This window comes from Pseudarthrobacter sp. CCNWLW207 (genome assembly GCF_037203945.1).
GTDB lineage: Bacteria > Actinomycetota > Actinomycetes > Actinomycetales > Micrococcaceae > Arthrobacter.
In genome coordinates this window covers 456,445-511,940 of record NZ_JBBCBS010000001.1, presented here as the reverse complement: position 1 = coordinate 511,940, position 55,496 = coordinate 456,445, and the positions used below count along the sequence as shown (strand labels likewise).

At 66.0% G+C, this 55,496-nt stretch carries 55 protein-coding genes (2 of these 55 only partly in view); 30 read left to right on the top strand and 25 right to left on the bottom strand.

The annotated features are described in order from the left end of the window. A protein-coding gene (locus V9L17_RS02295; protein WP_337346433.1) for a carbohydrate ABC transporter permease crosses the window boundary here: on the top strand, window positions 1-623 show its 3' portion. It extends 307 nt beyond the left edge of the window; only the last 623 of its 930 coding nucleotides appear in the window; its start codon lies off the left edge, out of view; its stop codon occupies window positions 621-623. Beyond that, on the top strand, window positions 623-1,792 hold the full coding sequence (locus tag V9L17_RS02290; RefSeq protein WP_337350314.1) for an MGH1-like glycoside hydrolase domain-containing protein: 1,170 nt from the start codon (window positions 623-625) through the stop codon (window positions 1,790-1,792). Before V9L17_RS02295 ends, V9L17_RS02290 begins: the two co-directional genes overlap by 1 nt. Here the strand turns inward: V9L17_RS02290 and V9L17_RS02285 are convergent. Further along, on the bottom strand, window positions 1,773-2,348 hold the full coding sequence (locus V9L17_RS02285) for an SGNH/GDSL hydrolase family protein (protein WP_337350313.1): 576 nt from the start codon (window positions 2,346-2,348) through the stop codon (window positions 1,773-1,775). The genes V9L17_RS02290 and V9L17_RS02285 overlap by 20 nt on opposite strands. A 91-nt stretch (window positions 2,349-2,439) precedes the next feature. On the opposite strand from V9L17_RS02285, the gene V9L17_RS02280 reads away from it, so the two are divergent. Next, complete coding sequence (locus V9L17_RS02280; RefSeq protein WP_337350312.1) at window positions 2,440-4,224, top strand: class I mannose-6-phosphate isomerase; 1,785 nt, start codon at window positions 2,440-2,442, stop codon at window positions 4,222-4,224. Here V9L17_RS02280 and V9L17_RS02275 read toward each other — a convergent pair. Beyond that, window positions 4,221-5,201 (bottom strand): ROK family protein, encoded by a 981-nt coding sequence (locus tag V9L17_RS02275; protein WP_337350311.1) that lies wholly within the window; start codon window positions 5,199-5,201, stop codon window positions 4,221-4,223. The genes V9L17_RS02280 and V9L17_RS02275 overlap by 4 nt on opposite strands. A gap of 88 nt (window positions 5,202-5,289) precedes the next feature. Here V9L17_RS02275 and V9L17_RS02270 point away from each other — a divergent pair, with 88 nt between their 5' ends. Next, window positions 5,290-6,330 carry a LacI family DNA-binding transcriptional regulator gene (locus V9L17_RS02270; RefSeq protein WP_337350310.1) on the top strand — a complete coding sequence of 347 codons (1,041 nt, stop codon included), beginning with the start codon at window positions 5,290-5,292 and terminating at the stop codon, window positions 6,328-6,330. A 38-nt stretch (window positions 6,331-6,368) separates the two neighbouring features. On the opposite strand, the gene V9L17_RS02265 is transcribed toward V9L17_RS02270, so the two are convergent. Beyond that, the gene (locus V9L17_RS02265; RefSeq protein ID WP_337350309.1) at window positions 6,369-7,361 is read right to left on the bottom strand and encodes a Gfo/Idh/MocA family protein; all 993 of its coding nucleotides are present in this window, start codon (window positions 7,359-7,361) and stop codon (window positions 6,369-6,371) included. A 133-nt stretch (window positions 7,362-7,494) separates the two neighbouring features. Here V9L17_RS02265 and V9L17_RS02260 point away from each other — a divergent pair, with 133 nt between their 5' ends. Genes V9L17_RS02260 through V9L17_RS02240 form a run of 5 tightly spaced genes read left to right on the top strand, consistent with a single transcriptional unit; the run spans window position 7,495 to window position 12,857 of the window. After that, on the top strand, window positions 7,495-8,559 hold the full coding sequence (locus V9L17_RS02260) for a zinc-dependent alcohol dehydrogenase (protein ID WP_337350308.1): 1,065 nt from the start codon (window positions 7,495-7,497) through the stop codon (window positions 8,557-8,559). After that, window positions 8,556-9,353 carry a sugar phosphate isomerase/epimerase family protein gene (locus tag V9L17_RS02255; protein WP_337350307.1) on the top strand — a complete coding sequence of 266 codons (798 nt, stop codon included), beginning with the start codon at window positions 8,556-8,558 and terminating at the stop codon, window positions 9,351-9,353. Before V9L17_RS02260 ends, V9L17_RS02255 begins: the two co-directional genes overlap by 4 nt. Continuing rightward, window positions 9,353-10,678 (top strand): MGH1-like glycoside hydrolase domain-containing protein, encoded by a 1,326-nt coding sequence (locus V9L17_RS02250; protein ID WP_443198000.1) that lies wholly within the window; start codon window positions 9,353-9,355, stop codon window positions 10,676-10,678. Before V9L17_RS02255 ends, V9L17_RS02250 begins: the two co-directional genes overlap by 1 nt. Then, window positions 10,675-12,645: a glycogen debranching N-terminal domain-containing protein gene (locus tag V9L17_RS02245; protein WP_337350305.1), complete on the top strand. Its 1,971-nt coding sequence runs from the start codon at window positions 10,675-10,677 to the stop codon at window positions 12,643-12,645. Before V9L17_RS02250 ends, V9L17_RS02245 begins: the two co-directional genes overlap by 4 nt. Further along, window positions 12,645-12,857 (top strand): hypothetical protein, encoded by a 213-nt coding sequence (locus V9L17_RS02240; RefSeq protein WP_337350304.1) that lies wholly within the window; start codon window positions 12,645-12,647, stop codon window positions 12,855-12,857. The genes V9L17_RS02245 and V9L17_RS02240 overlap by 1 nt, the downstream gene beginning before the upstream one ends. Window positions 12,858-12,930: 73 nt before the next feature. Here V9L17_RS02240 and V9L17_RS02235 read toward each other — a convergent pair whose 3' ends face one another. Continuing rightward, window positions 12,931-13,311: an STAS/SEC14 domain-containing protein gene (locus tag V9L17_RS02235; RefSeq protein WP_337350303.1), complete on the bottom strand. Its 381-nt coding sequence runs from the start codon at window positions 13,309-13,311 to the stop codon at window positions 12,931-12,933. 97 nt (window positions 13,312-13,408) lie between these two features. Between V9L17_RS02235 and V9L17_RS02230 the strand changes: the two genes are divergently transcribed. After that, window positions 13,409-14,770 carry an MFS transporter gene (locus tag V9L17_RS02230; protein ID WP_337350302.1) on the top strand — a complete coding sequence of 454 codons (1,362 nt, stop codon included), beginning with the start codon at window positions 13,409-13,411 and terminating at the stop codon, window positions 14,768-14,770. Here V9L17_RS02230 and V9L17_RS02225 read toward each other — a convergent pair. Next, window positions 14,767-15,786, bottom strand: a complete 1,020-nt coding sequence (locus tag V9L17_RS02225) for a LacI family DNA-binding transcriptional regulator (RefSeq protein WP_337350301.1) — start codon at window positions 15,784-15,786, stop codon at window positions 14,767-14,769. The two genes, V9L17_RS02230 and V9L17_RS02225, sit on opposite strands and share 4 nt — an antisense overlap. 162 nt (window positions 15,787-15,948) lie before the next feature. On the opposite strand from V9L17_RS02225, the gene V9L17_RS02220 reads away from it, so the two are divergent. The 3 genes from V9L17_RS02220 (at window position 15,949) to V9L17_RS02210 (ending at window position 18,751) form a co-directional block, all read left to right on the top strand. Next, the gene (locus tag V9L17_RS02220; RefSeq protein ID WP_337350300.1) at window positions 15,949-16,884 is read left to right on the top strand and encodes a dihydrodipicolinate synthase family protein; all 936 of its coding nucleotides are present in this window, start codon (window positions 15,949-15,951) and stop codon (window positions 16,882-16,884) included. Between the two features lie 170 nt (window positions 16,885-17,054). Beyond that, window positions 17,055-18,353, top strand: a complete 1,299-nt coding sequence (locus V9L17_RS02215; RefSeq protein ID WP_337350299.1) for an Nramp family divalent metal transporter — start codon at window positions 17,055-17,057, stop codon at window positions 18,351-18,353. A gap of 155 nt (window positions 18,354-18,508) precedes the next feature. Continuing rightward, a complete protein-coding gene (locus V9L17_RS02210) occupies window positions 18,509-18,751 on the top strand; it encodes a hypothetical protein (protein ID WP_337346450.1) in 243 nt (80 codons plus the stop codon). A 64-nt stretch (window positions 18,752-18,815) separates the two neighbouring features. On the opposite strand, the gene V9L17_RS02205 is transcribed toward V9L17_RS02210, so the two are convergent. From V9L17_RS02205 to V9L17_RS02155, 11 genes are all read right to left on the bottom strand, one after another. Continuing rightward, a complete protein-coding gene (locus V9L17_RS02205) occupies window positions 18,816-19,712 on the bottom strand; it encodes an SDR family NAD(P)-dependent oxidoreductase (protein WP_337350298.1) in 897 nt (298 codons plus the stop codon). A 193-nt stretch (window positions 19,713-19,905) separates the two neighbouring features. Further along, on the bottom strand, window positions 19,906-20,655 hold the full coding sequence (locus V9L17_RS02200) for an ArsR/SmtB family transcription factor (protein WP_337350297.1): 750 nt from the start codon (window positions 20,653-20,655) through the stop codon (window positions 19,906-19,908). A 107-nt stretch (window positions 20,656-20,762) separates the two neighbouring features. Further along, the gene (locus V9L17_RS02195; RefSeq protein WP_337350296.1) at window positions 20,763-22,013 is read right to left on the bottom strand and encodes an AGE family epimerase/isomerase; all 1,251 of its coding nucleotides are present in this window, start codon (window positions 22,011-22,013) and stop codon (window positions 20,763-20,765) included. A 46-nt stretch (window positions 22,014-22,059) separates the two neighbouring features. Beyond that, window positions 22,060-22,245, bottom strand: coding sequence for a hypothetical protein (locus V9L17_RS02190; RefSeq protein ID WP_337350295.1), 186 nt, complete (start codon window positions 22,243-22,245; stop codon window positions 22,060-22,062). 52 nt (window positions 22,246-22,297) lie between these two features. Beyond that, on the bottom strand, window positions 22,298-23,041 hold the full coding sequence (locus tag V9L17_RS02185) for a sulfite exporter TauE/SafE family protein (RefSeq protein WP_337350294.1): 744 nt from the start codon (window positions 23,039-23,041) through the stop codon (window positions 22,298-22,300). Continuing rightward, window positions 23,042-24,481: an NAD-dependent succinate-semialdehyde dehydrogenase gene (locus V9L17_RS02180; protein WP_337350293.1), complete on the bottom strand. Its 1,440-nt coding sequence runs from the start codon at window positions 24,479-24,481 to the stop codon at window positions 23,042-23,044. A gap of 40 nt (window positions 24,482-24,521) precedes the next feature. Then, on the bottom strand, window positions 24,522-25,337 hold the full coding sequence (locus V9L17_RS02175) for a carbohydrate ABC transporter permease (RefSeq protein ID WP_011691793.1): 816 nt from the start codon (window positions 25,335-25,337) through the stop codon (window positions 24,522-24,524). Between the two features lie 4 nt (window positions 25,338-25,341). Then, window positions 25,342-26,304: a carbohydrate ABC transporter permease gene (locus V9L17_RS02170; RefSeq protein WP_337350292.1), complete on the bottom strand. Its 963-nt coding sequence runs from the start codon at window positions 26,302-26,304 to the stop codon at window positions 25,342-25,344. Continuing rightward, complete coding sequence (locus V9L17_RS02165) at window positions 26,301-27,587, bottom strand: ABC transporter substrate-binding protein (RefSeq protein ID WP_337350291.1); 1,287 nt, start codon at window positions 27,585-27,587, stop codon at window positions 26,301-26,303. The genes V9L17_RS02170 and V9L17_RS02165 overlap by 4 nt, the downstream gene beginning before the upstream one ends. A gap of 92 nt (window positions 27,588-27,679) precedes the next feature. After that, window positions 27,680-28,564 (bottom strand): aldolase, encoded by an 885-nt coding sequence (locus V9L17_RS02160; protein WP_337350290.1) that lies wholly within the window; start codon window positions 28,562-28,564, stop codon window positions 27,680-27,682. 16 nt (window positions 28,565-28,580) lie between these two features. Continuing rightward, on the bottom strand, window positions 28,581-29,495 hold the full coding sequence (locus tag V9L17_RS02155; protein ID WP_337350289.1) for a PfkB family carbohydrate kinase: 915 nt from the start codon (window positions 29,493-29,495) through the stop codon (window positions 28,581-28,583). Between the two features lie 137 nt (window positions 29,496-29,632). On the opposite strand from V9L17_RS02155, the gene V9L17_RS02150 reads away from it, so the two are divergent. The 3 genes from V9L17_RS02150 to V9L17_RS02140 all read left to right on the top strand — a co-directional run bounded on the left by V9L17_RS02150 (window position 29,633) and on the right by V9L17_RS02140 (window position 32,568). Next, a complete protein-coding gene (locus tag V9L17_RS02150; protein WP_337350288.1) occupies window positions 29,633-30,775 on the top strand; it encodes a Gfo/Idh/MocA family protein in 1,143 nt (380 codons plus the stop codon). A 72-nt stretch (window positions 30,776-30,847) separates the two neighbouring features. After that, window positions 30,848-31,630, top strand: a complete 783-nt coding sequence (locus V9L17_RS02145; RefSeq protein WP_337350287.1) for a DeoR/GlpR family DNA-binding transcription regulator — start codon at window positions 30,848-30,850, stop codon at window positions 31,628-31,630. Further along, the gene (locus V9L17_RS02140) at window positions 31,627-32,568 is read left to right on the top strand and encodes a 2-hydroxyacid dehydrogenase (protein ID WP_337350286.1); all 942 of its coding nucleotides are present in this window, start codon (window positions 31,627-31,629) and stop codon (window positions 32,566-32,568) included. Before V9L17_RS02145 ends, V9L17_RS02140 begins: the two co-directional genes overlap by 4 nt. A 7-nt stretch (window positions 32,569-32,575) precedes the next feature. On the opposite strand, the gene V9L17_RS02135 is transcribed toward V9L17_RS02140, so the two are convergent. Beyond that, entirely contained in the window at window positions 32,576-33,964 is a 1,389-nt protein-coding gene (locus tag V9L17_RS02135; RefSeq protein WP_337350285.1) for a phosphomannomutase/phosphoglucomutase, read from the bottom strand. Window positions 33,965-34,337: 373 nt separating this feature from the next. Between V9L17_RS02135 and V9L17_RS02130 the strand changes: the two genes are divergently transcribed. From V9L17_RS02130 to V9L17_RS02110, 5 genes are all read left to right on the top strand, one after another. Further along, window positions 34,338-36,407, top strand: a complete 2,070-nt coding sequence (locus V9L17_RS02130) for a beta-galactosidase (RefSeq protein WP_337350284.1) — start codon at window positions 34,338-34,340, stop codon at window positions 36,405-36,407. Window positions 36,408-36,418: 11 nt separating this feature from the next. Then, window positions 36,419-37,393, top strand: a complete 975-nt coding sequence (locus V9L17_RS02125) for an ABC transporter permease (protein ID WP_337350283.1) — start codon at window positions 36,419-36,421, stop codon at window positions 37,391-37,393. Between the two features lie 83 nt (window positions 37,394-37,476). Beyond that, on the top strand, window positions 37,477-38,346 hold the full coding sequence (locus V9L17_RS02120) for a carbohydrate ABC transporter permease (protein WP_376045533.1): 870 nt from the start codon (window positions 37,477-37,479) through the stop codon (window positions 38,344-38,346). 5 nt (window positions 38,347-38,351) lie between these two features. Further along, window positions 38,352-40,001, top strand: a complete 1,650-nt coding sequence (locus V9L17_RS02115; RefSeq protein WP_337350281.1) for an ABC transporter substrate-binding protein — start codon at window positions 38,352-38,354, stop codon at window positions 39,999-40,001. 8 nt (window positions 40,002-40,009) lie between these two features. Then, the gene (locus V9L17_RS02110) at window positions 40,010-40,774 is read left to right on the top strand and encodes a DUF624 domain-containing protein (RefSeq protein ID WP_337350280.1); all 765 of its coding nucleotides are present in this window, start codon (window positions 40,010-40,012) and stop codon (window positions 40,772-40,774) included. 137 nt (window positions 40,775-40,911) lie between these two features. On the opposite strand, the gene V9L17_RS02105 is transcribed toward V9L17_RS02110, so the two are convergent. Next, window positions 40,912-42,255 carry an amidohydrolase family protein gene (locus V9L17_RS02105; RefSeq protein ID WP_337350279.1) on the bottom strand — a complete coding sequence of 448 codons (1,344 nt, stop codon included), beginning with the start codon at window positions 42,253-42,255 and terminating at the stop codon, window positions 40,912-40,914. A 155-nt stretch (window positions 42,256-42,410) separates the two neighbouring features. Next, a complete protein-coding gene (locus V9L17_RS02100) occupies window positions 42,411-42,908 on the bottom strand; it encodes a DinB family protein (RefSeq protein WP_337350278.1) in 498 nt (165 codons plus the stop codon). A gap of 76 nt (window positions 42,909-42,984) precedes the next feature. Here V9L17_RS02100 and V9L17_RS02095 point away from each other — a divergent pair, with 76 nt between their 5' ends. The 4 genes from V9L17_RS02095 to V9L17_RS02080 are packed head-to-tail and all read left to right on the top strand — an operon-like array spanning window position 42,985 to window position 45,502. Continuing rightward, window positions 42,985-43,554, top strand: coding sequence for an AAA family ATPase (locus tag V9L17_RS02095; RefSeq protein WP_337350277.1), 570 nt, complete (start codon window positions 42,985-42,987; stop codon window positions 43,552-43,554). A gap of 24 nt (window positions 43,555-43,578) precedes the next feature. Continuing rightward, a complete protein-coding gene (locus tag V9L17_RS02090; protein WP_337350276.1) occupies window positions 43,579-44,070 on the top strand; it encodes a DUF3592 domain-containing protein in 492 nt (163 codons plus the stop codon). A gap of 21 nt (window positions 44,071-44,091) precedes the next feature. After that, a complete protein-coding gene (locus V9L17_RS02085) occupies window positions 44,092-44,955 on the top strand; it encodes an alpha/beta hydrolase (protein WP_337350275.1) in 864 nt (287 codons plus the stop codon). Window positions 44,956-44,995: 40 nt separating this feature from the next. Beyond that, window positions 44,996-45,502 (top strand): GNAT family N-acetyltransferase, encoded by a 507-nt coding sequence (locus tag V9L17_RS02080; protein ID WP_337350274.1) that lies wholly within the window; start codon window positions 44,996-44,998, stop codon window positions 45,500-45,502. Here the strand turns inward: V9L17_RS02080 and V9L17_RS02075 are convergent. The 3 genes from V9L17_RS02075 to V9L17_RS02065 are packed head-to-tail and all read right to left on the bottom strand — an operon-like array spanning window position 45,499 to window position 46,612. Continuing rightward, entirely contained in the window at window positions 45,499-45,816 is a 318-nt protein-coding gene (locus V9L17_RS02075) for a hypothetical protein (RefSeq protein ID WP_337346471.1), read from the bottom strand. The genes V9L17_RS02080 and V9L17_RS02075 overlap by 4 nt on opposite strands. A 44-nt stretch (window positions 45,817-45,860) precedes the next feature. Next, window positions 45,861-46,121 carry a helix-turn-helix domain-containing protein gene (locus tag V9L17_RS02070; protein WP_337350273.1) on the bottom strand — a complete coding sequence of 87 codons (261 nt, stop codon included), beginning with the start codon at window positions 46,119-46,121 and terminating at the stop codon, window positions 45,861-45,863. Further along, window positions 46,121-46,612, bottom strand: a complete 492-nt coding sequence (locus V9L17_RS02065) for a DUF2975 domain-containing protein (RefSeq protein WP_337346473.1) — start codon at window positions 46,610-46,612, stop codon at window positions 46,121-46,123. The genes V9L17_RS02070 and V9L17_RS02065 overlap by 1 nt, the downstream gene beginning before the upstream one ends. A 106-nt stretch (window positions 46,613-46,718) precedes the next feature. On the opposite strand from V9L17_RS02065, the gene V9L17_RS02060 reads away from it, so the two are divergent. Next, window positions 46,719-47,048: a hypothetical protein gene (locus V9L17_RS02060; RefSeq protein ID WP_337350272.1), complete on the top strand. Its 330-nt coding sequence runs from the start codon at window positions 46,719-46,721 to the stop codon at window positions 47,046-47,048. A gap of 361 nt (window positions 47,049-47,409) precedes the next feature. Here the strand turns inward: V9L17_RS02060 and V9L17_RS02055 are convergent, their stop codons facing one another. Further along, window positions 47,410-49,689, bottom strand: a complete 2,280-nt coding sequence (locus V9L17_RS02055) for a beta-glucosidase family protein (RefSeq protein ID WP_443197999.1) — start codon at window positions 49,687-49,689, stop codon at window positions 47,410-47,412. Window positions 49,690-50,009: 320 nt separating this feature from the next. Between V9L17_RS02055 and V9L17_RS02050 the strand changes: the two genes are divergently transcribed. The 4 genes from V9L17_RS02050 to V9L17_RS02035 are packed head-to-tail and all read left to right on the top strand — an operon-like array spanning window position 50,010 to window position 53,914. Then, the gene (locus V9L17_RS02050) at window positions 50,010-51,131 is read left to right on the top strand and encodes a Gfo/Idh/MocA family protein (protein ID WP_337350270.1); all 1,122 of its coding nucleotides are present in this window, start codon (window positions 50,010-50,012) and stop codon (window positions 51,129-51,131) included. A 31-nt stretch (window positions 51,132-51,162) separates the two neighbouring features. After that, on the top strand, window positions 51,163-52,116 hold the full coding sequence (locus tag V9L17_RS02045; protein ID WP_337350269.1) for a PmoA family protein: 954 nt from the start codon (window positions 51,163-51,165) through the stop codon (window positions 52,114-52,116). A gap of 2 nt (window positions 52,117-52,118) precedes the next feature. Beyond that, entirely contained in the window at window positions 52,119-52,856 is a 738-nt protein-coding gene (locus V9L17_RS02040; protein WP_337350268.1) for a cupin domain-containing protein, read from the top strand. A 35-nt stretch (window positions 52,857-52,891) separates the two neighbouring features. Next, window positions 52,892-53,914, top strand: a complete 1,023-nt coding sequence (locus V9L17_RS02035; protein WP_337350267.1) for a LacI family DNA-binding transcriptional regulator — start codon at window positions 52,892-52,894, stop codon at window positions 53,912-53,914. Between the two features lie 35 nt (window positions 53,915-53,949). Here V9L17_RS02035 and V9L17_RS02030 read toward each other — a convergent pair whose 3' ends face one another. Together V9L17_RS02030 and V9L17_RS02025 are read right to left on the bottom strand one after the other, a co-directional pair. Further along, complete coding sequence (locus V9L17_RS02030; protein WP_337350266.1) at window positions 53,950-55,206, bottom strand: MFS transporter; 1,257 nt, start codon at window positions 55,204-55,206, stop codon at window positions 53,950-53,952. Further along, window positions 55,203-55,496, bottom strand: partial view of a MarR family winged helix-turn-helix transcriptional regulator gene (locus V9L17_RS02025; RefSeq protein ID WP_337350265.1) — the 3' portion only. Its footprint extends 165 nt past the window's final position; the window shows 294 of its 459 coding nt (coding positions 166-459); the start codon falls outside the window, past its right edge; it ends in the stop codon at window positions 55,203-55,205. The genes V9L17_RS02030 and V9L17_RS02025 overlap by 4 nt, the downstream gene beginning before the upstream one ends.

Here is a 55,496-nt window from a genome sequence, read left to right as displayed (position 1 = left end):
GCAACTCGGCCATGGTGGCGCTGGGCACCGTGCTCATCTCGCTGCTCGTGGCTATTCCAGGTTCCTACGCCATTAGCCGGCTGAACTTTTTCGGCCGCCGCCAGGTCAGCGCCCTGTTCCTTGCGGTGTACCTTTTCCCAAGCATCCTGCTGGCCATTCCGCTGTTCACGTTCTTCACGAGGCTGGGCCTTCGCGGCCAGCTGGTGGCGCTGCTCATCGTGTACGTGGCCCAGGTCATCCCTGTCACCATCTACATGCTGCGCAACTACTTCGACACCATCCCCACCAGCCTGGAGGAAGCTGCGGCCCTGGACGGCTGCAGCAGGCTCGGCGTGCTGCGCCGGATCAGCCTGCCGCTGGCCATGCCGGCCATCATTTCCAACGGCCTGTTCGTGTTCATGATCGCGTGGAACGAATTCCTCTTCGCCCTGCTGTTCCTGGTCAACACCAGGCCAAGCTGGACCGTTTCGCTGGGCCTGTCCCAGCTGGCCGGCAGCATCGAGGTGCCCACCACCGTCCTGATGGCCGGCTCGGTCATCCTGACGCTGCCCATCATCATCATCTTCTTTGCCGCCGAGCGGCTCCTGACCGAAGGCCTGACCGCAGGCGCGGAGAAAGGGTGATGGGCCGCACCACTGACGCCGGTCTTGCAGGCACGGTGCGCACCCTTATGGACGCGCACTGGCGCCCGGAACACGGCTATTCCGTGCCGAACCCCGGGACCTACCCGCATCTGTGGCTGTGGGACTCATGCTTCCACGCCATCATCTGGGCCAAACTGGGTGATCCACGTGCGGTCCAGGAGCTCGACGCCGTCCTGGCGGGGCAGCTGGACAACGGCATGGTGCCGCACATGCGTTACGGCGGCGCCGGCCCGGACACTTGGCTGGGCCCGCTCACCGGGACGTCGTCGCTGACGCAGCCGCCCATGTTCGGGCACGCCGCACGGGTGCTGTCCGACGCCGGCATTCCACTCTCAGAGGAAACGCTTGCAAACGCGCGGGCGGGGCTGGACTGGCTGTGGGAGAACCGGCGGAGTCCCGAGGGGCTTATCTACGTGGTGCACCCGTGGGAAGCAGGCAACGACCACGCCCCGCGCTGGGACGACTGGGGCGCCCCGGGCCGGACCAAGGAAGGGTACAGCCGCCCGGCCCGTACGGCGTGGAACAAGGAACGCATGAACGAGGTCTCCTTCTCCGACGACGGCGCCGCCAACTGGTCCACCAGCTTCGTAGCGTGCCCCGCGGCATTCAACGCCTACACCGCGTTCAACCTCCGCGAACTCGCTGCCGTCACGGGTGACGCGACGCTCGAGGCGCGGGCAACCGAACTCGCGGCCGCTATGGACGAACGCCTGTGGGACGACGGCGAGCAGCTCTGGTCCGATCTCGCGGTGGTGGGCGGAGGGCCGTCGGTTCGAATCCCCATCAGCGACGGCGTCATGGGCGCCTTGGTCACCGGGGACGAAGCCAAGGCGCGGGCGGCCCTGAAACAGCTTGAGGATCCGGCCCGGTTCGGCGCGGAGTTCGGCCCTGCCAACGTGGCCCGCGAGCACCCCGCCTACGATCCGGACACGTACTGGCGCGGACCGGCGTGGCCCCCTCTGAACTACCTCTTCGCCCAGGCCTACAGGAGGCTGGGCATGGAGCAGGAGAGCGCTGCGCTCGCGGAGCTTACGGCCAAAGGCGCCACTACCAGCGGGTGGGCGGAGTACTGGAATCCCGACAACGGGCGCGGACTGGGTGCCGTTCCCCAAAGCTGGGCCGGCCTTGTTATTGCCATGCAGCAGTAGCAGCGCGGACGGCGGCGCGGGCCAGGCAGCTATGGCCCGCGTCGTTGGGGTGGACCGTGTCCACGTCCAGCATGGTGGCAGCGTTCCAGCCTGCGGCCTCGGCCACCACCACCTGCGGAAACTCCGCCGCAACCCGCCGCAGTTCTTCGTTGTACGTGGCCACCAGGGCGTTGGACCCCAGATTGTGCGGGGCGTGCAGGCTGAAGTCCAGCAGGGGCGGCTGTGCGAGGGCCACTACCAGCGCGTCGGGGGCTGCCTGGCCGAAGGCGGCAAGGATGCTCCGGAGCGCGGCGGTGTACTGCTCAAGGGACGACGGCGCGTCCCCGCCCAGGCGAAGATCGTTCAGTCCCGTCATCAGCAGGTACAGCGTGGCGGGTGGGGGAGGCGTGTCCTGGACGAGGGCCGCAGTTCCGGTGCTGCTGGAGCCGCCCACACCGCGGTTGTCCAGCTCCAGGCCCAGCCGGGCAGCCACCCGCGCGGCCAGGCAGGAGGCCGGCCCGGACGCGCCGTCGCCGTCAACCCACGAGTGTCCATAGGAAACCATCGTCCGCCGCATTGCGGCACCTGCCCTTCGGTATCAGCCCGCCCCGAGCGGGCCAGTGCAATGCTGGTAACGTTATCAAGAAACATTCCCGGATCGGAAGACCATGAGCCACACACCACCCCTCTACGACAAATTCCCCACCGTGACCGTCCCCGGCAACCCGCGGACCTGGACCGGAACGGATGCCTGGCAGGAGATCGCCGGCGACGGCCGGCCCGTTGTGGTGGACGCCTATCCCGGGGTGAAACTGGACGAACTCGTGGCCTTCATCGGCGAGGCACTGCCGGAGCACCGGATCATGAACGTGGAAGATCTCGCTGCCAGGCCCATCACGGAGATCGATTCGCTGATCGCCGCCAACCTCACCGATGACCGCGTCTTCGGAGTCATGAGCCACCACACCCTGGCCGACTTCTACGACGCCGAAAGGCTGGCTGACCTCGGCCGCCAAGTGGCGTCGTCGGACGTTCCGGTTGTCCTGGTGGGCTGGGGTGCCGCGCTGGTGCCGCTGCCCGAGCGCACCTTGGTCCTGGCTGACATGGCACGCTGGGAGCTGCAGCAACGCCAGCGTGCCGGCGCCCCCAACTGGCGCTGCCACAACACCAACGAAGACAACCTGCGCAAGTACAAGCGGAGCTTTTTCGTGGAGTGGCGGGTGGCCGACAGGCACAAGCGGCAGCTGTTTCCCGCCGTCGACTACGTTTTGGACACCAACCGGAGCGTCTCCGAAGCCAAGCTGATCACTGGCGACACCTTCCACCGGGGAATGGCGGCTGCGGCCGCTGCGCCGTTCCGGGTGGTGCCGTTCTTTGACCCTGGGGTGTGGGGCGGGCAGTGGATGAAGAAGGTCATCGGCCTGGACTCCGAAGCGGACAACTACGCCTGGTGCTTCGACTGCGTGCCGGAGGAGAACAGCATCCTACTGGATGTCGGCGGAGAAATCGTGGAGCTGCCCTCGGTCAACGTGGTCTTTACCCAGCCCTCGGCGCTCCTCGGCCAGCAGACCTACGCCCGCTTCGGCGCCGAGTTCCCCATCCGCTTCGACTTCCTGGACACCATGGGCGGCGGCAACCTGTCCCTGCAGGTCCACCCGCTGACGGACTACATCCAGGACCGCTTCGGCATGCACTACACGCAGGATGAGAGCTATTACATCCTGGACTGCGACGACGACGCCGTGGTCTACCTCGGCCTCAAGACTGGCACGGACCCGGAGGCCATGGTGACGGCCCTGAAAAAAGCGTCCGACGGCGGCACACACTTCCCCGCGGAGGATTACGTTAACGCCTTCCCGGCCAAAAAGCACGACCACTTTTCCATCCCGGCAGGGACCGTGCACTGTTCAGGGGCCAACTCGATGGTGCTGGAGATCTCTGCGACGCCGTACATCTTCACGTTCAAGATGTGGGACTGGGACCGCGTGGGCCTGGATGGCCGGCCGCGTCCCATCCACGTTGACCATGCCAGCCGGAACATCCAGTGGGACCGCAACACCGAGTGGGCGCGCGAGCAGCTCCTGGACCAGGTGGAGGAACTGGGCTCCGGTCCGGGCTGGACCGAGGAGCGCACCGGCCTGCACGAACTGGAATTCATCGAGGTCAGGCGGCATTGGTTCACGGACACCGTGGAGCACCACACCAATGGCACCGTGAACGTCCTGAACCTTGTCGAGGGCGCGCAGGCGGTGGTGGAAAGTCCTGACGGAGCGTTCGAACCGTTTGTGGTGAGCTACGCCGAAACGTTCATCGTCCCGGCTGCCGTGGGCCGCTACACCATTAGCCCGCATGGCCCCGGAATGGGTCAGAAGCTGGCCACCGTGAAGGCTTCGGTCCGAGGGACGGAGACGGCACTGCCCGCCCGCGTTGCTGCCGGCGGACTTGTGAACTAAGCGCCTTCGGCGCTGTGCCCTGCCCAATAGGCAGCGCCCACCAAGCCGGCCTCTTCGGAGCGCTCTGCCTTCCGAAGGGGCAACGCTGCCAGGCCGGGTTCCACGGCTGCCATGCCCTTCCGGATGGCGGGTTCCACAATGTCCCAGGAGCCCGTCATCGAGCCGCCCACAATCAGTACTTCGGTGCCGAAACTCGAAAGATACGGCGCGGCAGCCTCGCCGACTGCGGAGAATGCACGCTCCAGGACCATGGCGGCCACGGCGTCGCCCGCACGGGCCGCCTCGGCGATGTCGCGCACATCCGGTGTACCGGCGTCGGGATCTCCGGGGGCGCCAGCGGCACCAGCACCCGGGGCGCCAGCGGAACCGGAAGCACCCGCGGCCGCCGCGTAGGCCCGCCGGATCGCCCGGCGGGAAACGGTATCCTCGAGCGGCCGTCCCCGGTATTCCAGCAGGTAGCAGCTGCCATCCGGCGGAACATCAGTCCCAGTTTTGACGGGCATGCCGTCGGCCAGGAAAGACGAACCCACCCCGGTGCCCAGCGTGATGCAAACGGCCCGCCGACTGCGGCCCGCGGCGCCGAGCGCCACCTCGCCGATCCCAAAAGCATCGGCGTCGTTCAGGAACGTGACTGTCCCAAGTGCCATACCCAGCCGTTCCGCCAGCCCGGCACGGACATCCACGTCCTGGAGCCCGTCGAATTTGCCCACATGCTCGTAGCGCGCGATTCCGCTCGCGTAGTCGAAAGGTCCGGGCAGCGCCACGCCCCACCGGCCGTTGTGGCCGGTGCCGAGTGAGTTGGCTGCTGCCGCCAGGGTGTCGAGGAGTTGGCTGGCGGGAGCATGCGCGTCAAGGTCCTGGCGGACAACACTGTCCGCCGCGACAGTCCAGGAGCCCCGCGCGTGCCGGACCAGCGCCGCCGTAACATGGGTGCCACCAATTTCCAGCACCGGGGTGGGCAGTTCAAGTTCATTCATGTGCGTCTCTCCTGGCAGTTGGTAACGTTGACACAGCCCGGCAGGAAGCCGCCGGGCGGATAGTCCGAACTGAAAGCACGGCATGGCCATGGCCCGCAGCAATGCATCTTCCGTCCCTACTGTCAGGGACGTCGCCGCGCTGGCCGGTGTCAGCCCGATGACCGTTTCCCGGACCATGTCCGGCGGCCTGAACGTGCGGCCGGAAGTCCAGGAACGGGTCCGGGAAGCCGTGGAAAAACTCGGCTACCGGCCCAACCAGAGCGCTCGCAACACACGGCTGAGCAAACCTACGGGGCTGATCGGCGTGGCAGTTACGAATCTGGGCAACCCCTACTACGGTCAGTTCGCACTCGGCGTCGAGGACGTTGCCGCCGCGCACGGACGGCACATCGTGGTGGGCAACAGCGGTGAAGATCCCGGCCGGGAGGGCAGCCTTCTCGCCGACTTTGCCGCGCGCCAGCTGGAGGGAGTGATCCTGGTGCCGGCCGGCAAAGGCGGAAACCCGTTGGGCCCACGGCAGTTGGGAGGCGTTCCGCTGGTCCTCGCCACCCGGACCGTCGAAGGCCTGGAGCGCGACGCCGTCCTCGTGGACGACGCCAACGGCGCTGCTGCCGGAACAGCGGCACTCCTGGCCGACGGTCACCGGCGCATCGCCTTCCTCGGGGATGTTGCGGGAATTTCCACCGCTCAGAGCCGCTTTGACGGCTTCACGCAGGCGCTGGCTGGGGCCGGCATCAGCCTGGCTCCGGATCATCTTGTGGTTGTCCGGGAAACCGACGCCGCCGCTGGCGCCGTTCGGCGGCTGCTTGCCGGTCCGAATCCGCCCACCGCGTTTTTCTCCGCCAACAACCGAACCACCGTAGGTGCCCTGCGGGCAATCTGCGAATGGCGCGACGGCGTGCCACAGCGGCCAGCGCGCCCGCCGGTGCCGGCGCTGGCAAGCTTCGATGATGTTGAGCTGGCAGACCTGTTGGGCATTCCGCTCACGGTGATGTCCCATGATGCGCGGGCCCTCGGGGCTGCGGCGGCGCGCCTGCTGTTCGACCGGCTGGACGGAACAACGGCTCCGGCCGAAGCTTCGCCGTCGCCGCGCCTGGTCCTGATGCCCGTCACCGTACGGCGTTATTGAAGCCGCCGCTGAGTTCGGATTGTCCGGGCCACGCATCGTCAACCGTTCTGCAGGATCTCGGCCACGGCCACCATGCGCCGCTCCCGGGCAGAGAGCGCTGCCGCCTCAACCAGCGCCTGGACATGCAGGGCCCGCTCCACATCCACGGTGACCGCGCTGCCCAGCCGGACGGCGTCGGCGAATTCCCGCCGCAGGGCTGGCCAGCATTCGGAGTGGTCCATCCCGTCGGTGGTGTAATCCAGGCTTCCGGCCGCTGAATAGACGCTGATGGTGGTCCTGGCCTGGGGCAGCCGGACGGAGCCGGACAGGCACGCCTGGCCGGTGGCGCCGTCACGGTGGAACGTGGTGATGGTGACGTAGTCCTTGCTGCCCTCGGCCCGCACGGCCTCAATCGGTCCTGCGGTGAGCTCCATCAGGTCCAGCAGGTGGGGGCCAAGGTCGTGGAGCGCGCCGAACTCATCGCGCCAGCCCTTGTTGGCGTTGCCGGCCCGGGAGGCGGTGTCCAGGAACCCGCCATCGAGGAATCCGCCGTGAAGATAAGTGCCGGTGACGCCGAGCACGGCCGCTTCGCTCCGCAGTTCCGTCGCGGCGGCGAGGAAGCTGCGCGTTCGCTGGTGGTAGCGCTTGGTAAGGACGACGGCGTTCGCCACCTTGTTGCGGCGCACGGCATCCGCCACGGCTGCTGCCTGTTGCAGGGATGCCCCGAGCGGCTTCTCCAGCAGGAGGGCAAGCCCGGCATCGGCCGCACGGGGTGCAAGTTCGGCCTGCACGGGCGGCGGCACGGCAAAGTCCACGGCCTCGCAGGAAGCAAGAAGTTCCTCGAACGTTGCGAAGGCACGCACTCCGTGCTTCCCGGCAAGCGCCGCGGCGGTGCCGCCGCTTGCAGACCAGACCCCGGCGAGCTCTGTCTCGGCGCCGGCACTGTGCAGCGGGGCGTGCATGGTCGCGGCCCATTGCCCGGCACCCACAAGTCCAATCCTGACGGGGGGATAAGTGGCAGGGGAGTGCCCCGGGGAGGCGTCCGAATTCATGTGATGAACTTACTGCAATTTCTGCCTAACGTCTATACACAAGTTGGCTAGTGATTGTGCTAATGTCGTTTGCATCACATTCGGTTGCATCGCTTCCAGATGCCCGCTCAGCCAACCTAAGGACCGATCCGAAGTGTCCCGCTTCCTCCGTATTGCGGCGCCCCGCAGCGTCGCCATCATTGACCAGCCGTCCGTTCCGCTCCAAGCCGGCCAGGCGCGGGTCCGGACCATCTATTCCGGAATCTCGGCGGGCACCGAACTCACGGCCTACCGCGGCACCAACCCGTACCTGACGTCCACCTGGGACGCAGAGTCACGGCTGTTCCAGCCCGGGCAGGAGGCCCTTGGCTATCCACTCGACGGCTGGGGATACTCCGAGGTCGGCGAAGTTGTGGAGCTGGCACCGCCGGAAGGGCCGCTGGCCGGAGCTGCCGGCAACGATGCTCCCGTCCAGGTGGGGGACATTGTGTGGGGCATCTGGGGCCACCGCGACGAGGGCGTCCTCGCCGCGGAAGCACTCCGCGGACACGTGCTCCCCGCCGGCATGGATCCGCTGGCCGGTGCCTTCGTTCGCGTCGGCGCCATCGCCTTGAGCGCCGTCCTGGCCGCAGACCTCGGGCCCGGCTCCACCGTTGCCATCTTCGGCCAAGGTGTCATCGGCCTGCTGGCCACCCGCTTTGCCGTCCTGAACGGGGCGAAGGTCATTGCCGTGGACGGCATCGACGCCCGCCGCAACCGGGCCCTGGGATGGGGAGCCGTCAATGCACTTCCCCCGAGCCCTGCACTGGCAGGAGAGATCCGCAAATTTACCGGAGGCGCCGGCGTCGACGTGGCCATTGAGCTCAGTGGCAACTACCGCGCGCTGCATGAGGCAACCCGCGCCGTGGGCGCCGACGGCACCGTTATCGCCGCCGGTTTCTACCAAGGCGAGGCCGCCGGCGTCCGCTTCGGCGAGGAGTTCCACCACAACAGGGTGCAGCTCCTGGCCTCCCAAATCGGCTCCGTCCCCAACCGCCTCCGGTCCCGCTGGACCGTCCCGCGCTTGCAGCAGACCGTGGTGGACCACCTCGCCAACGGGCTGGTGGACGCCCCATCCCTGGTCACCCACACCTTTCCCCTGGCCGATTCCGCCAAAGCCTATGAACTCCTGGACACGGACGCGCAGTCCGCGCTCCAGGTTGTATTGGAGTTCTCATGACCCTCATCACCGTCCAGGAACAACACCTCCCCGGCCGCAGCCTCGAAGAGAAATTCGACCATGCCCTGGCCTGGGGCTTCGACGGCATTGAACTGCGGTCCGTTGGCGAACTGCAGTTCAAGGCCCGGCTGCCCGAGCTGCTCCGGGCCAGGAACGCCGGCGTGGTGATGCCCACCGCCTGCGTGGAGATGTCCCACTTCGTGGGTGCCTTCGACGACGAACTGCGCAAGGACGCCGTCGTCCAGCTGAAGTCGCAGCTGAGCGTGATGGCGGAGATCGGCGGCCGGGGCGTCATGACTCCAGCGTCCTATGGCATGTTCTCCAAGCGCTTGCCCCCGTTTGTCCCGCCCCGCACGGAGGAGGAGGACACTGCCGTGCTCGTGGAGTCCTTCACTGCCTTGGGGGAGCACGCGGCGTCCGAGGGTGTGGAGATCTACCTCGAACCCTTGAACCGCTACGAGGACCACATGATCAACCGGCTTTCCGACGGCGTCCGGCTGCTGAAGATCGTGGGCCTGGACTCCGTGCGGCTGGCTCCGGATACGTACCACATGAACATCGAAGAAAGTGATCCAGCTGCTGCCCTCCAGGACGCTGCCGGATTCATCGGCCATATCCAGGCCAGCGACTCGAACCGGCTCGAGCCGGGGGCAGGAAACATCGACTGGGCGTTATTCGGCGCCACCCTCAAATCCATCGGCTACCACGGCACAGTGGCCTTGGAGTCGCGGCTGTCCGGACCCGCGGAAGAAGTGCTTCCGCGGGTGCCCTCCCTGTTGGGGCGGTACCTGTGATGCCGGGTAATGTCCGGGCGGAGGCCGACCAGGCGGAGCTGGATGCGCGGATCGCTGCCCGTTCCATCGCCGTGCTCGAGGCCAACTGGCGGAAAACCCATACTGTTCCTGCCGCTGGCTTGTATCCGCACCAGTGGAGCTGGGACTCGTCCTTCATCGCCGTCGGACTGAGCCGGGTCTCGCCCCGCCGCGCCGGCCAGGAAATGGACGCGCTCTTCGCCGGACAATGGGAAGACGGCCGGCTGCCGCAGATCATCTTCGATCCGCACCGGGACCAGGACTACGCGCCCGGCGCCTCGTTCTGGCAGTCCCGGAAGATTCCCGGGTCCCCGAAGCAAGTGGACACCGCAGGCCTGGTCCAGCCGCCCAACCACGCCTGGGCCGTCTGGAAAATCCACCAGGCTGACCCCGCAGAGTCCCGCCGCCGGTCCTTCCTGGAGCGGAACTATCCCAGGCTGGTGCATTGGCACGAATACCTGTCCGGCCGCCGGGACCGCGGCGGCTCGGGACTGGCCTGCATTGTGCACCCCTGGGAGTCCGGGACCGACAATTCGCCCCTGTGGGACACCGTGATGACACGGATTCCGGCGGACTGCAAGACAACCCTGGACCGTCCCGACCTACAGCACGCCGACGCCGGGGAACGGCCAAGCCAGAAGGAGTACGGCAAGTATTTCTGGATGGCTGAGCGCTACCGGGACCACGGCTGCGACGACGCCGATCCGGACTATCCCTTCCTGATGGAGGATCCGCTCTTCAACACTCTGCTGGCGGTCTCGGAGCTGGCCCTGGCGGACATTGCCACCGAGCTGGGCCTGCCCGGGGAAGCACATCGCGACCGGGCACAACGCATCACCACCGCGTTGGAGGAGCTGTATGTCGCGGAACTGGGCTGCTACTCAGCCCGCGATGCCACCGACGGGTCAGTGGTCCATAAGGCGACCATCAACGGCCTGATCCCGTTGCTGCTGCCGGACCAGGTCCACACCCAGGCCCTGCTGGAAACCCTGAACGGTCCGCGCTTCATGAACGGGAATGCCCTCATGGTGCCCAGTTACGATGCCACCGCCGAGGACCACAACCCCGCGTTGTACTGGCGCGGTCCGGCCTGGTTCAACATGTCCTGGATGGTTGCCGAGGCCCTGGAAAGGCTGGGACTTACGGAGGAAGCGGCCTTCCTGCGCGGCAACATCGGCAGGCTGGCCCTTGAACACGATTTCCCTGAATACGTCGACCCCTGGACCGGGGCGGCCCACGGTACGCGAAGCTTCAGCTGGACCGCCGCCCTGGCCCTCGAAACCACCTACGTCCGGAGCACGCCATGACCGCCCTTGCACCCCCGTCAGCAGTTTCGGTCCTCGTGGCCCACGGCGCCATGATGCGCGGCGCAGCGGATGGCAGCGTCGGCCGCGCTGACGCACCCGCCCAGGGTACCGAGGGCCTGTACGTGGCGGACACGCGGCTCCTGTCCCGCTGGATACTGGAGATCAATGACTCCACGTTCTGGGATGTGGGCAACGTCCGCGAACCCGGCATCCGCACCACAGCGCTCAGCCCTGCCGCACGGCGGAACCAGACCCACGACCTCTTCGTCTTCCGGACCCAGGAATTGGATGCCGCAGGCCTGCGTGAAACCCTTCGCATCCGGAATCTCGGCAGGGAGCCCATCACCGCCCGGTTGGTCCTGCGGGCGGGCACCGATTTCGCTGACCAATTCACTGTGCGCACTGACGGCAGGACTTTCGACCTCAGTGGCGCCGCGAGCAGCCTGACGGTGGTCGACGGCGGCGCCCTGACTTTCGATTACACCCATACTTTCCGGGGCCGGACCTTCACGGCCGGCGTCGAGCTGACGGCGAGCATCGCTCCGGCGGTCCGCAGGGAGCCGGTGGACGGGCGCTTCGTCGGCGTCGTATTGTCCTGGGACCTGGCACTGGCAGCGGGGGAGACGCAGGCCCTGGTGATCTCGGCCGCTTCCACCGGCGGGCAGGCGGACCCAGCGGTGCCAGCCGCCGTCGTGCGTTCCACGGAGGGGCTGACCGCGTTGGCGAGGCAGAGCCTCAAGGACCTTGACTCGCTGTTGATGCCGTGCCCGGTCAAGCCGGAGTTGACCATCCCCGCAGCGGGGTTGCCCTGGTTCCTGACGCTGTTCGGCCGGGACTCCCTGCTGACATCCATGCTGACGCGGGCAGAATCACCGCAGCTGTTGGGCGACGTGCTGCGTGCCCTTGCCGCAACCCAGGGGACCGTGGATGATCCCGCACGTGTGGAGCAGCCCGGGAAAATGGTGCACGAAGTGCGCGTCAGCGAGCTGGCCCAGCTGGGCGCGGTTCCCTACGGCCGCTACTACGGCACAGTTGATTCCACTCCGCTGTTCCTGATGGCGCTGGGGCACGTGGACGACGCCGCCCTCATCCGCGAACTCGAACAGCCGGCGCGGGCGGCCGTGGAATGGATCCTCGGCGACGGCGGCCTGAAGGACACCGGGTTTGTCCGCTACACGCCGGACCCCAACGGGCTGCTCCACCAGGGCTGGAAAGACTCGTTCGACGCTGTGGCCGGAGCCGACGGCAGCGAACCGACGGGCGCGATCGCCCTCGCCGAAGTCCAGGGTTACACCTGGCGCGGGCTGCGGGAATGTGCCCGGCTGGCGGCCGAATATTGGGGCGACCAGGCCTGGGCGGAGACTTTGAACGGGCTGGCCGACGGGTTGAAGGCGCGTTTTCGGAAAGCGTTCTGGATGGATTCGCAGAACTTCCCGGCACTGGCCGTGGACGGGGAAGGCCACCACGTGGACGCGCTCGCCTCCAACGCGGGCCACCTGCTCTGGTCTGGCATCCTCAACGCTGAGGATGCCCGTGCGGTGACCTCGCGCCTGCTGCAGCCCGACTTCTTCACCGGCTGGGGCATCCGGACGCTTGCTGAAGGCCAGCACTACTACCACCCGATGTCCTACCACAATGGTTCTGTTTGGCCCCACGACACCATGCTGGCCGCCGAAGGGATGGCCGCCTACGGCTTCCTGGACGACGCCCGGACTGTGGCAACCGGAATCCGTGAGGCGGCCGGGCATTTCGGCAACAGCCTCCCGGAACTGTTCGGCGGGTTCTCGCGGACGGACTTCCCCGTGCCGGTCAGGTATCACCATGCGGGCTCGCCCCAGGCGTGGGCGGCTGCGGCCGGGCTGGCTGCGGTCCGGCTGACTGCGGGCCCACTGACTGCCGTCCAGTTGACGGACGACGGCGGAACCCGGGTCCCGGACTTGGCCTCCGCCGGGCAAAAAGGCCAGTGATGCCAGAGAGCAGGAGCGCCGGAGCCGTGGAAGTCCGGGCGGGCCAGTCAGACGACGTAGGCCGGGTTCTGGACGACGCCGTCCGTGCCGTGGGTGAGGCCGCGGACCGGCACGGGACAGGGATCATGATCACCGACGTCGGGGAAGGGTGTTACGTGGTGCGCGCCCATCCGGCGGTGCCGCACGGCCTGGTGCGGGAGCAGTGGAAGTGATTCGCGCTGCCGGACCGGATGACGCCGTCGGAATCCCCGGAACGGTGCCCGGACGCCGGGGGTTTTCTGCCCCTTAGTTGGCGGGCTCTGCCAGCAGCCAGGCCATAGCATCGTCCCGGGAGGTGAAGAACCGGGTGGGGCATGGCGGGACGTGCAGGCTGAGGAAAAAGTTGGCGAGCACCCGATCCACCGGGCTTGAGCCCAGCAGGGCGATCCTGGACGCCGCGCACGGAATCGAGAAGACGGCCCGGGCCTGGCGGCTCACGGACTCGGTGGTGGCCATGTCAACGAGCATCGGATACTCATGGCCGTCGGCGACAACGTTAACTGCTGCCATGGCCTCCTGGGCATCCACTTCCTCGATCCGGACACTGCGGTTCCAGACCAGGTGGATGTACCTGCCATCCTCCAGATCTACCGTGCCCTTGCCGCCTTTGACCGTGATCGGTTCCATACTGCCCCCAGAAGTGTCAGTTGACCACATCCTAGTCCCAGCCGCGGCGGCGGTCACAAAATCGCGGATGTAAAGGCCTGTGCGCCAGACTGTTTCCGTGAGCAACAAACCCCGAACCGGTCTGGCGGTGGCAGGCCTGAGCCTGGGCACCGCGCTGAACCCTCTGAATTCCTCCATGATCGCCGTGGCGCTGGTGGTCCTGCGCGCGGATTTCGGGCTCGACGTCGCTACCGTCACCTGGGTGATCACGTCCTTCTACCTCGCTTCCGCCGCCGGGCAGCCGCTGATGGGCAGGCTGGCGGACCGGTTCGGGCCGCGGCGCATGTTCATGCTGGGCATGGGCACCGTGGCCATCACGTGCGCGCTCGCTCCCTTTTCACCCAACTTCGCCCTGCTGTGCGTGGCCCGCGCCGTCATGGCGTTGGGCACCGCCACGGCCTATCCCAGCGCCGTAGTCATGGTCGGTGCCATCGCGCAGCGTGCAGGAACGGAATCGTCACGGCCGCTCGGCAGGATCCAGATGGCAAACACCTCCGCGGCGGCGGTGGGACCGGTGGCCGGCGGCCTGCTCGTAGGCCAGGTGGGCTGGGAGGCACTCTTCCTGGTTAACGTCCCGCTGGCATTGGCAACCCTTCTTATCGTGCGGAAGGTGGCCCCGGCGGACGGGGTCCGGGAGCGGGGGAGTCTTGCCCGGCTGGCCAAGGATTCGGACATCCCCGGGATCGCAGCTTTTGTTGGTTCCCTTCTGCTGGTCATGATGGCGCTGCTGGATGTGGCCCCTGGCTACCGCTGGTGGATGCTTGGCGCCGGAACCGCCATCGCCGCACTGTTTGTGTGGCGCGAACTCCGCTTCAGCCCGCCGTTCCTGGACCTGAGGCTGCTGGGCCGGAACCGGCCGCTGATGCTGGTCTACCTGGGGTTCGCGGTCTTCAGCAGCGTGTACTACTTTGTCTTTTTTGGCCTGCCTCAACTGCTGCAGGAAGCCGGTGGCTATGACCCCGGGCTGGTGGGGCTCCTTATGCTGCCGCTTGCCGCGATGTCTGTGCTGGCCACGCCCTGGGCTGTCCGGGCCATGGGAAAATTCGGCGTACGGCGCGTGCTGATTGCCGGCGTCGTACTTTTGACCATGGTGGCAGCGCTGATGTGGCTGCTGACCGGATCACTGGCCATTCCCCTGGTGCTGGCGCTCACCACGCTGATGGGCATTCCCTACGGGACGGTGGGCATTGCCACGAACCAGGGCATGTTCCTCTCGGTCAGGCCGCAAGAGCGGGGGGTGGCAGCCGGAATCTACCAGACCTGCCGATATGTGGGAGCCATTACCGCCACAGTGCTGATCGGTGTCTTCGCCGGCGGCGGTGTGGACCAGGCAAGCTGGGGCCTGATGGTGCTGGCCATGCTGGTGCTCAGCGCCGTGGCGTTCGGTGTGACCCTGCTGTGGCGGGCGCCAAAAGCCTAGGCGCCGCGCTGCGGTGGCCCGCTGGATTCGCGCGGAATCAGGGTGGGCATGGCCTTACGGATCCGGGGTTCCCTGCCGGGGTTCACGATCAGGTCGATCGCGTTGCCCGCAATCTGGTCCAGCGGGACGCGTACGGAGGACAGAGGAGTGGCGAGCCGCGACGAGAGGGGAATGTCGTTGTAGCCCACCAGTGCGAGATCCCGTCCCACGATCGCCTGGCAGCGGTGCGCCGCCGCGATAATGCCCATGGCGAGGTTGTCGTTGGCGGCGAAAATAGCAGTGGGGCGCGGGCCGCTACCCAGCAGCGTCTCCCCGGCCGCGAAGCCGTTTTCGATGCCATAGCCAGCCGCCAGCAGCCACTCTTCCCGCGGGGTGACGCCAGCCTCCTCCATGGCCCGGCGTGCACCGGCCAGGCGGGCCGTCCCCGTGGAAGTGAAGGACGGACCCGTGACCACCGCGATGTCACGGTGGCCCAGGTCGATGAGGTGCCGCGTGGCAAGGTACCCGCCCACCTCGTCGTCGCCGAGGGCTGACGGGCTCACGCCGTCGGTACGCAGCACCAGGGCGTGTGCCACTTTCCGCTGGCGCAACAGTTTGGGAAGTTCGTCGTCGAGCCTGGCCGTCGCAAGGATCAGCCCGTCAACATTGCGGTCCAGCAGCGTCTCCGCAGCGCGGCGCTCATCGTCCGGGTCATCCCCGCTGGTGGCCACCATGGCGAAATAGCCGCGGTCCGAGGCGGCGCGCTCCAGTTCTTCGAACATCAGGGCCATCACGGTGTCGCTGAGGCGCGGGACCAGTACCCCCAGGGTCCGGGTTTCGCCGCGGCGCAGGCTGGACGCGAAGGAGTTCCGGCGATAGCCAAGTTCCTCGGCAACCTTCCGGACGTGTTCCGCCGCGGCGGAGCGGGAGGCGGTTCCGCGTTCATCCAGGGCCCGGCTGGCCGTGGAAAGGCTCACCCCACTGGCGGCGGCAACGTCCCGCAGGGTAACGGTGGTGCCGGGTGCGACCGGTTCCATGTGGGGTCTCCTCTTCACGATTGTCCTAGAAGACACTCTATTTCCTCCTTCTTTCACAGTTGGCCCTTGACAGTGAGCTGGAACACACCGCACAATGAAAACGTTCCCGCAAACGTTCTCACATTAGCGGAAACCACCGACTACAAGACAGAGGAAGCTCTCATGACCATCGATCTCCGCGGGCTGGTTCCCGCTCCCGTAACCCCGTTCACCCGCGACGGAGCCGTCGACGTCGACGCGATCCACCGCCTGGGCGGCTGGCTGGCCAGTGTTGAAGGCGTCAAGGGCCTGGTGGTCCTCGGCCACGCCGGCGAAGGAACCTTCCTGACCCAGGACGAGCAGGCCCTCGTCATCCGTGAATTCAAGAACGCCGTCAATGGCGGGATCCCGATCATCGCCGGCATCACCGGTGAGGGCAACACGGTCGCTGCCCTCGAAGCCAAGCGTGCAGTGGAAGCCGGCGCCGAGGCCGGCCTGGTCTACCCCTCCCACGGCTGGCTCCGCTTCGGCTACCAGAAGGGCGCACCCCAGACCCGGTACAAGGAAATCTACGAAACGTCCGGCCTGCCGCTGATCCTGTTCCAGTACCCGGATGCCACCAAGGCAACCTACGACCTCGAGACCCAGCTGGAAATCGCCGGCCAGGAAGGCGTCTTCGCCACGAAGAACGGCGTCCGGAACATGAAGCGCTGGGACACCGAAATCCCCGTCCTGCGGGCAACCTACCCGGACCTGCAGATCCTGACCTGCCACGACGAGTACCTGCTCCACACCATGTTCGACGTCGACGGCGCGCTGGTGGGCTACGGCGGACTCGCGCCGGAGCCGCTGGTTGAGCTCATCGCCGCCGGTAAGGCCAAGGACTATGCCGCCGCCCGCGCCATCCACGACCGCCTCCTGCCGGTCACTAAGAACGTCTACCACCGCGGTTCGCACATGGAAGGCACCGTCGCGCTCAAGGAAGGCCTCGTAGCCCGCGGCATCCTGGACCACGCCACTGTCCGCCCGCCGCTGCTTCCCCTCGCCGAAGGCGCCGGCGAGGAAATCGCTTTGGCCCTCAAGTCCGCCAACCTCGGCAGCGTCACCGTCCCTGCCTGACCAGCGCTGCTGATCCAGCACGGTCTGACCAGCGCTGCCTGATCCAGCACGGCCTGATCCCAGGATCTATCGGGATGGCGGGCACCGCCCGCCATCCCGGCCCCAACTTTCACTCTCCACCCTGGTCAACGACGACCCCCAGCACTGAAGCTGGAGAAGGAGGACTCGCAATGCGCGAGCAGAATAGGACCATCCATACCCTGGACGAACAGCGAGGTCAGATGGTCACCCCCGAAAGCCCTTCCCTTTCCAAACCACCCGCCAAACGCAGAACTTTCCTCGGCTACCTGGCACTCATGGGCCCGGCCTTTGTGGTGGGGGCCTGGCAGTTCGGTCCAGGAAACCTCACTACCGCCGTCCAGGCCGGCAGCCGGTTCGACTACACCCTCGTCTGGGTCATTGCCGTCTCCACCATCCTCATGATCTTCTTCACGGACATGAGCGTCCGGCTCGGCATTTCCACTCCGACATCGTTGATCACCTCCATCAAGGACAGCCTCGGGAAGTGGGTGGGGGTCCTCGCCGGCTTCGGCGTCTTCGGTATCACCCTGATGTTCTCGGTCGGGAACGCAGTGGGTTCGGGCCTGGGATTGTCCCTGGTCTTCGGTGGCTCACCTGTCCTCTGGACGGTTGTCTGTACCGCCGCCGTCGCCTTCGTCCTGGCGTTCAAAAACGTCTATGGCATCGTCGAAAAAGCCCTCTTGGCCATCGTTGTCCTGATGGGTATCGCCTTCATCGCCAGCACCATCGTTGCCCAGCCCGACTGGTACAGGTCCCTGGAGGGGATGGTCCCGCAGTTGCCTCCGGGAAGCGAGATCCTCATCGTGGCACTGGTCGGCACAAACTTCTCCATCAATGCAGCTTTCTACACGTCCTACGGCATCAAGGAAAACCGCCGTACGCGGGCGGACTACCGGGACATCACCCTCGTTGACACCATCCCGGGCATCGTAGCCCCTGGCATCATGACCGCCCTCGTCATCATGGTTGCCGCGGCCGTACTCGGCAAGACCGGCGCCGAGGCCGGAACGATCAACGCCCTCGCCTCGGTCTTCGCCCCGCTGGCCGGGCCTGTGGGTTCCATGCTGTTCGCCCTGGGCTTGTCCGGTGCAGCGTTCTCCTCCATGATCGCCAACGCAACGGCCGGCGGCACCATGCTCTCCGACGCCCTCGGACGCGGCGCCAAGGCTGGATCAGCTGCCGCCCGCATTGTCACCGGCATCATCCTGGCTTTCGGGCTGATCATTACCTTGTCGTTCCAAGCATCGCCGGTAGGCCTGATTGTCATAGCGCAGTCCCTGACGGTCCTCATCGCACCGCTTCTGGGCATCCTGATCGTCATCATGGCCAACAAGCGCTCTGTCATGGGTGACCTGCGGAATAAGTGGTGGCATAACCTCTTCGGGGCGATCGGACTCATCGCGATCATCGCCTCTTCGGTCAGGCTGATCACTACCCTGCTGGGGTAGTGCCAACACAGCCAACGTCCAACACGTCCGGCAAGGCAGAGTGGCGATGCCCCCAGGGCATCGCCACTTTGCTTTTGCATCAGCCGGGCAGCGGCCCATCCCATAAATTGTGAGCGGGTCCATCACACGTGTCGGCAGGGGCATATCGTGGAGGTATGGAGTTCCTGAGAGGACCTTTGTATCTGGACATAGCTGCAAAGGGCCTGTGCTTTGTGGGCGTCGTGTTGATGATCTTCGGCCGGGACGGGTGGTTCACGGCTGGGGTGGTTGCCGTGGTCCTGGGTGTGCTCTTTGGTGCTTGGGAAATGGTTGTTGTCCGCAAAATACGGCCCCGCGGCTGGGACGGCTTCCTCCGTACAGGACAAAGCGGTGATCAGGGTCCCCAGCCGCGCGGCTAGTCTTGACTAAGCCTCCGGGGGAGGCTGTCAGTGGCCGGCCAAGCAAGCCCCTAGCGAAGCATGGTCAGGTGAGTCCGGCGAGGCGGGAGCACGCGTTCCAGAGCCTCTGGCGGGCTTCCGGGTCCGAGCCCATGCCCGGCGTCGGAAGTTCTTTGCGCTTCGTCCATAGCTTTCCGGTGACCGCCGCTGTTTCGTTGGCCGTGGCGAGCCAAAGTGGTGTGTCGGCCGCTTTTTCGGCGGGGGCACCGAACGTGTTCGTGATCCAGCGGAACGGCCCGCCGACGTCCTGCAGCAGCGCCGTGTTCTTGACCAATCCCGGATGGGCGGCGTTTGCCACAACGCCGGAGCCGCGGAGTTGCTCGGCGAATTCCTGGGTCAAGAGGACGCGTGCCAGCATGGTGGGTGGTGTCGAGCGAAGGTAGCTGTACTTGCCCTTCGCGGTTTGAAGGTCGTCAAAGTCGAGCTTGGCGTTGCCGTATCTGGACGCGATGTTCACGATGCGGGACGTGCGCGGCCCCGCAGCAGGCCGTGCGGCTGTTCCTGTGTTCTCCCGTCCAGCCACGGCAGCGTTCCTGAGTGCGTCCAGCAGAAGCCGGGTCAGGAGGAAGTAAGCCATCACGTTGGTAGCGAAGGTCAGTTCGAGCCCGTCGGGGGTGAGATGGCGTTCCTTGCGGAACACGCCCGCCGCGTTGACCAGCACGTCGAGCCGGTCATGGCGGGACAGGAAGTCAGTGGTCGCCGCATGGATCGAGGATTGAAGGGAGAGGTCGCATACCAGCGGCTCAAGCTGGGCGTCCTGAACGCGCGAGCGAATGCCCTTCATTGCCTCTTCGGCCCGCGAAGCGGAGCGCCCCACCACCACAACCAGCGCCCCTTCGCGGGCAAGCCCGGTTGCCACGGCTTGTCCCAGGCCGCCCGCCGCACCTGTCACCAGCGCCACGGTTCCCTCCATGGAAGCCATTGCCTCCGCCTCCTGACGCCCAGTGTTGGTTCCGGCCCCAGTGTTGGTTCCGGCCGGCAATCGTGTGGCTCGGGACTGCCGGGTGCTTTCAGGCTATGCCTCGTGACGGCAATATCACAGGAGTTTTTGTCCAGACACCGCGACCAAGAAGGCCGTGAAGTCGCCGTCTCTGGACAAAAACCCCAGGGGCGGATTAGGTGTACATCAGCGAACCCGGCGTGGTGAGTTTCTCTCCCGTCTCAAGCCACGTCTTAAGGCCGGAGAGGATCATTGGCCAGCCACCGTAGAGCTGTTCGTTGGCGCCTTCACGCAGGTCGCTGTGGGTGACGGTGAGGTGGCAGGAATCGCCTACAGGTTCGATTTCCCAGGTGATGGTGGACCAGCCTTCGGCCTTGACGTCCTCGCCCCACAGGGCGCGCATGGTCTGGACGAGCTTCCGCGGAGGGTCCACCTCCTTGTTCTCGCCTTCGCCCAGGAGGTCCCCGCCGTTGGGTGACATCTCGAACCGGGACCCCGGAGTCCAGTCTGAGCTGATGTTCATTCCAAACTGGTATTTGCTGCGGATCTCGCTGTTGGTGATGGCCTCCCAGAGCCGTTCCGGGGTGGTTTTGATGTAGATTTCGAAGATTTTTTCCATGGGACTTTCCAATCTGGATTTGAGGTCGCTGAGGGCAGCGGCCCATGGTTCGGCGTACTTGCTCACCCAGCGGTCGTGGATGAGGCGGATGGGCACCGGATTCAGGAAGTGCAGTTTCTGGCGGCCCCGACGGCGGGTCACCACCAGCCCGGCTTCCTCCAACAGCCTGAGGTGCTTGGCGATCCCGAAGCGGGACATCTCGAAGCGGGCCCCAAGCGCACCCAGTGACTGGCCGTCCTCCCGGAAAAGCTCATCGAGCAGGTCCCGGCGGGTGGAGTCGGAGAGTGCCTTGAAGACGGCGTCCATACAACCCAGAATAGGTGACCATATGGTCACCTATCAAGGGGTTTGCGGGGTGTTAATAGCGGTTATCTGCGGGACCCAAGAACACGGGGGACCGCGGGTTCCCCGTGTTACCCGGTCGCAGTAAGCCGGGCGTCCAGCAGGCCCGCCGCGACTGCTGGAGCAAGCCCGGGTGCCAGTGGAAGGCGCGGGACCACCAGGCAGTGCCAGAGGTGGTAAATGTCCGCCTTGCCGGACCACACTGTCGAGGTGACATTGCCGTTCTCGTCGAGTTCCTGCTTCCAGGACCCGTGCTCGTAGTCGATGAACCAGTCGCGGGCGTGGTCCCAGATTCGCTCGTACCAGTCTGCATACTTCGTGTCGCCGGTGGCGATGTAGAGGGCTGCCGCACCCCCGATTGCCTCGGCGGGAACCCAGCGAATGCGGGTGGTGACAACCGGCTTGCCTTCCCAGTCGACGGTGTACACAAATCCCGGATGACCGTCCGGCTCCCAGGCGTCGCGGATGGCGGCGTCGAAGAGGCCCCGCGCGTCTTCCAGCAGCCAGGCCGGGATCTCCATGCTGCGGGCTTCGAGCCCTGCGCGGACGTGCAGGAGCAGGCGTGCCCACTCAACCCAGTGGCCGGGGGTTCCGCCGTACGCGCGGAACTGGCTGGCCCGGTCATCGGTGTTGTACTCCGGCATGGGGTTCCACTCCGGGTCGAAGTGCTCGAAAACCCGGTAGTTGTTGTTGCGCGCAAAGTCGTGGATGAGCACCTCGGCGATATGGAGGGCCCGTTCGAGCCAGCGGTTCTCCCCGGTCACATCGGCGACGATGAGGTACGCCTCGACCGAGTGCATGCTCGCGTTCCCGCCACGGTATGCTTCGGTTTCCGTGAAATCCCGGTTCCACGAGTCGAAGCACATGCCGGCGTCGTGGTCCCAGAACCTCGTGTCAGCGATCCGCAGCGCCTCATCGAGTAATTCCCTGGCGCCCGGGCGCTTGGCCGCGACGGCGCTGGCAGCAGCGAGGAGCACGAAGGAGTGCTGGTAGCCGGACTTGGTGTCGTTTACCGGTCCGCTCCCGTCCACCTCGGCATACCAACCACCGAACTCATCATCGTGGAAGACTCCGTTGAGCGCAGCGATGCCGTGGTCGACGAGTGTCGCAGCGCCTGGCCGGCCCATCAGGGCAGCGACGGCGAAACTATGAACCATCCGCGCGGTAATCCAGAGGTGGGTCGGCTTATCGGTGAACACCGCACCGTTGTTGTCGAGCCAGCCGAACCCGGTGGGCACCTTTGAACCCGCGGCGAAATTGATCAGCCGATCGGTTTCGGCCTCGAGCCATCGCGCGTGAGAGGCACTGTTCAGCCACGTCATGTTATTTCCTTTCATGTTGCGGGTGAAGATTGAGAATGATGCCTGATTAGTGAGTGCCGAAGTCGGTATTTGTGTATGCACCAGCAACACTGGCAGTGCCCCCGCAGTCGCACAGCCCTCCAACATCAAGCTGGATGGTCACCGGAGCGCTCGCATCAATCGTCAGGGTGACGGTCTCGCCCTTGCTGGTGGACACACGCAGTAAGTTTTCTTGTGGGGAAACGACAGTCATGGCAGCCCTTTCGTTGGTCGTTGGGTGGATGGGATAGGTGCAGCAGCGGCTGTTAGCCGACGACGTCGATCACGCCGCGGATGATGGTGGCAGCCGCCCCCAGGTACGCCAGGACGATCAGCAGGACCTGGGCTGCCCGGGCCGGAACGAACCGGGCAGCGACGTCGCCCAGTACCAGGCCCGCGAGGCAGGCCACCGCGACGGCCACCCACATTCCCCATGGCAACGCGGGGAATGTGGCCGGGGCAGTGAGGGCCTTGGAGATCAGGGAGAACACGCCGATGGTGAAGAAGTACGGTTGCATGGTCGCAGCGAAGGACTTGTGCTGCCACCGGGTGGCGATGGAGTACATGCTGACCGCAGGCCCGCCCACCCCGGCCGCCGTGTTCATGAACCCGCTCAGGCCGCCGGCCGTGAATAGGTAGCGGCGGCGTGGAGGCAGCGTGGCGGACTTGAGGCCAAGCAGAACGGTGAGCCCGACGGCGAGGAGCACCCCGATGGAGATCTCCAACACCGCCGGCGGGATGAGCCGGATCAGGAAGGCTGCCGGGATGATTCCCAGCAGCGCCGACGCCGCCAATGCCGCGTACCGCTTCCAGTCGATGTCCCGCACCACCCGGAAGATGATGGCCCCCGCCGTCACGGCGCCGCAGACGTTCACCAGCACCACCCCCTCCACCGGGCCCAGGAGCAGGACCAGGAAAGGAGCAGCCACCAGCGCGAAGCCCATGCCGGTGATGCGCTGCATCCCGGCTCCCACGACGACGGCGCCCAGCACCAGCCCGGTGGTCAGCATTTATGGCCTCCAGGCCACGTACTGGACCTCCTCGAACTCCTCGAGGCCAAGGCTTGATCCTTCGCGGCCCAGGCCGGACTGCTTGGCGCCGCCCATGGGGGCGAAGGCCACGGAGGGGAGGGGATCGTTGACCCCCACGATGCCCGCTTCCAGGCGTTCGGGGATGTCCCAAGCGCGCTTGGGATCGCGGCTCCAGACGTACGCGGCGAGGCCCATCTCAGTTGCGTTCGCCTTGCGGATGGCGTCCTCGTCGGACGAGAAGGTCACGATGCCGGCCGCCGGGCCGAACACTTCTTCACTCACCAGGGGTGCGTCGTCGGGGACGTCCGTCAGCAGTGTTGGGGCCATGAAGGCACCCTGCCCGGGGACATCGGTTCGCTGCGTGACGCGGCGGGAGCCGCGGGCGAGTGCGTCATCCACCAGGGCCTGCACGGCGGAAACCCGCTCGGCGTCGATCATGGGGCCGAGGTCCGGGACTGGAGCGCCGCCGTCGGGGACGCCATGCCCGAGGCTCATCGCATCGAACCGCGCGCCTAGCTTACGGGCAAACTCGTCGGCGATGCTGTCTTGGACCAGGAAGCGGTTCGCTGCCACGCACGACTGGCCGGTGTTGCGGAGCCTCCCCAGGATGGCCCCGTCCACGGCAGCGTCCATGTCCGCGTCCTCGAACACGATGAACGGAGCGTTGCCGCCCAGTTCCAGGAGCGGGCGGACCACGCGTTCCGCGGCGGAGGCCATGATCTGGCGGCCCACGCCGGTGGATCCGGTGAAGCTGACGGCCCGCACAGCAGGGTGTTGGAGCAGAGCGGCAGTGATGTCGCGCGAGGGTCCGTGAACCAGGTTGACGACGCCGGCGGGGAACCCGGCGTCGTGGAGCACCTCGAACAGGCCGGTGGCGGCGAGCGGCGCCTTTTCAGAGACGCGGCCCACCACCGTGCAGCCTGCGGCCAGCATTGCGGCGAGTTTGCGTGCCTGGATAGAGACGGGGAAGTTCCATGGCGTGAGGCTGAGTGCCACGCCGATGGGCTTGCGGAGGCTGAGGTGGCGCCGGCCGTGAAGCTCGGGCGGGCTGACGGTGCCGGTGGAGCGACGGACTTCCTCGGCGAACCAGCGGAAGTACTCCACCGAGAAGTCCACCTCGCCCTGGGCTTCCGGGAGCCGTTTGCCGGCTTCCAGGGCCAGGGTGTGGGCCAGCTCGTCGCGGCGTTCAGCCAAGAGGTCCGCTGCGTTCCGGAGCAGGTCCGCCCGGATGCGGGCCGTGGTGCGGGACCAGGCACCGAAGGCTTCGGCAGCGGCGTCTGCGGCCGAAGTGGCGTCGTGGGCGGTGCCCCACGCGACTTCGCCAATGGTGCTGCCGTTTCCGGGGTCGGTCACGTCCTTGGAACTGCCGGCCGTGTGCCAGGTTCCATTCACCAGGTGTCGGGCTGATTTCAGGTTCACGTGTGTTGCCTTTCGTTGGGCTGGTGGAGGTCCGGGTTCCTTATCCCTTGCTGGCACCCGCGGTGATCCCGGCGACGAAGTAGCGCTGCAGGAAGACGTAGGCCACCACCACGGGCAGGGAGGCCAGGATGACGCCGGCGAACAGGAGCGGGTAGTTGGTCTGGAATTCGCCTTGGAAACTGAGCAGTGCCAGCGGCAAAGTCCGGTTGCCCGGTGACTGGATGAACAGCAGCGGGTAGAGCAGCTCGTTCCAATGGATCACGAACAGGAAGATGGCCGCGGCAGCAACGGACGGGGCCGAGAGCGGCAGCGCGATGGACACGTACGTCCGCCACGGGCCGGTGCCGTCAATGGAGGATGCCTCGTACAGCTCCTTGGGCAGGGTCCTCATAAACCCGCCGAGGATAAAGACGGCGATGGGCAGCGTGGACACCACGTTGGCCAGCACCAGGCCTGCAAGGCTGTCGAGCAGGCCGAGCCGGCCGAACAGGACGTACAGCGGCACCATGTTGGCCTGCGCCGGGATGGCCATGCCCAGGACCAGGAAGCCGAAGATGGCCCAGGCCATAAACCCCTTGAGCCGGGAGATGGCGTACCCGGCGAGGCTGGCCAGGAACAGGGTGAGCGGCACGGAGATGGCGGTGACAATCACGCTGTTGGTGAAAGACGAGCCCAGGTCCTGGCCGCCGATCACTTCGGCGTAGTTAGCAGGGGAGAGGGACTGCGGCAGGCTGAACGGTCCGGCGAAGAGTTCCTGTGTGGACTTGAAGCTGCCGAACCCCACCACGGTCAGCGGAACGATGATGATGACCGCGTAGATTCCAAGAATTGCGCGGCGGCTTAGTGAAGCGAGCATGCTGTCATTCCCCCTTCGGGGTCAGCCGGAGCAACCGGCGCTGGAGCCAGGTGACCAGGGCGATCATCGCCATAAAGATGATCGACTGGGCGGCGGCGTAGCCGAACTCCGAGTTGGCAAAGGTGCTGTAGATGCGAGTGGAGAGGATGTCCAGGGACTGCTTGGGCGGGTTGCCCGCGATGCCCAGGATCAGGTCGAAGGCCTTGAACGACTGGACGGTGGTGTAGGCCACCACGATCGACGTGGCAGGGGCGACGAACGGCCAGGTGATGGACTTGAACTGCTGCCACCTGCTGGCGCCGTCCATCGCGGCTGCTTCGTAGAGTTCCCGCGGGATGGCCTGCAGGCCGGCGATGTACACCACCATCATCTGCCCGGCGTGGAACCAGACCTGCGTCACGGCCACCCAGTACAGGGCCTGGGCGTTGTTGCCGAGGTAGGAACCCTGCAGGGCTTCGAGGCCCACGCCGCCCAGGACCGCGTTGGCGAGGCCGAAGTTAGGGTCGTAGATGAACTTCCAGATGAAGGCCACGGACACGGAGGACAGGATGGTGGGGAAGAAGAACAGGGCCCGGAGCAGGATGCTGCCGCGCGAGTTCTTCGTCAGGAGCAGGGCCAGCACCAGCGAGAACGCCGTCTGCGCGATCACCACCATCAGCACAAACTTCAGGTTGTTGGTCAGCGCGTTGGTGAAGAGTGAGTCCTTGGTGAAGGCCCGGACGAAGTTGTCCAGCCCCACGTAATTGAACGCCGCCGAGAAGCCGTTCCAGTCCGTGATGGCGTACTGGAACGCCTGCAGCGTAGGCATCACCAGGAAGAACGCAATGATGGCGACGGCGGGAAGCGGGAAGAGGTACAGTGCCGGATTCACCCGCGTGGGGGAGCGGCGGCGCCCCTTCGCGGCGTCGGTTTGGGTTCGGCTGTCCGGGGCCTTCCGTTTGGCAGCCATGTTGGTATGGGTACTCATAGCCGTTCGTCAACAATCTTCTGGGCGGCTTCGGCGGCCTGCTCGGGGCTGGTGCCCGAGATGACAGCCGTGGCGCTGGCCTCCACCGCGTTGCGGACATCGAGGTTCTGGAACTGGAAGCGGGCGGCCAGCGCCGTTTTCTTGTCCAGCCAGGGGCTCAGGCGCTTCAGGTCCGCGTTGGTGTACTCCACGTTGTTCACGGCCACGTGCTGGGCTGTCTGGTTGGCGTAGTAGCCGGCATTCTCGGGCTCGGAGAGGAAGTCGATCCACGCCGCGGAGGCGGCCTGGTTCTTGCTCGCGGAGTTGACGCCCAAGATGAACGTGGCGTTGTAGGCTCCTTCGAACTTGCCGCTGCCGTCTGAGGTGTTGGGGAAGACCAGTTCGATGGGGAACGCGGCTCCGAGCCCGCGGACTGCCGCAAGGTGGTACGAGCCGGTGGCCAGCATGGCGGCCTTCCCCTGGGAGAACAGGTTCTGTGCCGGCTCCACGGCGGTGCCGGTGGCGTTCGGCTGCAGGTATGGGACCAGTTCCTTGTACTGGCCCAGCATCTTCAGGAACCAGTCGTCGGTGCACTTGAGCTTGCCCTGCTCGATTTGGGCGCACATGTCGTCCACGGGGGCGTTGTTGGCGATCATGCAGTTGAACAGCTGGCCGCCGTTTCCGACGTCGCCGCCCGGCCAGGAGATGGGGATGACCCCGGAGGCCGCGAGCTTTTCGCACATGGCCAGGAAGCCGTCCCAGTCCTTCGGGGCGATCTCCGCGCCGGCCTTATCAAACAGGTCGGCGTTGGCCATGGGCATGGGGAAGACCACCTGGTAGGGCAGGCCCAGCTGGCTGTCGCCTGACTGTCCGGCGGTCAGCAGGCCCGGCTGGTAGTTGGCTGCTGCCTTGCTGCCCTTGAGCTCGGCGTAGATTCCCGCCTCGGTGAAGTTCTTGAACTGGGCGCCGCGGAAGGTGGCGAACGCGTCGCCGATGGCTGCACCGCGGACCTTCTGCAGGCCCTGGGCGTTGTAGTCGTTGGAGGTGGAGATGTCCTGGACCACCTCCACGCCGTCGTGCAATGCCGCGAAGCGCTTGATCAGTTCGTCGAACACCGCTTTGTCCTCACCGCGCCAGTGGGCGAACGAGACCTTGCCTGTGACGGCGCCGGTGGCGGGTGCGGCCGGTCCCGTGGCGCCGCCTGGTGCGGTGGTGCCGCCCGGTCCGGCGCATGCTGCTGCAGTTGCACCGAATCCCAGGGCTCCGAGAATCGCGATGGCCTGCCTACGTGAAATCTGACTCACAATATTCTCCTCGTTGAGTGTTTTGCTGTGCCTTGCTTGTTGCCTACGGAATAGCTGTCACCAGGAAGCGCTTTGGCGCGCGTCGGGACGGCTCATGCACTGGTCTTTTGCGATGAGACGACGTCGTCCACCACGGCGCAGAGGCGCTGCAGCCGCCGGACGGCATCCGTTGAGAGGGATTCGACGACGTCGGGGGCGCCGATGCAGGACGCCCACACGGCGCGTCCAGACAGGAAGCCGCTGGCGCCTTCGAGGCAGGCCCACCGGACGGCGTCGGGGAACACGTCCTCCGGGACGCCGGAGGAGAGGACCACCCACGGGCCGTCGATGGCCCGGGTCAGGTCGGCGCAGGCCGCGCGTACCTCCGCTTCGGGGGCCTGGCCGTGGAAAGGGACCTCTGCCTTGTAGAGGTCCGCGCCCAGGTTGCCGAGTTCCTTGGCGGCGGCCAGGATGCCGGCGTTCCAGTCGAAGTCGTCCCCGGAGAGGGGCTTGCGGGAGACGGGTTCGATGATGCTGATAAGCCCGGCGGACTGACAGATCTCGACGAATTCGCGGACCATGGCCACGCGTCCGTCGGCGGGCTCGTCCGGGCGGTACAGTACCAGCAGCTTGAGGGCCTTGACGCCCAGTGCAGCGTATTTATGCGGGTCCACGAGCCGGTCGATGGTCACTTCGCCCACCAGCTCGCCGTGCGCGGATTCAAAGTGGTCGGCCGAGGCGATGAGTCCGCAGCCGGGGTCGACGACGCCGTCCTCGATGGCCTGGTCGAGGGCGAACTGCCGGTCGATGAGGACGCCGGAGGCGTAGGGAGTGAGGATTTTCGCGGTCTGGAGCTTGAAGTCCTGAAGGTCCTGGTCCGTGACGGGGGCTTCCTGGTGTTCGGCGATCATGTTGCGCATCGCCTCGCGCTGGTCCACGGCCAGCATCGCGAATGCGCCAGACGGGCGCTGGAGGGGGGAGAGGTCTGTGAGGATCATGTGCTGCTTCTTTCAGCTAGGCGAGGTTGTTGGTGGCTAGGGCGGGAGTGATGGTCTGGTGCGGGATCTTGGAGCGGCCATCCAGTCCTGCGCAGGAGGCGGAGGCGGTTCGGCCGGCGAAAGCGGCAGCTTCCACCAGCGGGACGCCGGCGGCAACAGCGGCGAGGAGTGCGCCGTGGTACACGTCGCCGGCGCCGAGGGTGGACAGGATGGTGGCCGGCGTGGCCGGAACATGGATCGCCGGGCCGGTTCCTGATTTCACCCAGGCGCCTTCGGCGCCTGCCGTCGCGACGACGGCGGAGGCGCCGTCGTCGATGGCTTTCTGGAGCAGCTCCTCAACGGCCAACTCCTCGCCGTACTCGGCGCGGAGCCGTTCGATGGTGGGCACGTACAGGGCCACGCCGCGCGGGCTGAAGGACGGGATGGGGTTGCCGGCGTCCACACTGATGGTCAGGTCGCCGGGGTTCAGCCCCGGGATGCCAGCGACGGCGTTCCAACCCAGGTGGTCCACGTGGACCCAAGCGGCGGACTTCAGCAGTTCACGGAAGCGGCCCTCCGCAGGGAAGCTGACCGGCGGCACCGGACGCGTGACGATGGCCCGGCTTTCGGACGCCGTGCTGACCACGATCACGCTGGCGCCTGTCTTGACGGCTGGGTCGCGGATCACCGCTGAGGTGTCTACGCCCTCTGCCTGCAGGCCGCTGATGATGCGGTCGCCTTCCTCGTCCGTTCCCAGGACCCCGGCGAACGCTGTGTTTGCGCCGGCCCGGGCTGCGGCAACTGCTGCGGTTGCCGCGGGTCCGCCTCCTGCAGTGGCGAAATCGGTGGCGACGGTACGGCTGTCTGCGGCAGGGTAATCCTGGACGAGGGCAATGGAGTCAAGAGTTGCGCAGCCTATGAAGAGCAGGGTTCCTGATGACGGTTGGTACACGTTCCACCTCGTTGTAGTCACGGCTTGTACTGAAGAAATATACACACGCTATGTTGGAATAACAACACTTTCGGTATAGTTCTGTTTGGGATGCAACGCCGCGGTCCCATACTCAACGTAGAGAAACGGAGCAGCTCATGTCATTGCCTTCTGCGGAAGCGGTCCGGACCATTCGGTACGGACTCATCGGTGCCGGCCATATGGCCCGCGAACACGTGCGGAACCTCGCCCTGATCCCTGGGAGCCAAATCACAGCAGTTTCCGACCCCCAGGCGTCGTCCCTCGCGGAGACAGTTGCCGAGATCGGCTACGAGGTCCAGACGTTCAGCCGCCACCAAGACCTCCTTGAGTCCGGCCTGGTGGATGCGCTGGTTATCGCCAGCCCCAACGACACACATCTGGCCATCCTCAAGGACATCTTCGCCAGCGGCACCAACCTGCCCGTGCTGGTGGAAAAGCCCGTGTGCACCACGGCGGAACAGGCCGACGAACTTGAATCGCTGGCAGCCGGCTACACCGCGCCGGTGTGGGTTGCCATGGAATACCGGTACATGCCGCCGGTGCAGGAGATCATCCAGGCAGCGCACGGCGGCAAACTAGGCAACATCTACATGCTGTCCATCGTGGAGCACCGCTTCCCGTTCCTTCATAAGGTGGATGCCTGGAACCGCTTTGCCGAGCGGACCGGCGGAACCCTCGTGGAGAAGTGCTGCCACTTCTTTGACCTGATGCGGCTGATCCTGCAGGACGAACCGGTGCGCGTCTACGCCAGCGGCGGCCACGACGTCAACCACATGGACGAGGTGTACAACGGCAGGGTGTCGGACATGATCGATAACGCCTTCGTGATTGTGGACTTCAAGGGCGGGCGCCGGGCCATGCTGGAACTGTCCATGTTCGCCGAAGGCTCCAAGTTCCAGGAGCGCATCTCCATCGTGGGCGATGCCGCCAAGATCGAGACCCTTATTCCGGTGGCGGCGAACCACTGGATTGAGGGCGACGAAGCCGAGGCCACGGTGGAGTTCAGCCCGCGGTCGCCGCTGGGTCCGGAGCTGCACGAGGTTCCGGTTGATGAAGCTGTGCTCGCGGCGGGGGCACACCACGGTTCCACTTACTACGAGCACCTTGGTTACCGGAAGGCCATCCTGGGCGAAGGCCCGGTGGAAGTCACCGTCGCGGACGGCCTCCAGTCCGTCCGCATGGGCCTCGCGGCCGAGCGCTCCATCATCGAAGGACGCCCCGTGGAACTGCTGAATGCGGGCGCAGGGGCCAGGCATTAAGTAGATTTGTGTTGGAATTGCAACACGCTGCCAGGTTAGCGCGTCCGGCTAAGGGAAGCAGGAGAAGGGGATATGAGCAGCTCACATGAAGAGGCGCCGCTGACGCCCCGCCAGCGCACCATCCTGGACCAGCTCGAACGGCGGGGGTTCATTTCCACGATGGACCTCGCCGAATCGTTCGCGGTATCGGACATGACGGTCCGGCGGGACACCCGCGTGCTGTCCCAAAAGGGGCTGGTGCGGGTGGTGCACGGCGGAGTCAGCGCGGTCAACGCCAGCGGGCAGAACGCGGACTTCGCGGCCAGGGTCCGGGAGGACTCCGACGCGAAGCAGCGGGTAGCACAGGCCTGTGTTTCGATGATCAGCGAGCGGGACGCCATCATCCTCGACGCCGGAACCACCACGTACCAGATCGCACAGGAGTTGCCGGCGTCGTTCGCGGGCACCATCATCACGCACTCGGCCCCCGCCATCCAGCGTTGCCTGCAGCTGACATCGGCGCGGACCATCTGCCTCGGCGGTGAGCTGCTCCTGGACAGCCAGGCTTTCAACGGACCCATGACCGTCTCCGCCGCAGCGGGCCTTCGCGCGAAGACCGCCTTTATCGGGGTCAGCGGGATCCATGACGAGGCGTTCTACATCGAACGGGATGTGGAACGGGCCACCAAGATTGCGCTGATGAACTCTGCGGAACAGGTGGTGGTGGTGGCCACGCACCAAAAAATGCTCCGGTATGCGCTGGCCCGGCTTGCGGCGTTTGATGCGGCCGACGTCCTGGTCACGGATGCTCAGCCACCGCGGGAAATCGAGGCTGCGCTCCGGGCCGCCAACGTCAAACTGGTGGTGGCGCGGTGACGGCCCGCCTCCGGGTGAGCCTGCCCGACCCGAGGCTGCTGGATGCAGTTGGGCCCTCCGACGATGTCGACTTTGTGCTGTGGGACCTTGCCGGGCCGGCGCCGTCGCCGTCGGAAAAGTTTGACCTCCTGGTGCCGCCCTATATGGGCAAGCCGGGGGCACTGGCCGCACTGGACGGTGTTGAGGTTGGGCTCGTGCAGAGCCAGTCCATTGGGTACGACGGCGTCGCGGCCGTTTTGCCCGCGGGTTGCCTTTTCGCCAATGCGGCAGGGGTCCACGAGACGTCCACCGCCGAGCTCGCCCTGGGAATGATGATTGCCAGCCAGCGCGGGATTCCGGATTTTGTGCGGAACCAGGCGACGGGGACCTGGGACACCAGTCAGCGTCCCAGCCTGGCGGACCGCCGTGTCCTGTTGGTGGGTTACGGCGGCGTGGGCAAGGCCATCGAGGCCAGGCTCCTGCCGTTTGAAACCCGTGTGACGCGGATGGCCAGCCGTGAACGGGACGATGAGCGCGGCCGCATCTACGGGATCGATTCGCTGTATGGGCAGCTGCCGCTGCACGACATCGTGGTGGTGAGCGTGCCCCTGTCCGAGCGGACCACGCACTTGGTGGATGGTCGGTTTCTTGAAGCGATGGCCGACGGGGCGCTCCTGGTGAACGTGGCGCGCGGCCCTGTGGCCGATACCGGAGCGTTGCTTCGTGAAACGGCCTCAGGGAGGCTGCGGGCCGCGCTGGACGTGACCGACCCCGAGCCGTTGCCGGCGGGCCATGCGCTGTGGACAGTCCCGGGAGTGCTGATCACGCCCCATGTGGGCGGGGCCAGCTCGGCCATGCTGCCGCGGATGGCCAGGCTGGTCCGGAAGCAGATCTCCTTGCTGCTTGACGGTCAGGAGCCGGTGAACGTGGTGCTGGGCCGGGATTCTGGAGCCCGGTAACCCGCTCCTAGCGCCTGATCTGTTCCAGCACCGCGTCCCGCACCTGCTCCATGGTGGCCGCGTCCGAGGCTTCGACGTTGAGCCTCAGCAACTCCTCCGTGTTGGACGGCCGCAGGTTGAACCACCAGTTTCCGGTCTCGTCGATCACGCTGAGCCCGTCGAGTTCGTCAATGGTGCCCGCGTTTTCGTAGCTGGCCCTGACCTGAGCAACCGTGGCTGCCACCCCCTCCACGGAGGAGTTGATTTCCCCGCTGGCGGCGTACGGCTCGAATTCACGGGCCAGTCCGGACAGCGGACCGTGTTGTTCGCCCAGGGCCGCCAGGACGTGCATGGCGGCCAGCATGCCTGTGTCCGCGTTGTAGAAGTCGCGGAAGTAGTAGTGCGCGGAATGCTCGCCGCCGAACACGGCCCCTTCCTCGGCCATCCTTGCCTTGATGAAGGAGTGCCCCACACGGGTCCGTACGGGCCGTCCGCCGGCTTCGGCAACAATTTCCGGCACGGCGCGTGACGTAATCAGGTTATGGATGATGACCGGCTCCGCTTCCCCGGCGGCCTGCGCGCGCCGGATCTCGCGGACGGCGATCAGCGCGGTGATGGCCGACGGCGTCAGCGGCTGTCCGGTCTCGTCCACCACAAAGCAGCGGTCGGCGTCGCCGTCGAACGCAAGCCCCAGATCCGCATTGTGGGCAACGACGGCGGCCTGCAGGTCACGGAGGTTGTCAGGTTCCAGCGGGTTGGCGGGGTGGTTCGGGAACGTTCCGTCGAGTTCGAAGTAGAGCGGAACCACCGTGAGCGGCAGGGCCGGGAGGAGCTGGTCGCCGAGGACTGCGGGTACTGTCAGGCCTGCCATGCCGTTGCCCGCATCCACCACCACTTTGAGTGGCCGGATTCCGTCCAGGGGTACCAGCGAGCGCAGTCTTTCGGCGTAGCCGGCCAGGACGTCCTGCCTTGAGATGTTGCCCTCGGTCCGGGCCGCGGGGATCCCGTTGTCAAGGTATTGCTGAGCTAGGTCCCTGATGGCGTCGAGACCGGTTTCGGAGGAAACCGGCACGGCGCCGGCTTTGGCCATCTTGATGCCGTTGTACTCGGCGGGGTTGTGGCTTGCGGTGAAGATGGCCCCTGCCATCTCCAGGAAGCCGCACGCGTAGTAGAGCTCGTCAGTGGAGATCAGGCCGAGTTCCAGGACGGACGCCCCGCGCCGCGCCGCGCCCAATGCGAAGGCGCGGCTGAATTCGGGCGAGGACGGACGCATGTCGCCGCCGCAGGCGATGGTCTGGCCGAACAGGCCCAGGACGTCAACAAAGGCTGCGCCCACAGCTTCGGCGCTTTCTGCAGTGATGGAGACGCCGACCAGGCCCCTCACGTCGTAGGCCTTGAAAGAGGGTGACAGGTCCATGATGCTCCCCGGGGCAGTAGTGGCAATGCAAACAAGTTATGTTGGAAATCCAACACTACTTTAGCAGGCGGAAGGCTTTGGTGGTTCGGTCTTTCGCAGCCGTTGCCACTTTCCGCACACTGAGCCTCTCCGATAGTTTCCATAGTTCCTCGGAAACAACAAGTGTCCGGGTCTTGCGGCGATTGTCTCCAAGCGGCCGAAAGTGTGTCAAAGATGCGCCATCAAGCCCATATCCCCACCGGGTCTAGCCAAAGTGGTAGTGGAATACGCTATCCAAGGTGTTGTTATTGCGTAAAGTTTACGATACTTTCTACGTGTGATGCAGGTCGCAGGGTTGGAACCACGCGGCCGACGTGCCAACCAAAGGACAATGATGACCAGCGAGCCACACAGCACGGCCGAAGACCGCCTGAAACACCTGCACGAACGCCTCGGCGGCATTGCCTACGGCGGCGACTACAACCCGGAACAGTGGCCGCGCGAGGTCTGGCAAGAGGACGTCCGCCTCATGAAGGAAGCTGGCGTCAACCTGGTCACGCTGGCCGTCTTCTCCTGGAGCCGGCTCGAAACCGCCGACTGCGTGTACGACTTCGGCTGGCTGGACGAGGTCATGGACCTTATGCATTCCAACGGCATCGGCGTAGACCTGGCCACCCCGGATGCCGTACCGCCGGCCTGGCTGATCGCCCAGCACCCGGACATCCTTCCGGTCCTGGCGGACGGCACCACCTTCGGTTTCGGCTCGCGCCAGCACTTCGACGTCTCCCACCCCGCCTACCGCGAAAAGTCCTTGGCCATGGCGGAAAAGTTGGGGGAGCGGTACGCCCAGCACCCGGCCCTCTGCATGTGGCACGTGAACAACGAATACGGCCCCGTTTCCTACGGCCCGCACGCAGACCGCGCGTTCCGGGAATGGCTGCAGCGCAAGTACACCGACCTGACCGAACTTAACCAGGCCTGGAGCACCGACGTGTGGGGCCAGGTTTACTCGGACTGGAGCCAGGTCAACGCCCCCGCCCAGCCCCGCACCTGGTCCAACCCCTCCCGCCGCTTGGACTACCACCGCTTCACTTCGGACTCCATGCTGGAGCACTACAAGGCGGAGCGGGACATCCTGCGCCGGCACACCCCGGACCTGCCAATCGTCACGAACTTCATGCGCTTCTACAAAAACAACGACTACTGGGCCTGGGCCGCGGAAGAGGACGCTGCCGCGCTGGACATCTACCCGGACCCGCGCGAAGCCGACGCCCACGTGGCCGCCGCATTGAACTTCGACCTCATGCGGTCGCTCCGAAAAGGCCAGCCCTGGCTGGTCATGGAACAGGCCACCGCGGCGGTCAGCCAGTGGTCCGTCAACGTCTCCAAGCTCCCTGGCAAGATGCGGCTGGGCTCGTACCAGGCCATTGCGCAGGGCGCGGATTCCATCCTCTTTTTCCAGTGGCGCCAAGCCAAGGGCGGCACCGAACGCTACCACTCGGGCATGGTCAACCATGCCGGCCCCAACACCCGCGTCTTCCGCGAAGTCTGCCAACTCGGCCAGGAACTCAAAGGCCTCGGCGGCATTACGGGCACCCGCTCCGCCGCCAAGGTGGCAATCGTCTTCGACTGGGACTGTTGGTGGGCACTGGAACTGGGCAACTCGCCGCGCTCGGACCTGAGCTATACGCAGGAGGTCCTCCGCCTCTACCGGCCCTTCTTCGATGCCAACATTCCGGTGGACTTCGTCAACACCGCATCAGACCTTAGCCAATACGGCTTGGTGGTCCTCCCGGCGTCGTACCTGCTTTCGGACCAGGCGGCGCAGCGCGTCGAGGACTACGTGTCCGACGGCGGCCGGCTGGTGGCCAGCTACCTTTCCGGCATTGTGGACCCGGACAACACCATCCGCCTCGGCGGCTACCCGGGCGCCCTCCGGAACGTGCTCGGCGCGTGGAGCGAGGAACTGCATCCGCTCGCCGGAGAGGGTGAGGAGGTCAAGCTTTCAACGGCCGACGGCGGCACCGCCTCCGCCAGTTACTGGACTGAGCACCTGCACACCGAAACAGCCGAGGTCCTCGCCACCTATGCGTCTGGAAGGCTTTCCGGCTCACCGGCCGTCACCCGCAACACCTTCGGCCAGGGCACCGCCGTCTACTTGTCCGCCCGGGTGGACAGCACCTTCCTGGAGGAGTTGCTCGCCGTCGAACGTGCGGCTGCCGGGATCCGTGCGGAACTGGACGCTCCGCTGGGAGTCCAGGTCCGCCGTCGAACCGGCAACCGGGGCAGCTACTTGCTTGTCCTGAACCACAACGACGCCCCCGTCAGCGTGGATGTGAAGGCTGGCGGCACCGACCGCATCACTGGCACACGGCTCCAGGGAACCGTGGAGCTCGCCGCCAACGGCGTCCTCGTCCTGGAAGAAATCCCCACAGAAACCGTGCCCGCAGAAACCATCCGATAGGAGGAAATACCATGGCCATTCAACTGGAAGTACCTCCCGAGGCGGTCACCGCGGACCCGCCCGGCACCAAGCCGCGGAACAAGCCCAACGGCTGGAAGCTGGCCCTCAAGCGGGACTGGCGGCTGTACACCCTGGTGGCGCTGCCGCTGCTTTACTTCGCGGTGTTCCGCTACCTGCCGATGGCCGGCAACGTGATCGCGTTCCGGCAGTTCCAGCCCGGCGGCAGCATCTTCGGCGAGAAATGGGTGGGGCTGAAGTACGTCACCCTGTTCATCAACGATCCCAGCTTCTGGCAAGCGTTCCAGAACACCATTGTGCTGGGTGTGCTGACGCTGCTGTTCTGCTTCCCGATGCCCATCATCTTCGCGCTGATGCTCAATGAGCTTCGGTCACAGAAATTCAAGAAGTTCGTCCAGACCGTCGCGTACCTGCCGCACTTTATGTCCGTAGTGATCATCGCCGGCATGATCCTGCAGAACTTCTCGATGACCGGCACGGTGAACCAGATCGCGGAATCCCTGTTTGGCACCACGGTGAACTTCACCCAGGACGCATCCTGGTTCCGGCCTATGTACATCAGCTCCGAGGTCTGGCAGACCATGGGCTGGGGCGCCATCCTCTACCTGGCCGCCCTGACCCGGGTGGACGAGTCGCTGTATGAGGCGGCACGGATCGATGGCGCCAACCGCTGGCAGCAGACCTGGCACGTGACGCTGCCGGCCATCCGGCCCACCATCATCACGTTGCTGATCCTGAACATCGGTACGTTCATGGCCGTGGGCTTCGAAAAGATCCTGCTGATCTACAACCCGCTGAACTACGAAACCTCCGATGTCATCTCCACCTACCTGTACCGGGTGGGCCTGGAATCGTCCAACTTCAGCTACGCGGCCGCGATCGGAATGTTCGAATCCGTCATCGGCCTCACGCTGATCCTCTCCGCGAACGCCATCTCCAAGCGACTCGCCGGAACGAGCCTGTGGTGAAAGGGGCAGTCATGAAGGAAGCACTCCTTAACAGGGCGGGTTCGAAGGCAGCGAGGAAGGAAACCGGCGTGCTGGTCAAGGACATGAAAATCTCCCGCGGCATGCGGGTGTTCCGGGTGGTCAACCTGGCCTTCCTGCTGCTGGTGGTGTTCCTGACGGTATATCCGTTCCTGAACATCGTGGCCCAGTCGTTCTCCAGCGAAGGGTTCATCAACGCCGGGCAGGTGAACCTGTTCCCGCTGGGCTTCAACGTGGAGACGTACAAGCTGATCCTGGCCGACTCCACCTTCTGGAACAACTATGGCAATACGGTCCTGTACACGGTGGTGGCCACGGCCATCTCGATGGTGCTGACCACGTCCTTCGCCTACGCCATCGCCAAGAGGGACCTGAAGGGCCGCAGCGTGTTCATCGGCATCGCGGTGTTCACCATGTTCTTCAACGGCGGCCTGATCCCCAACTACGTGCTGATCAGCTCGCTCGGCATGCGGGACTCCATCTGGGCGGTGGTGCTGCCGAACGCCATCAGCGTCTTCAACCTGCTGATCATGAAGTCGTTCTTCGAAAACATGCCCCGCGAACTGGAGGAAGCCGCCGCCATCGACGGCCTCACCCAGTACGGCGTGCTGTTCAAGGTGGTGCTGCCGCTGAGTAAGGCGATCGTGGCCACCATGGTGCTGTTCTACGCCGTGGCCAACTGGAACTCCTGGTTCCAGGCGTTCCTGTACCTGGACAAGCCGGAGCTGTTCCCGGTGACCATCTACCTTCGCAACATGATCGCCGGCGTCACCACGGCCGGTTCCGCCGGCGGCACCGCGGAAAACGTGGGCCAGATTGCCGCCAACATCCAGTCGGTCACCATCGTCCTGACCGTCATCCCCATCCTGTGCATCTACCCGTTCGTCCAGAAGTACTTCTTTTCGGGCGTCATGCTCGGCTCCGTCAAGGAATAACCCTTATGAAAGGAAAGCCCATGATTGCAAAACCAGAGTTTCGCAGACGAGACTTCCTCGGCCTGTCAGCGCTCGCAGCCTTCGGCCTGGTGGTTGCCGGTTGTGATTCAGATTCCGGCAGCAAAATTGATACCTCCAAGGCCCGCACCGGCGCCATGGACAGCTTCGGGGTGGGGGATACGTTCAAGGCGACGGCGCCGCTGACGTTCAGCTTCCTCTTCAGCGACCAGCCCACGTACCCGTTCAAGAAGGACTGGCTGCTGTTCACCAAGATGGCCTCGGACAACAACGTCACACTGGAGACCACCATCGTGCCCAGCAGCGACTATGAGCAGAAGCGCAGCCTGCTCATCAGCTCCGGCAACGCCCCGGAGATCATCGCCAAGACCTACCCGGGCCAGGAATCGGCCTACGTTTCCTCCGGCGCAGTGCTGCCGGTCAGCGACTACGTGGACCTGATGCCGCACTTCCAGGACAAGGTCAAGAAGTGGAAGCTGGAGCCCGAGATCGCCGGGCTCACCCAGGAGGACGGCAAATACTACGTGCTGCCGGGCCTGCATGAGGAGCTGTGGCCGGACTACACGGTGGCGTTCCGCAAGGACATCCTGGAAAAGGAAGGCATCGCCGAGCCGAAGACCTGGGATGAGTTCCGCGAGGTGCTGCGGTCGCTCAAAAAGGCTTATCCCGACGTCGTGCCCTTCTCCGACCGCTTCAAGGGTGACAGCGTGCTGAACATTGCGGGCAATGCCTTCGGTACCGTGGCCGGCTGGGGCCTGGTGGACGGGCTGAACTTCGCCGAGTCGGAGAAAAAGTTCGAGTTCGGCGCCGGCACCAAGCAGTTCAAGGAGCTTCTGGAGTACTTCAACTCGCTGGTGGCCGAAGGGCTGATGGACCCGGAGAGCTTTACCCAGACCGACGATTCGGCCATCCAGAAGTTCGTCTCCGGCAAGTCGTTCGTGATCAGCGCGAACTCCCAGAACATCATCACGTACCGCACCTCCATGGAGCAGTCCCTGGGCAAGGGCAACTTCAAGGTGGGCAAGATTACGGTGCCCGGCGGGCCGGCCGGCGACATCATCGGCGGCTCGCGGCTGGAGAACGGCATCATGCTGAACTCGTCAGTGAAGGACAAGGACAGCTTTGTGGCGCTGATCCAGTTCATCGACTGGCTGTTCTACAGCGACGCCGGGCAGGAGTTCTCCAAGTGGGGCGTGGAAGGCACCACCTTCACTAAGGAGGGAGGCAAGCGCGTCCTGGCCAAGGACATCAACTTCCAGGGCCTGAACCCGGCGGGCACCAAGGACCTGCGCATGGAGTACGGCTTCTCCGGCGGCAACTTCGCCTACGGCGGCACCACCGACCTGCTGCACTCCACCTTCAACGAGGAGGAACTGGCGTTCCAGAAGGCCATGAAGTCCAAGAAGCCCAAGCCCGTGGCGCCGCCCGTGCCGTTCAGTGACGTGGACCGCGAGCAGGCCACCCTGGTGCTCACCCCGCTGAAGGACCACGTCAAGCAGAACACCCTGAAGTTCATCACCGGCCAGCGGCCCCTGAGCGAGTTCGACGCCTACGTGAAGGAACTCGACGCGAAGGGCCAGTCCAAGTACGTAGAGTTGGCGAACAAGGCTTACAAGGCTTACGCAGACAAGAAGTAAGGCGGCTCGTGGCACAGAAGAAGGCGGAGTACGGCTCCGGTCCGCTGTTCAGGGCGGCCGGAGTGGTCTACGGCGTTATGGTGGCCGATGTGCTGCTGGTGCTTGCCAACATCCTGCTGGTGCTGGCCCCTGTTCTCGCCAGCCTGGCGGGTGGCTCCGCCCTGCTGGCGGCGGTCCTGGTGGTGGCGTTTGTCCCGGTGGGACCGTCGCTGGTGGCCGCGGCCTACGCGTTCAACCGCCTGCTGGCGGGGGAGGAGACGGGAGTGTTCCGGGACTTCGTGCGCGGCTACCGGACCAACTTCCGCCAGGCGCTCGCGGTCTGGGTGCCGTACGTCGCGGTGCTGGCCGCCGTCGTCGTGAATCTTCTGCTGCTGCCCGGAACGTTCGACGCCGGGAACCCCGCCCCTTCAGCCGCACGGGTGGGGCTGCTGGGGCTGGGGCTCCTGGTGGCGACGGCGGGTGTGACGGCCATGCTGCTGCTGTCCCGGTTCACGTTCCGCACCCGGGACGTCTACCGTCTTTCGCTGTACTGCCTGGGCGCGCAGAAACGGGTGTCACTGGGGAACGCCGGGATCCTGTTCATCACGGCATTCCTGCTGACCGCCACCACCGCGGGGCTGCTGATCGTCATCGCCGGGCTGGCGATGTTCCTGGTCTGCCTGAACTCGCGCCCGCTGCTGACGTTCATCGAACAGAAGTTCACGGTGCAGGATTCAGCAGTGCAGGCTTCAGCGGCGCAGGACCATTCGGCAGGGCAGGATCAACCCCTCTGAGGTGCATCGACCTGTTTGCGTAACTTTTGGCCGTGCACCTACCCACGCGGCCCGGGAATCCGCGGGATCTACGCCGGCGCCCGCCCAAAAGTCACGCATTTGCGTCGCACCGTACGTGCCAGCGCCGCCGGTGACTTTCATGCCTGGAGTTCGTTGCGGACAATGGCTCCCTGGGCCACCACCACGCTGACCGTCTCCAATGCGGAGGCGTCGGCCAGCGGATCGGCGTCCACCACGATCGCGTCGGCGAACCCACCGCGGACCAGCCGGCCGCCGTCGTCGCCGAGGCCCAAAAGCCGGGCGGCGTGGACAGTGGCTGACCGCAATGCCTCCAGCGGGGAAAGGCCCGCCTCGGCGAGAAGCCGCACTTCCTTGCCGATGGGAGTGACATCGGTTCCGAAGGAATCGGTGCCGGCCACGATCGTCACGCCTGCTTCGTGCGCGGCGCGGACGGCGGCCTGCAGGATGGGTGTGTACTCCTGCCCGCGTGCGGCGAGGATGGGGTTGGCTGACGCCGCCATGGAGGTGATCGCGTCCATGGTGGGGGTGAAGTAGGTTCCACGGCGGGCCATCTCTGCGATGGTGCCTTCGCTGACGAAGACGCCGTGCTCGATGCTGCGCACTCCGGCCCGGACGGCCCCGTCGATGCCTTCCGCGCTGTAGGCATGGCAGAGGACACCGGCTCCATTCGCCGCCTTAACCACCGCCGAGAGTTGCTCCTGGTTGTAGACGAGTTCGCGGGGATCCTGCTCCGGAAGTCCGGCGCGGGGGTTGGCCCGGGTCTTGATGACCTGGGCTCCGCGGTTGAGGTTGACCCTGGTCAGGTACGCCAGGTCGGCGGGGTCCTTAACCCCGCCGGCGAGCGTGGCCAGCGGCGCGAGGTCGGGGTCGGCCAGGAGCGAATCGCCGAGGTCGGGGGAGATGAACAGGCCGGCGGGCGTCATCCGCGGGGAGACGCCCGGGGCCCAGCCCGGAAGCGCGGCGAGGGCCACGTCCTGGTAGAAACTGCTGGAGCCGCTGCGGACACTCGTGGCGCCGCCCTGCAGGATGGCGCGGGCATCGGCCAACGCGTTGGCGTGGACGTGTACGTCAATCAGGCCCGGGAGCACCCAGCGGCCCGTGGCGTTCAGGACCTGCGCGCGGCCGGCGACGGCGGCAACAGCCTTAAGGGTTGCATCGCGGCTTCCGACGGCGGCCACCTTGCCGCCGTCGAGAACCAGAACGCCGTCTTCCACAGCTTCGCCCGTCTTGGGGTCCACGATGGTGCCGCCCTCGATGATCAGGGCGGGGTGGGTCAGGGGGCTGCCGTGGTAGTTGGGGCCCGAAGGCCGATCAGCGGCGTGGGCAGCGGGAGCGCCGCCGATTTGGGCGGTGATGGTTGCTACGGAAATTCCGGCGAGGGCTGCGGCACCAGCGAGGATGCCGCGGCGGGGGAGGTTGGCTGGCAGTGCGGGCGCAGAAGTGTGGTCATGAAGGCACATCATTGTCTCCTTGGGGAAGGCCGCCTGGGGGAGTGAGCGGCTGACAAATATGGTACTTGGTATTCCAAAGTACGGCCAGCTCCAGGAGTGGTGCCAGATTGTTAGCTAACTTTTGGTCTCAAATCCCAGACGGGTGACACGTTTGGTATTCCACTTTACCGGCCAAGGATCTGTTCGCGGAGGATGTCAGCGTGGCCGCAGTGCTGAGCCAGCTCCCGCAGCATATGCAGGTAGACCCAGCGCAGCGGCAGCGGGCCCCGCCGGTTGCCGTGGACCAGATCGTCGAGCTCGAGGGAGGCGACCGCTCGCCGGGATGCTCCGCAGGCTTCGCGGTATGCCTGCTGGACGGAGGCGATGGTGTCGCCGTCGTCGAGGATAAACGACTCGTCCGGTGTCGCCGGAATACCAATCTCGGTCCGTGGCCGGCAGGTGATGGCCTCATCGAACCAGACCTTTTCGACGAATGTGGCATGCTTCACCAGGCCCAGCAGCGTGGTGCGGGAAGGGACGAGCGACCGGCGGGCCTGCTCCTCAGTCAGCCCGTTGAGGCAGTCGCTGAGCGCGGTGCGGTGCTCGTCCAGGAACACGTCGAACTGGACGCGCGCTGGTTGGTGGGTAACGGCATCGGCGGAAGTCGCAGGCTGGGAAGTCATGGTCGGAGCGTAGCAAGGGGAGCAGCCCTGGACTGCACGTGGCGGGAGGGGCCGGGTCCGGTACTAGGGTCGATTCATGCGCTCCTACAACGAACCCCTTCCGCGCCAGCCGAAGCGTGTGCTCGTGGCGGGGGTCTCGGGTGCTGGCAAGACGACGCTGGCCGGGCGGATTGCGGGGATTACGGGAGGCCCGCACCTGGAGATTGACGCGATCTTCCATGGACCGGACTGGACACCGCGCCCGGAGTTCCTCACCGACGTGCGCTCGTTCATCAGCGCGGACACGTGGACCACGGAGTGGCAGTACGACGCCGCGCGGCATTTGCTGGCGGAGCGCGCGGACCTCCTCGTCTGGCTCGACTTTCCCTTTGCCCGCCTGACATTGCCGCGCGTGCTGCGGCGAACCGTCCGCCGTCGGGTGCGCCGCGAAGAATTGTGGAACGGCAACCGTGAGGCGCCGCTAAGGACGTTCTTCACCGACCGGGACCATATCGTCCGCTGGGCGATCCGGACGCGGTGGAAGTACGTCGAGCTGATGCCGCGGTTCGTCAACGAATACCCGCATGTGGTCGTCGTCCGGCTGCGTTCGCAGCGGGAAGTCGAGGAATGGCTCCGTGGATCGCTGGTTCCCGCGGTCACTGGCTGACTTGCGCTGCGGCAGAATGGGTGCGTGACTTCGCCTAACGCAACCGTGAACAGCAAAACCAAAAGTGCCTGGGGAGCGGTGGTGAATATCGCGATTCTGGTCTTTCTATTCGCCCTTGGCCCGGTGATGATCGGTATCGGTACCCATCTGGGCAACGCTGACGCGGAGTTGGTGCGGACCGGCGAACGTGCGATGGGAACGATCGTCGACTTCAACGATGCGCGCCAAGCCTCAAAGCGAACGATCGACGTGGAGTTTCAGTCGGCCGACGGGCGCTTCCACTCGGTCGGGGTCCTGGTGGATCATGACCAGCATCCCGTTGTTGGCGAGGAGGTCACGGTGGTGTACCGGGAATCCGACCCGGAAGATGCCACCGTGCTCGGATTTGAGGGCGACGGGAACTTTCTTGCCGGCGCGGGCGGTATCCTGACTTTCATCTTCTGGGGAATCGCGCTCATCTTCCTCATCAAGAGCCTGGTGCGGGCAACAAAACGCCGAAAGAATCGGGCCAGGTAAGCCGCCTGAAAGGGGATCAACATGGCTGAAACTGCCGAGGCCGTCCTTCACGACGGGTCGATCATCCCCGTTACCATTCACGGCGAGGGGCCTGCGCTGCTGTTGCCGGCCCGGCTGGAGCCGTTCGAAGCGGCCGCTGCCGAGACCATGCGTAAGTGGGGCGGGGACCCTGACCTGGGGCCGGCTTTGGTCCGCGGCCTTTCGGGAACAAACCGGGTGATTGTGGCTGACTATGAGGGCCACAGAATGGCGCAGCCGGCCGCGGAGACACTCACACCGGACAACCTCACCGCTGACCTTTTGGCCATCGCGGATGCCGCCAGCACGGAGGTTTTCGGCTACTACGGCTACTCCTGGCTGGCGTTGAGCGGACTCCAGCTTGCCCTGCGCACCGACCGCCTCCGGGCCCTGGCCATGGGCGGATTTCCGCCGTTGGACGGTCCGTACCAAAGCATGCTGGCCGTCACCCGCGCCGCGCACGCGAAGTCCACCCAGGAACCGGACCCAGCGTGGGTTCCAGCAGACGAGGCCGAGCCGGGCGACTGGGATTCTGCCGCCGTCCAGACCACCGAGGGCCAAACGCGCCAATTCGTCACCCTTTACGAGGCACTCCAGGACTTCGACGACTCTGCCGCGGCCCTGCCCCGTGACCTGCCGCGGCTCGCGTTCGCGGGGTCCGATGACCAGATCGACTACAGCCCGCAATGGGGCGGCGTCCAGGTTCGGATCGGTGAACCCCTGGCCAGGCACGGGGAGGAACTCATTGCCGCCGGCTGGGATGTGCAGGTTCTTCCCGGGCTCGACCACCTGGGTGCGATGCACAGCTCAGTGGTCCTGCCGGTTCTCACCGGCTGGCTCCGGAAGGTCGGTTGGGTTAATGGCTGACGTGTCGCGGCGCGAACGGCGCCGGGCCTAGGCTGGGACGATGGACTTTCAGCTCCGCCAGGCCACACCCGACGACGCCGAAGCGGTGGTGCGGATGCACACGCTGGCCCACGAGGAGTGCTACTCGCATTTGCTGTCCCCGGAGTTCTTCCGCACACGCCGAGCCAGTATCCCCGAGCGTGTGGGACGGCGGCGGCCCCACCTGGACGTGCAGGACCCGCGGATTATTGCCCTGGATGCCGACGGAGAGGTGGTGGGATTGGCCGACGCCGGTCCGGGCCGCGACGAGGACGGACCGGTTGAGCTTGAGCTGTACTCGATTTACGCACTGAGGCGCACGCACGGCACCGGACTTGGTGCGGCCCTGCTGCGCGCAGCCATTGGAGATTCCCCGGCCTACCTCTGGGTGGCTGAGGGCAACCCCCGTGCGCTGGCGTTCTACCTCAAGCATGGATTCCGGCCCGACGGAAAACGCGGGCAGTTGCCGCCCGAATGGGAAAGCCTGCCGGAATTCCGGATGGTCCGGCCCGGACCAGCCCTCGGCTAGCTTGCGGAGCGCCGGTTGCGGGCCTGGCGGACCAGCCTCAGGAAGGCAAAGACGAAAACGGCCTCGATCGCAGCCATCAGTCCAAGCATCAGCCACAGGTTTTCGCTGATGAAGTAGATGACCCCCAGCAGGACCAGGACGGTTCCAAGGACCAGCGCGTACACGGCGAAACCAAGGGCTACCCTGGCGCTGCGCACGCCGGTCCGGAAGCCAAAGCCCACGGGCTGTCCGCCGGGGTACCCCTCCACGCGGTCGCGGCCGGCGGGTTTGAGCCTGTCGAACTCGTCCCACAGCTCATGGTCCTGGTCCGTCATACCTCCATTATCCCGCGCAGCACTAACGTCCGTGATCTATACAGCTAGCTGGACTCGGCAAGCGGCCGCCCGCCGTCGTCCGCGTTATGTGAGGCGGAGTCCTCCGGTTCCCAGCGCAGCAGGTCGCCGGGCTGGCATTCGAGCACCTCGCACAGCGCCTGGAGGGTAGTGAACCGCACCGCCTTGGCGCGGCCGTTTTTGAGAACCGCGAGGTTGGCGGGGGTGATTCCCACACGTTCGGCGAGCGTGCCCACCGGCATCTTCCGCTTGGCCAGCATCACATCGATGTCGACGACGATGGGCATTAGATCACCTCGTCGAGCTCGGACTGGAGGTGGTGCGCCTGCGCATCCAGTGCCACCGCCTGGGCCAGCAACGTGCGCATCACCAGCACCACCAGGGCAACCCCGGCGATCATGACGGACGCTCCGCAGATGAGGAGTACGATGCCCGGCGCCGTTTCGCCGGGCGCCAGGATGGCGGCGATCCCGAACATCAATAATGAGGCGAAGGCGATCGCGCCGAAGATGATGTCCACATATCGAAAGGCTCCGTGGGAGAAGACCGTCCCGCGGCGCACCATGGTGAGCAGGCGCCACACGCATACTGCGGTGACCTGGACGCACGCGATGCCCAAAACGAAGATGGTAAGCAGTGCAATGCGTGGGCCATCGGGCGCGCCCGCCTCCACGAGGTCGGTCGAGACCAACGGAATCATCCACACCTGAACGAATAGGGAACCGGCAAGCACCATCGCAATCACGATGCGCAGGGCGAGGACGGTGAGCTTTCCCATGAGGTCTCCTAGGGTGTCGATTAACAGTTAGATAGTATCGATAATCGAGAGGTCGGGCAAGGCGCGACGCTAGCGGTCCTGGGGCGTCCGGGCCTACGGTGGAGGCATGACTGATACTTTCTCCAACTTTGTGGACACGTTCAAGAACGTCGGCGTCGCCAGGGCATACGGCGATCCCGTCCAGTTGGGCGGGCAGGAGGTCATCCCGGTGGCCCTGGTTACGTTCGGGTTCGGTGGCGGCGCGGAGGGCGAGGCCGACGGCGGCGCTTCCGGCGGTGGGGGCGGCGGCATGGTGCTGCCACTGGGCGTCTACCGGAACGACGGCGGCAGCGTCACCTTCCGGCCCAATACCGTGGTCACCCTGGTGTGCCTGGTTCCGCTGATCTCTGTGCTGGGCGCGGCGGTTCGCCGGGCTATCAGGGCAGCGAAATCCTGACGCTGCCCACTTTTCGGGCGATGGCCTCGCACGCCGGCCTTGCCGACGGCACGCAGCGAGGGGACCGGAGGACTAGATGGAGGTCCTCAGCGTGGTGCTGCTGTCAGCAGTCGGCATGCTTCGTCGAGACAGGCCTGGCGTTGTTCGGATGTGATGAGTCGACGTAGCCGAAGCAGCCAGGTGGGTAAGAGCTAAGACAACGCTGATGCATCTGTTCATCACTAGGGTAGCTTTCGGTGCTTGGAAGAAACCCCGGGAACCAGGGCAAGCGGCCACCCAGAAGGATATGGCAGGTAGCCCATTGAGATTCCCGCAAGGAGACCTAGGGCTGCGAGTCCAAATACACCACAGGCCTGCTGGCTTAGTCCATCGGTGCCGGGGTGACCGCGACGGGGGTGAGCATCTCGCGCTCGAAACCCACGACGCGTCGCGGACCGTGCAGGATGACCTCGTGCGTGTGGACATCGGACGTGCTTGATGTGGACACGTGGAGCTTGACCAGTCCGGGAGCCACTACGCGTTTCAGGTCCACACCTGTGAAGGACGTCCGGTCGGCGTGCACCGTGAACTCCACCGCGGCGGAGGCGCCGGCAGCCAGGTCCACCCGCGCGTAGCCGATCAGCTCGCGGACCGGCCGCACCACCTCGCCCACGGGGTCCTCCAGGTACAGTTGCACCACTTCGGCGCCGCCCACCGCGCCGGTATTGGTCACCGTACAGGCCAACGTCACCGAGCCCGATGTCGACACCGTGGGCGCGCTCGCCACATGCTCCGAATACTCAAACGAGGTGTAGGACAGGCCGTGGCCGAACCCGAACAGTGGCGACGGGTCCAGTGCGCTCACGCCACTGGGACCGGCCAGCCGGCTGTGCAGGTACGTGCCGGGCTGCCCACCCGGGGTCCGCGGCACGGACACCGGAAGCTTCCCGGAAAAATTGACGACGCCGGTGAGAACGTCCCACAGCGCCTCGGCACCTTCCTCGCCGGGAAAGAATCCCTGCACGACGGCGTCCGCGCGGTCCGCGAAACCGCCCAGGGCGTAGGGACGGCCGCTGAGCACCACGAGGATGGTGCGCGTGCCGGCAGCGGCAGCCGCGGCGAGCACCTGGTCCAGCATCGCGGACTGGTCGCCGGGGAGGCGGAGGTCTTCGGCGTCATTGCCCTCGCCGGAAGTGCCCCGGCCGAACAGCCCGGCGTTGTCGCCCACCACCACCACACACGTGTCAACGGAGGCGGCGATCCGGCAGGCCTCGGAGATCTCCTCCGGCGTAATGGCCTCGCACGACCCTGTTGCGGCGGAAACGACTCCCTCAAAGCGGCGTTCCGCGGCTTCGGCCACGGTGGGCACGGAAATGCCCATCGGCACGTCCGGGTGCGAGGCGCCCACATGAGCGTCGAACGAGTAGCAGCCCAGCATCGCGAACGGGTCCTCCGCCAGCGGCCCCACCACACCCAGCGACCGCACGGCCGCAGCGGGCAGCGGCAGTGCCGCGCCGCCGTCGTGCGTCCCGTTTTTCAGCAGCACCAGCGACTGCGCCGCCATGGTCCGGGCCAGCGCGCGGTGCCCGGCCGGGTCCAGGTTGATGCCGTCCGTTAAGGCAGGCGGGGCAGGGTCAAAGCCGGGAGAGAGCAGCCCGGCCTGCTGCTTCTGCGTGAGCACGCGGCGGAGGGCGGTATCAACCAGTGCCTCGTCCACTGCGCCGTCGCGGACCCGCTGCAGCAGCGGCGTTCCGTAGCAGTTCACGGTGGGAAGTTCGACGTCGACTCCCGCAGTCAGTGCCAGCGCTGCGGCCTCGCCGAGGTCGGCGGCCACCCCGTGAGTGACATTGAGGAAGGCGACGCCGAAGTAGTCGGCCACCACCGTTCCCGCGAAACCCCATTCATCGCGGAGCAGCCCGGTGAGCAGGGCCTGGTTGGCGGCGGCCGGGACGCCGTCGACATCTGTGTAGGCGTGCATCACTGAGCGGGGGCCGCCGTGCTTGATGGCCATTTCGAACGGCGGCAGCATAACGTCGGCCAGCTCACGCGGACCCATGGACACCGGGGCGTGGTTGCGCCCGGCCACCGAGGCGGAGTACCCCACGAAGTGCTTGAGCGTGGCAACAATGCCCGCCTCCTCAAGCCCCTGGACATAGGCGGACGCCACGGTGCCCACCAGGAACGGGTCCTCGCCGATGGTCTCTTCCACGCGGCCCCAGCGGAGGTCGCGCACCACGTCCAGCACGGGCGCCAGGCCCTGGTGCACGCCGAGCCCGCGCATGTCCGCGCCGATCAGCCCGGCCATCTCGCGGACCAGCGCGGGATTGAATGTGGCGCCCCAGGCCAGGGGGACGGGGAAGGCGGTGGCTTTCCAGGCGGCCAGCCCGGCCAGGCACTCCTCGTGCACCTGGGCGGGGATCCCGAAGCGGGAGGCAGCCATGATTTGCTCCTGCGCGGCTGCCAGCCGGCGTGCTCCGTCCAGCGGTTCCAGCGGGGTGGTGCCGTACATCCGGGTGATCTGGCCCAGGCCGTTGGCGATCACGTCATCCCAGGAGCGGGCGTCGCCGGCCATCTGGTTCTGCAGCGGGGCCACGGAGTCGCCGTCGCTGGACGCGTTCACCCACACACCCACCAGCTGGGCGAGCTTCTCTTCCAGCGTCATCTCAGCGATGAGATGCTCAACGGTTTCCGGCCCAGCGGAACGGGGGAGTGCTTGTTTCTCGGCGGCACCGCTCACGGCGTCTCCTCACATTGGAATCAGTTTTTAAGAAACTATCAGAAATCTGCATTTAGTTTCTAGGGGACAAAAACCATTGACTTCGGCGCATCTTGCTTCCTACGGTTGAAGGGCGGCCCGAATTGGAGTCCCAAAGGTTTCGGAAACTAATGACCAAGTCATGAAAGTTTCTGATTTTCCGGGCCGCCCGTGATCAAAGTGACCGGCACCATCCAGTGAAGAACTGCAAAGGCGGAGAATTTCAAATGCGGACGTACAAAGTGGCCATCGTGGGCACCGGCGGGATAGCGGCGGTCCACGCGGACAACTTGGCCCGGACCGGCGGCCGGGCGGAAGTCGTGGCGGCCTGCGATGTGGACCAGGCCCGGCTGGACAACTTCGCAGACCAGCACGGCATCGCCGGGCGGTACCTCAGCCTCACCGAACTGCTGGCAGAAGCCAAACCGGACATCGTGCACCTCTGCACCCCGCCCATGATGCACATCGACCAGGCCCTCGAGTGCCTGGCGGCGGGCGTCCACGTGCTGTCGGAGAAGCCGCCGGCCTTGTCCCTGGCCGACTTCGACCGGTTGGAAACCGCCCAAATCCAAGGCGGTGCGCAGTTCTCCTGCGTCTTCCAGCACCGCTTCGGCGATGCCTCCGCCGCGGCGCAGTCGCTCATCGGCGGCGGCGAGTTCGGCCGTCCGCTAGTGGCCCGGTGTGACACGCTCTGGTACCGGCCGGACACCTACTGGGACCTGCCGTGGCGCGGCACTTGGAACGCCGAGGGCGGCGGCCCCACCATGGGCCACGGCATCCACCAGTTCGATCTCCTGCTCCACCTGCTCGGCCCGTGGCAGGAGGTCACCGCCATCGCCTCCCGGCAGGCCCGCGCCACCTCCACGGAGGACCTGTCCGCCGCGCTGGTCCGGTTCCAAAACGGCACCGTGGCCACCATCATCAACTCGTTGCTCTCACCGCGCGAAACTTCGGACATCCGGATCGACTGCGAGTTCGCCACCGTTGAACTGAGCCACCTGTACGGCTACGCCACGGACAACTGGACCATCACCCCGGCGCCGGGCCACGAGGACACAGTCACGGGAGCGTGGGACACGCAGCCGCTGGAACGGGGAAGCGGACACTCGGCCCAGTTCCTGGCCATGTATGACGCGCTCGACGCCGGCCGGCCGCTCCCAGCCGGCGCGGACTCCGCGCGGCAAACTCTGGAGCTCGCTGCCGCGATCTATGCCTCCGCCTTCACCGGCGCACCCGTCCGCCGGGGCGAGATCGTGCCCGGCCACCCCTTCTACGCCGGTATGGACGGCGAGGGCCTGGGCACCCGGGTCCTCGATTCCACCGCGCCCGCCGCCACGTCCGCCGCCTGACCAAACACCCTTGAACCTTTCGGAGACTCCCATGACCAGCCCTGCATTTACCACTCCTACGACCACGCAGCTCAGCTATTCCGACGACGGCGCAGCCCTCACCTTCACCGCCGGAAGCCAGCAGATCGCCACGTACACCTACAGGGCCACGGATGACCAGTACGAAAGCCCGCGCCCCTACTTCCACCCGCTCAGGACCCTCGGCGGCGACGAGGTGACCATCTTCCGGCCGTGGGACCACGTCTGGCACAAGGGCCTCTCACTCGCCCTGCCCAACGTGGGCAAGGACAACTTCTGGGGCGGCGCCACTTATACCCGCGCCACCGGCTACGCGAACCTGGACAACAACGGCGCCATGACCCACGAGGCCTTCACCGCCATCGACGACTCCGGAACCGGGATCACCGCGGCCGAGGAACTCGTGTGGAGTTCACAGGACGGGACGCCGGTCATCGCCGAGAAGCGCCGCTTCAGCGTCCAGGTCCTCGATGTCCCGGCCACCCCGGCCTGGGTGCTGCTCTTCGAAACCGAACTGGCCAATATCTCGCCGGACGTCATCGAGATCGGCAGCCCCACCACCGAGGGCCGCGACAACGCCGGGTACGGCGGACTGTTCTGGCGCGGGCCTCGATCCTTCACCGGAGGCCAGTTCCGCTCCGACGCCGGCACCGGGCAGGACGAGTTCATGGGAACCCGCTCGGAATGGATCTCCTTCACCGGCCGGCACGATGACACCTGCCGGTTCTCGTCCATCACCTTCGTGGAGGACGGTACCAACCCCGGCGCCCCGAACCAGTGGTTCGCCCGCTCGTCCATGTTCGCGTGCCTGGGATCCGCGCCGTTCTTCAGCGAAGTAGTCCCGTTGAAGGCGGGTCAGCCGCTCACGTACCGCTACGCCGTCGTAATTTCCGACGGGCAGGTGGACGAGTGGTCCGCTGCCGAATTGGCCGGCGCCGCCAAGACTGCCCTGCAGGCCTGGTCCTGAATATGGCAGCCACGACGTTCCCGGGAGCCACCGCCCTGTCCGAGGTCAGCATCTACGACTGGCCCGCAGCGGACGGTGCGGCCGGCGGCACCCCGCACCTGCATACGGCGTCCGCGGAAGCGTACATGGTGCAGCAGGGGTGGGGCCGGCTGGAGACGCTGGACTCCCGCGGGTTCACCTCCACGCCGCTGGAGCCGGGGGTGGTGCTGTGGTTCACGCCCGGCACCATCCACCGTGCCATCAACGATTCGGGCGACCTGCGCGTCCTGGTAGTGATGCAGAATGCGGGCCTGCCGGAGAACGGCGACGCCGTCATGACGTTCCCGCCCGCGCACCTGGCGGACGTGGATGCATACCGGCGGGCAGCGGCACTGGTACCCAGTGATGCCGACGGCGGTGACCCGGACGCAGAAGCGGCCGCGCGCCGTCGTCGTGACCTGGCGCTGGAGGGGTACTTTGCCCTGAAGGAGGCGGTGCTGGAATCCGGTCCCGGAGCGTTGGCCGGGTTCCATGCGGCGGCGGCCCGGCTGGTTAGTTTTCGGACCTCCGAGTGGCAGGACATGCTGGCCCAGGGGGCGGAACGGCAAGCGGCGGCGACGCGGGAACAGTTGGAGTCTCTGGAAATCGCCGAAAGTTTCTATCTGCAGGATGCGCGGACTACCATGGGGAAACGGAAACCCCGCAGGATTTACGGCATGTGCGGCCGGATCCAGGCGTGGGGACTTTCCGAAAACTCATAGGGCCGGGCGAGTGCTCCGGCGGGAAGGTGGGTTACATGGTGACCAAGCAGGACACCGGGCGCGCGACAATCAGTGAGATTGCCCGGGAGGCCGGGGTCTCGGTCCCCACCGTTTCCAAAGTGCTGAACGGCCACGCCCACGTTGCGGCCGAAACACGGGCGCGGGTGGAGGAGATCATCGCGCGGCGCGACTACGCCCGCCGCCCGGCCAAGCGGAGGCAGAAGGCCGGCCTGATCGACCTGGTGTTCCCTGGTCTGGGGTCGGAGTGGGCGCTGGAGATCATCGAGGGCGTGGAGCGCGTGGCGCAGGAGGCCGGTTACGGCACAGTGGTGAGCAGCCTGAACATGGACGGCTCGCGGATCCGGCCGTGGCTGGCGAACGTGGCTGAGCGAAAGTCGGACGGGCTGCTGATGGCCGTGTACCAGCTGGATGCCAAACAGATCCAGCGGATCAAGTCGCTGGGGATCCCGGTGGTGCTGATCGATCCGGTGGGCCAGCCCGGGCCGGACCTGATGACCGTGGGCGCGGCTAACTGGGACGGCGCGCACTCGGCCACCGAGCACCTCCTGCAGTTGGGGCACCGGCGGATCGGGATGATCGGCGGCCGCGAGGACCTGCAGTGCAGCAGCGCCCGCGAGGACGGCTATGTCTCGGCACTGCGGCGGGCGGGGATCGCGGTTGATCCGGCGCTGATGGTCCCGGGCGACTTCTCCATCGAGGCCGGCGAGTCCGGGACCCGGAAGCTGCTGTCTTTGGACGACCGCCCCACCGCGATCTTCACCGGCAACGACGACCAAGCCATGGGCGCTTACCGCGCAGCCCGGACCGCCGGACTGCGGATTCCCGAGCACCTGTCCATCATCGGCTTTGACGACATCCCGGCGGCCGAGTGGATCGAGCCGGGCCTGACCACCATCCGCCAGCCCGTGGTCCAGATGGCCGAGACCGCCATGCGCGCGTTGCTCCGGCACCTGGACGGGGACGAGGAACTGCCGCAGCGGATCGAGCTGGGAACAGAGCTGGTGGTTCGAGGCTCGACGGCGCCCCCGCGGAAGTAGGGCGCCCCGCCCCGACCGGGACGCAATGGGTGAACTTAGGCCGAGGCGCGGCGTCCGGGAAACGCGGTCCGCACCTGCTGCCGGAACGTCTGAGGACTGCGGCGGTTCACGGCGATGACCGCGAACAGGCCGGTCAGCAGCACGATCGCACCTGCTGCGGCCACTGACCAGCGGGCCCCGAATTCGGTGCCGATCCAGCCCAACAGTGGCGCCCCCACGGCAGTCCCGCCCTGCAGGATGGCGAGGTACAGGGCAAGCACGCGCCCGCGGAACTGGGGCTCTACTGTGAGCTGGATGGTGGTGTTGCAGCTGTTCAGGAAGGTAATGCAGGCCAGGCCCAGCGGTATCAGCACGGCGGCGTAGAGCCAGATCGACGGCGACGCGCTGGCCAGCAGCGAAAAGACGCCAACTCCGAGGGCCCCGCCCAGGAGGAAACGCGGCCGCGGGCCTGACCTGCGGGCGGCGAGCAGGGCGCCGGCGAGTGTCCCGACGGCCATGACGGAACCGAGAAGCCCGAATTCCCCGGGGCCCGCCCGGAATTCCACGGTGGCCATCAGGGCGTTGGTGATGGCGAAGTTCATGCCGAAGGCCCCGATGACACTGACCATGACGAGGATGAGCACCAGGTCCGGCCGCTGCCGGACGTACCGCAGGCCGTCCATTACCGGATGCTTGCTGCGCGCTGCGGGGGTGGCCAGGGTCAATTCAGAGATCCGGATCCGCGACAGCGAAATGATGACGCCGGCGAAGCTCACGGCGTTGAGCAGGAAGACCGGTCCCGTTCCCACCCAGGCGATGAGCACGCCGGCGATGGCAGGTCCGGTGAGTCGGGCGGTGTTGAAGGATGCGGAGTTCAGGGACACGGCATTGGTGAGGTGTTCACGCCCCACGAGTTCGGACACAAACGCCTGGCGGGCGGGTGCATCAATGGCGCTTGCGAGGCCGAGACAGAGTGCGGCCAGATAGGCATGCCACAGCTGCGCGTTGCCCGTCACCACCAGGAGTCCGATGGCAAGCCCGGACAGGCCCATGGCCACCTGGGTCCACAGCAGGATCCTGCGCTTGCGGTACCGGTCCGCGAGGACGCCGCCGTAAGGGCCCAGAAGCAGGCTGGGCAAGAACTGCAGCGCCGTGGTGATGCCGACGGCGGTGCCGGAGTGGTCGGTGAGGACTGTCAGCACCAGCCAGTCCTGCGCGATCCGCTGCATCCAGGTGCCGACGTTGGAGACCAGCGCCCCGCCCGCCCAGATCCGGTAGTTACGGTTCTCCAGTGCCCGGAACATGGCGCTCATTTGGCGCTCATTTCCTGCATGATGTGTGCGGCCCGGCTCAGGACTCGGCGGTCCTCTTCGCTGAGCCCGGCGACACGCTGGGCCAGCCATGCGGTCCGTTGGCTGCGGGCCTCGGCAAGGACGGTTTCGCCCGCAGGAGTGATGGCTATCTGGATCTGGCGGCCGTCCTCCGGATGCGGGGACCGTGACACGAACCCCTGTTCCGTGAGCGCATTGACGATCCGGGTCATTGACGGCGCCTGTACGTGTTCGCTTTCAGCGAGTTCGCGCAGGGTCTGGGATCCGGTGCG

Excerpts from the sequence above, each read along its gene's own strand:
- V9L17_RS02290 (WP_337350314.1), top strand. The coding sequence starts at position 623 with ATGGGCCGCACCACTGACGCCGGTCTTGCAGGCACGGTGCGCACCCTT.
- V9L17_RS02285 (WP_337350313.1), bottom strand. The coding sequence starts at position 2,348 with ATGCGGCGGACGATGGTTTCCTATGGACACTCGTGGGTTGACGGCGAC.
- V9L17_RS02280 (WP_337350312.1), top strand. The coding sequence starts at position 2,440 with ATGAGCCACACACCACCCCTCTACGACAAATTCCCCACCGTGACCGTC.
- V9L17_RS02275 (WP_337350311.1), bottom strand. The coding sequence starts at position 5,201 with ATGAATGAACTTGAACTGCCCACCCCGGTGCTGGAAATTGGTGGCACC.
- V9L17_RS02270 (WP_337350310.1), top strand. The coding sequence starts at position 5,290 with ATGGCCCGCAGCAATGCATCTTCCGTCCCTACTGTCAGGGACGTCGCC.
- V9L17_RS02265 (WP_337350309.1), bottom strand. The coding sequence starts at position 7,361 with ATGAATTCGGACGCCTCCCCGGGGCACTCCCCTGCCACTTATCCCCCC.
- V9L17_RS02255 (WP_337350307.1), top strand. The coding sequence starts at position 8,556 with ATGACCCTCATCACCGTCCAGGAACAACACCTCCCCGGCCGCAGCCTC.
- V9L17_RS02250 (WP_443198000.1), top strand. The coding sequence starts at position 9,353 with ATGCCGGGTAATGTCCGGGCGGAGGCCGACCAGGCGGAGCTGGATGCG.
- V9L17_RS02245 (WP_337350305.1), top strand. The coding sequence starts at position 10,675 with ATGACCGCCCTTGCACCCCCGTCAGCAGTTTCGGTCCTCGTGGCCCAC.
- V9L17_RS02240 (WP_337350304.1), top strand. The coding sequence starts at position 12,645 with ATGCCAGAGAGCAGGAGCGCCGGAGCCGTGGAAGTCCGGGCGGGCCAG.
- V9L17_RS02235 (WP_337350303.1), bottom strand. The coding sequence starts at position 13,311 with ATGGAACCGATCACGGTCAAAGGCGGCAAGGGCACGGTAGATCTGGAG.
- V9L17_RS02225 (WP_337350301.1), bottom strand. The coding sequence starts at position 15,786 with ATGGAACCGGTCGCACCCGGCACCACCGTTACCCTGCGGGACGTTGCC.
- V9L17_RS02220 (WP_337350300.1), top strand. The coding sequence starts at position 15,949 with ATGACCATCGATCTCCGCGGGCTGGTTCCCGCTCCCGTAACCCCGTTC.
- V9L17_RS02215 (WP_337350299.1), top strand. The coding sequence starts at position 17,055 with ATGCGCGAGCAGAATAGGACCATCCATACCCTGGACGAACAGCGAGGT.
- V9L17_RS02210 (WP_337346450.1), top strand. The coding sequence starts at position 18,509 with ATGGAGTTCCTGAGAGGACCTTTGTATCTGGACATAGCTGCAAAGGGC.
- V9L17_RS02205 (WP_337350298.1), bottom strand. The coding sequence starts at position 19,712 with ATGGCTTCCATGGAGGGAACCGTGGCGCTGGTGACAGGTGCGGCGGGC.
- V9L17_RS02200 (WP_337350297.1), bottom strand. The coding sequence starts at position 20,655 with ATGGACGCCGTCTTCAAGGCACTCTCCGACTCCACCCGCCGGGACCTG.
- V9L17_RS02195 (WP_337350296.1), bottom strand. The coding sequence starts at position 22,013 with ATGACGTGGCTGAACAGTGCCTCTCACGCGCGATGGCTCGAGGCCGAA.
- V9L17_RS02190 (WP_337350295.1), bottom strand. The coding sequence starts at position 22,245 with ATGACTGTCGTTTCCCCACAAGAAAACTTACTGCGTGTGTCCACCAGC.
- V9L17_RS02185 (WP_337350294.1), bottom strand. The coding sequence starts at position 23,041 with ATGCTGACCACCGGGCTGGTGCTGGGCGCCGTCGTCGTGGGAGCCGGG.
- V9L17_RS02175 (WP_011691793.1), bottom strand. The coding sequence starts at position 25,337 with ATGCTCGCTTCACTAAGCCGCCGCGCAATTCTTGGAATCTACGCGGTC.
- V9L17_RS02170 (WP_337350292.1), bottom strand. The coding sequence starts at position 26,304 with ATGAGTACCCATACCAACATGGCTGCCAAACGGAAGGCCCCGGACAGC.
- V9L17_RS02160 (WP_337350290.1), bottom strand. The coding sequence starts at position 28,564 with ATGATCCTCACAGACCTCTCCCCCCTCCAGCGCCCGTCTGGCGCATTC.
- V9L17_RS02150 (WP_337350288.1), top strand. The coding sequence starts at position 29,633 with ATGTCATTGCCTTCTGCGGAAGCGGTCCGGACCATTCGGTACGGACTC.
- V9L17_RS02145 (WP_337350287.1), top strand. The coding sequence starts at position 30,848 with ATGAGCAGCTCACATGAAGAGGCGCCGCTGACGCCCCGCCAGCGCACC.
- V9L17_RS02135 (WP_337350285.1), bottom strand. The coding sequence starts at position 33,964 with ATGGACCTGTCACCCTCTTTCAAGGCCTACGACGTGAGGGGCCTGGTC.
- V9L17_RS02130 (WP_337350284.1), top strand. The coding sequence starts at position 34,338 with ATGACCAGCGAGCCACACAGCACGGCCGAAGACCGCCTGAAACACCTG.
- V9L17_RS02125 (WP_337350283.1), top strand. The coding sequence starts at position 36,419 with ATGGCCATTCAACTGGAAGTACCTCCCGAGGCGGTCACCGCGGACCCG.
- V9L17_RS02120 (WP_376045533.1), top strand. The coding sequence starts at position 37,477 with ATGAAAATCTCCCGCGGCATGCGGGTGTTCCGGGTGGTCAACCTGGCC.
- V9L17_RS02115 (WP_337350281.1), top strand. The coding sequence starts at position 38,352 with ATGAAAGGAAAGCCCATGATTGCAAAACCAGAGTTTCGCAGACGAGAC.
- V9L17_RS02105 (WP_337350279.1), bottom strand. The coding sequence starts at position 42,255 with ATGTGCCTTCATGACCACACTTCTGCGCCCGCACTGCCAGCCAACCTC.
- V9L17_RS02100 (WP_337350278.1), bottom strand. The coding sequence starts at position 42,908 with ATGACTTCCCAGCCTGCGACTTCCGCCGATGCCGTTACCCACCAACCA.
- V9L17_RS02095 (WP_337350277.1), top strand. The coding sequence starts at position 42,985 with ATGCGCTCCTACAACGAACCCCTTCCGCGCCAGCCGAAGCGTGTGCTC.
- V9L17_RS02085 (WP_337350275.1), top strand. The coding sequence starts at position 44,092 with ATGGCTGAAACTGCCGAGGCCGTCCTTCACGACGGGTCGATCATCCCC.
- V9L17_RS02080 (WP_337350274.1), top strand. The coding sequence starts at position 44,996 with ATGGACTTTCAGCTCCGCCAGGCCACACCCGACGACGCCGAAGCGGTG.
- V9L17_RS02075 (WP_337346471.1), bottom strand. The coding sequence starts at position 45,816 with ATGACGGACCAGGACCATGAGCTGTGGGACGAGTTCGACAGGCTCAAA.
- V9L17_RS02070 (WP_337350273.1), bottom strand. The coding sequence starts at position 46,121 with ATGCCCATCGTCGTCGACATCGATGTGATGCTGGCCAAGCGGAAGATG.
- V9L17_RS02065 (WP_337346473.1), bottom strand. The coding sequence starts at position 46,612 with ATGGGAAAGCTCACCGTCCTCGCCCTGCGCATCGTGATTGCGATGGTG.
- V9L17_RS02060 (WP_337350272.1), top strand. The coding sequence starts at position 46,719 with ATGACTGATACTTTCTCCAACTTTGTGGACACGTTCAAGAACGTCGGC.
- V9L17_RS02055 (WP_443197999.1), bottom strand. The coding sequence starts at position 49,689 with ATGACGCTGGAAGAGAAGCTCGCCCAGCTGGTGGGTGTGTGGGTGAAC.
- V9L17_RS02050 (WP_337350270.1), top strand. The coding sequence starts at position 50,010 with ATGCGGACGTACAAAGTGGCCATCGTGGGCACCGGCGGGATAGCGGCG.
- V9L17_RS02045 (WP_337350269.1), top strand. The coding sequence starts at position 51,163 with ATGACCAGCCCTGCATTTACCACTCCTACGACCACGCAGCTCAGCTAT.
- V9L17_RS02040 (WP_337350268.1), top strand. The coding sequence starts at position 52,119 with ATGGCAGCCACGACGTTCCCGGGAGCCACCGCCCTGTCCGAGGTCAGC.
- V9L17_RS02035 (WP_337350267.1), top strand. The coding sequence starts at position 52,892 with ATGGTGACCAAGCAGGACACCGGGCGCGCGACAATCAGTGAGATTGCC.
- V9L17_RS02030 (WP_337350266.1), bottom strand. The coding sequence starts at position 55,206 with ATGAGCGCCATGTTCCGGGCACTGGAGAACCGTAACTACCGGATCTGG.